At 70.6% G+C, this 42,669-nt stretch carries 39 protein-coding genes (1 of these 39 running past the window's edge); 16 read left to right on the forward strand and 23 right to left on the reverse strand.

From position 1 onward, the window contains the following. Nucleotides 1-1,006 carry the 5' portion of an RICIN domain-containing protein gene (locus tag ACWDEN_RS17360; protein ID WP_450859571.1) on the reverse strand. It extends 890 nt beyond the left edge of the window, so 1,006 of the gene's 1,896 nt are visible here — the first part of the coding sequence; it begins with the start codon at nucleotides 1,004-1,006; its stop codon lies beyond the left edge, outside the window. A gap of 304 nt (nucleotides 1,007-1,310) precedes the next feature. Between ACWDEN_RS17360 and galU the strand changes: the two genes are divergently transcribed. Then, nucleotides 1,311-2,264 carry a UTP--glucose-1-phosphate uridylyltransferase GalU gene (galU, locus tag ACWDEN_RS17365; RefSeq protein ID WP_450859572.1) on the forward strand — a complete coding sequence of 318 codons (954 nt, stop codon included), beginning with the start codon at nucleotides 1,311-1,313 and terminating at the stop codon, nucleotides 2,262-2,264. A gap of 61 nt (nucleotides 2,265-2,325) precedes the next feature. On the opposite strand, the gene ACWDEN_RS17370 is transcribed toward galU, so the two are convergent. Continuing rightward, nucleotides 2,326-2,778 (reverse strand): DUF4442 domain-containing protein, encoded by a 453-nt coding sequence (locus ACWDEN_RS17370; protein WP_351615931.1) that lies wholly within the window; start codon nucleotides 2,776-2,778, stop codon nucleotides 2,326-2,328. A gap of 148 nt (nucleotides 2,779-2,926) precedes the next feature. Here ACWDEN_RS17370 and ACWDEN_RS17375 point away from each other — a divergent pair, with 148 nt between their 5' ends. Further along, on the forward strand, nucleotides 2,927-3,949 hold the full coding sequence (locus ACWDEN_RS17375) for a hypothetical protein (RefSeq protein WP_351615928.1): 1,023 nt from the start codon (nucleotides 2,927-2,929) through the stop codon (nucleotides 3,947-3,949). A 311-nt stretch (nucleotides 3,950-4,260) separates the two neighbouring features. On the opposite strand, the gene ACWDEN_RS17380 is transcribed toward ACWDEN_RS17375, so the two are convergent. Both ACWDEN_RS17380 and ACWDEN_RS17385 read right to left on the reverse strand, forming a co-directional pair. Beyond that, nucleotides 4,261-5,637: an MFS transporter gene (locus ACWDEN_RS17380; RefSeq protein ID WP_450859573.1), complete on the reverse strand. Its 1,377-nt coding sequence runs from the start codon at nucleotides 5,635-5,637 to the stop codon at nucleotides 4,261-4,263. A 123-nt stretch (nucleotides 5,638-5,760) separates the two neighbouring features. Then, nucleotides 5,761-6,705 carry an NADP-dependent oxidoreductase gene (locus ACWDEN_RS17385; RefSeq protein WP_351615922.1) on the reverse strand — a complete coding sequence of 315 codons (945 nt, stop codon included), beginning with the start codon at nucleotides 6,703-6,705 and terminating at the stop codon, nucleotides 5,761-5,763. A gap of 102 nt (nucleotides 6,706-6,807) precedes the next feature. Between ACWDEN_RS17385 and ACWDEN_RS17390 the strand changes: the two genes are divergently transcribed. Together ACWDEN_RS17390 and ACWDEN_RS17395 are read left to right on the forward strand one after the other, a co-directional pair. Further along, nucleotides 6,808-7,815, forward strand: a complete 1,008-nt coding sequence (locus ACWDEN_RS17390; RefSeq protein ID WP_351615919.1) for a GlxA family transcriptional regulator — start codon at nucleotides 6,808-6,810, stop codon at nucleotides 7,813-7,815. 209 nt (nucleotides 7,816-8,024) lie between these two features. Continuing rightward, nucleotides 8,025-8,669 (forward strand): dihydrofolate reductase family protein, encoded by a 645-nt coding sequence (locus ACWDEN_RS17395; RefSeq protein WP_351615916.1) that lies wholly within the window; start codon nucleotides 8,025-8,027, stop codon nucleotides 8,667-8,669. An 88-nt stretch (nucleotides 8,670-8,757) separates the two neighbouring features. Here the strand turns inward: ACWDEN_RS17395 and ACWDEN_RS17400 are convergent, their stop codons facing one another. The 3 genes from ACWDEN_RS17400 to ACWDEN_RS17410 form a co-directional block, all read right to left on the reverse strand. After that, nucleotides 8,758-9,603: a spermidine synthase gene (locus ACWDEN_RS17400; RefSeq protein ID WP_351615914.1), complete on the reverse strand. Its 846-nt coding sequence runs from the start codon at nucleotides 9,601-9,603 to the stop codon at nucleotides 8,758-8,760. A gap of 31 nt (nucleotides 9,604-9,634) precedes the next feature. Continuing rightward, nucleotides 9,635-10,807: an elongation factor Tu gene (gene tuf, locus ACWDEN_RS17405; protein WP_351615911.1), complete on the reverse strand. Its 1,173-nt coding sequence runs from the start codon at nucleotides 10,805-10,807 to the stop codon at nucleotides 9,635-9,637. A 293-nt stretch (nucleotides 10,808-11,100) separates the two neighbouring features. Then, the gene (locus ACWDEN_RS17410; protein WP_351615908.1) at nucleotides 11,101-11,823 is read right to left on the reverse strand and encodes a DNA alkylation repair protein; all 723 of its coding nucleotides are present in this window, start codon (nucleotides 11,821-11,823) and stop codon (nucleotides 11,101-11,103) included. A 139-nt stretch (nucleotides 11,824-11,962) separates the two neighbouring features. Between ACWDEN_RS17410 and ACWDEN_RS17415 the strand changes: the two genes are divergently transcribed. Both ACWDEN_RS17415 and ACWDEN_RS17420 read left to right on the forward strand, forming a co-directional pair. Continuing rightward, nucleotides 11,963-13,114: a glutathione-independent formaldehyde dehydrogenase gene (locus tag ACWDEN_RS17415; protein ID WP_351615937.1), complete on the forward strand. Its 1,152-nt coding sequence runs from the start codon at nucleotides 11,963-11,965 to the stop codon at nucleotides 13,112-13,114. A gap of 98 nt (nucleotides 13,115-13,212) precedes the next feature. After that, on the forward strand, nucleotides 13,213-13,980 hold the full coding sequence (locus ACWDEN_RS17420) for a TVP38/TMEM64 family protein (RefSeq protein WP_351615906.1): 768 nt from the start codon (nucleotides 13,213-13,215) through the stop codon (nucleotides 13,978-13,980). Between the two features lie 10 nt (nucleotides 13,981-13,990). Here the strand turns inward: ACWDEN_RS17420 and ACWDEN_RS17425 are convergent, their stop codons facing one another. Next, a complete protein-coding gene (locus ACWDEN_RS17425) occupies nucleotides 13,991-15,160 on the reverse strand; it encodes a thiolase family protein (protein WP_351615904.1) in 1,170 nt (389 codons plus the stop codon). A gap of 137 nt (nucleotides 15,161-15,297) precedes the next feature. On the opposite strand from ACWDEN_RS17425, the gene ACWDEN_RS17430 reads away from it, so the two are divergent. Beyond that, a complete protein-coding gene (locus ACWDEN_RS17430) occupies nucleotides 15,298-15,768 on the forward strand; it encodes a winged helix-turn-helix transcriptional regulator (protein WP_450859574.1) in 471 nt (156 codons plus the stop codon). A 3-nt stretch (nucleotides 15,769-15,771) separates the two neighbouring features. Here the strand turns inward: ACWDEN_RS17430 and ACWDEN_RS17435 are convergent, their stop codons facing one another. The 4 genes from ACWDEN_RS17435 to ACWDEN_RS17450 form a co-directional block, all read right to left on the reverse strand. Next, on the reverse strand, nucleotides 15,772-16,047 hold the full coding sequence (locus ACWDEN_RS17435) for a YciI family protein (protein ID WP_351615898.1): 276 nt from the start codon (nucleotides 16,045-16,047) through the stop codon (nucleotides 15,772-15,774). A 140-nt stretch (nucleotides 16,048-16,187) separates the two neighbouring features. After that, the gene (locus ACWDEN_RS17440) at nucleotides 16,188-16,910 is read right to left on the reverse strand and encodes a cupin domain-containing protein (protein ID WP_450859575.1); all 723 of its coding nucleotides are present in this window, start codon (nucleotides 16,908-16,910) and stop codon (nucleotides 16,188-16,190) included. Beyond that, complete coding sequence (locus tag ACWDEN_RS17445; RefSeq protein ID WP_351615893.1) at nucleotides 16,907-17,839, reverse strand: DUF6807 domain-containing protein; 933 nt, start codon at nucleotides 17,837-17,839, stop codon at nucleotides 16,907-16,909. The genes ACWDEN_RS17440 and ACWDEN_RS17445 overlap by 4 nt, the downstream gene beginning before the upstream one ends. Beyond that, nucleotides 17,836-19,017, reverse strand: coding sequence for a Gfo/Idh/MocA family protein (locus ACWDEN_RS17450; RefSeq protein ID WP_351615891.1), 1,182 nt, complete (start codon nucleotides 19,015-19,017; stop codon nucleotides 17,836-17,838). The genes ACWDEN_RS17445 and ACWDEN_RS17450 overlap by 4 nt, the downstream gene beginning before the upstream one ends. A 322-nt stretch (nucleotides 19,018-19,339) precedes the next feature. On the opposite strand from ACWDEN_RS17450, the gene ACWDEN_RS17455 reads away from it, so the two are divergent. The 3 genes from ACWDEN_RS17455 (at nucleotide 19,340) to ACWDEN_RS17465 (ending at nucleotide 22,590) form a co-directional block, all read left to right on the forward strand. Continuing rightward, nucleotides 19,340-19,519, forward strand: coding sequence for a hypothetical protein (locus ACWDEN_RS17455; RefSeq protein WP_351615888.1), 180 nt, complete (start codon nucleotides 19,340-19,342; stop codon nucleotides 19,517-19,519). A gap of 334 nt (nucleotides 19,520-19,853) precedes the next feature. Beyond that, complete coding sequence (locus ACWDEN_RS17460) at nucleotides 19,854-21,917, forward strand: restriction endonuclease (RefSeq protein WP_351615886.1); 2,064 nt, start codon at nucleotides 19,854-19,856, stop codon at nucleotides 21,915-21,917. A gap of 49 nt (nucleotides 21,918-21,966) precedes the next feature. Continuing rightward, on the forward strand, nucleotides 21,967-22,590 hold the full coding sequence (locus ACWDEN_RS17465) for a hypothetical protein (protein ID WP_351615883.1): 624 nt from the start codon (nucleotides 21,967-21,969) through the stop codon (nucleotides 22,588-22,590). Between the two features lie 52 nt (nucleotides 22,591-22,642). Here ACWDEN_RS17465 and ACWDEN_RS17470 read toward each other — a convergent pair whose 3' ends face one another. Beyond that, complete coding sequence (locus ACWDEN_RS17470) at nucleotides 22,643-23,296, reverse strand: hypothetical protein (protein WP_351615881.1); 654 nt, start codon at nucleotides 23,294-23,296, stop codon at nucleotides 22,643-22,645. Between the two features lie 253 nt (nucleotides 23,297-23,549). On the opposite strand from ACWDEN_RS17470, the gene ACWDEN_RS17475 reads away from it, so the two are divergent. Together ACWDEN_RS17475 and lnt are read left to right on the forward strand one after the other, a co-directional pair. Next, nucleotides 23,550-24,050, forward strand: coding sequence for a nuclear transport factor 2 family protein (locus ACWDEN_RS17475; RefSeq protein ID WP_351615878.1), 501 nt, complete (start codon nucleotides 23,550-23,552; stop codon nucleotides 24,048-24,050). A gap of 131 nt (nucleotides 24,051-24,181) precedes the next feature. Beyond that, the gene (gene lnt / locus ACWDEN_RS17480; protein ID WP_351615875.1) at nucleotides 24,182-25,756 is read left to right on the forward strand and encodes an apolipoprotein N-acyltransferase; all 1,575 of its coding nucleotides are present in this window, start codon (nucleotides 24,182-24,184) and stop codon (nucleotides 25,754-25,756) included. On the opposite strand, the gene ACWDEN_RS17485 is transcribed toward lnt, so the two are convergent. Both ACWDEN_RS17485 and ACWDEN_RS17490 read right to left on the reverse strand, forming a co-directional pair. Next, nucleotides 25,674-26,585 (reverse strand): Gfo/Idh/MocA family protein, encoded by a 912-nt coding sequence (locus ACWDEN_RS17485; protein ID WP_450859576.1) that lies wholly within the window; start codon nucleotides 26,583-26,585, stop codon nucleotides 25,674-25,676. The two genes, lnt and ACWDEN_RS17485, sit on opposite strands and share 83 nt — an antisense overlap. Before the next feature lie 10 nt (nucleotides 26,586-26,595). After that, nucleotides 26,596-27,765 (reverse strand): FAD-dependent monooxygenase, encoded by a 1,170-nt coding sequence (locus ACWDEN_RS17490; RefSeq protein WP_351615870.1) that lies wholly within the window; start codon nucleotides 27,763-27,765, stop codon nucleotides 26,596-26,598. 82 nt (nucleotides 27,766-27,847) lie between these two features. Here ACWDEN_RS17490 and ACWDEN_RS17495 point away from each other — a divergent pair, with 82 nt between their 5' ends. The 3 genes from ACWDEN_RS17495 to ACWDEN_RS17505 all read left to right on the forward strand — a co-directional run bounded on the left by ACWDEN_RS17495 (nucleotide 27,848) and on the right by ACWDEN_RS17505 (nucleotide 29,593). Beyond that, nucleotides 27,848-28,438, forward strand: a complete 591-nt coding sequence (locus tag ACWDEN_RS17495) for a TetR/AcrR family transcriptional regulator (protein ID WP_450859577.1) — start codon at nucleotides 27,848-27,850, stop codon at nucleotides 28,436-28,438. 43 nt (nucleotides 28,439-28,481) lie between these two features. Further along, nucleotides 28,482-28,994 carry a DinB family protein gene (locus ACWDEN_RS17500; RefSeq protein ID WP_351615867.1) on the forward strand — a complete coding sequence of 171 codons (513 nt, stop codon included), beginning with the start codon at nucleotides 28,482-28,484 and terminating at the stop codon, nucleotides 28,992-28,994. Between the two features lie 116 nt (nucleotides 28,995-29,110). Next, nucleotides 29,111-29,593, forward strand: a complete 483-nt coding sequence (locus ACWDEN_RS17505) for a hypothetical protein (protein ID WP_450859578.1) — start codon at nucleotides 29,111-29,113, stop codon at nucleotides 29,591-29,593. A 21-nt stretch (nucleotides 29,594-29,614) separates the two neighbouring features. Here the strand turns inward: ACWDEN_RS17505 and ACWDEN_RS17510 are convergent, their stop codons facing one another. The 8 genes from ACWDEN_RS17510 to ACWDEN_RS17545 all read right to left on the reverse strand — a co-directional run bounded on the left by ACWDEN_RS17510 (nucleotide 29,615) and on the right by ACWDEN_RS17545 (nucleotide 41,587). Continuing rightward, nucleotides 29,615-30,064, reverse strand: coding sequence for a hypothetical protein (locus ACWDEN_RS17510; RefSeq protein ID WP_351615861.1), 450 nt, complete (start codon nucleotides 30,062-30,064; stop codon nucleotides 29,615-29,617). A gap of 210 nt (nucleotides 30,065-30,274) precedes the next feature. Further along, nucleotides 30,275-30,958, reverse strand: coding sequence for a uracil-DNA glycosylase (locus ACWDEN_RS17515; RefSeq protein ID WP_351615858.1), 684 nt, complete (start codon nucleotides 30,956-30,958; stop codon nucleotides 30,275-30,277). 108 nt (nucleotides 30,959-31,066) lie between these two features. Next, nucleotides 31,067-32,644: an ABC transporter substrate-binding protein gene (locus ACWDEN_RS17520; RefSeq protein WP_450859579.1), complete on the reverse strand. Its 1,578-nt coding sequence runs from the start codon at nucleotides 32,642-32,644 to the stop codon at nucleotides 31,067-31,069. Between the two features lie 187 nt (nucleotides 32,645-32,831). Then, a complete protein-coding gene (locus ACWDEN_RS17525; RefSeq protein WP_351615852.1) occupies nucleotides 32,832-33,599 on the reverse strand; it encodes an SDR family oxidoreductase in 768 nt (255 codons plus the stop codon). A 13-nt stretch (nucleotides 33,600-33,612) separates the two neighbouring features. Beyond that, nucleotides 33,613-34,374, reverse strand: a complete 762-nt coding sequence (fabG, locus tag ACWDEN_RS17530) for a 3-oxoacyl-ACP reductase FabG (RefSeq protein WP_351615849.1) — start codon at nucleotides 34,372-34,374, stop codon at nucleotides 33,613-33,615. A gap of 403 nt (nucleotides 34,375-34,777) precedes the next feature. Continuing rightward, nucleotides 34,778-36,616 carry a glycoside hydrolase family 15 protein gene (locus ACWDEN_RS17535; RefSeq protein WP_351615846.1) on the reverse strand — a complete coding sequence of 613 codons (1,839 nt, stop codon included), beginning with the start codon at nucleotides 36,614-36,616 and terminating at the stop codon, nucleotides 34,778-34,780. 158 nt (nucleotides 36,617-36,774) lie between these two features. Beyond that, nucleotides 36,775-40,212, reverse strand: coding sequence for an ATP-binding protein (locus ACWDEN_RS17540; RefSeq protein WP_351615843.1), 3,438 nt, complete (start codon nucleotides 40,210-40,212; stop codon nucleotides 36,775-36,777). A 1,141-nt stretch (nucleotides 40,213-41,353) separates the two neighbouring features. Then, nucleotides 41,354-41,587 (reverse strand): hypothetical protein, encoded by a 234-nt coding sequence (locus ACWDEN_RS17545; RefSeq protein WP_450859580.1) that lies wholly within the window; start codon nucleotides 41,585-41,587, stop codon nucleotides 41,354-41,356. Nucleotides 41,588-41,836: 249 nt separating this feature from the next. Here ACWDEN_RS17545 and ACWDEN_RS17550 point away from each other — a divergent pair. Then, a partial coding sequence (locus tag ACWDEN_RS17550; protein WP_450859581.1) for an NAD(P)-binding protein occupies nucleotides 41,837-42,669 on the forward strand: 833 nt, incomplete at its 3' end.

A 42,669-nucleotide genomic window follows, 5' to 3' on the forward strand; every position in this document is an offset into this window, starting at 1 on the left:
AGCTCCTGACCGCGAGGACGGTGGCGAGCAGCGCGAGCGAGACCAGTCCGACGCCGACGGCCACTGCCGTGCGGTGGCGGCTGCCGGGCCCGGTGCGGTGCCTGCCGCCCGCCCCCGTCCCCGCTGCCGCCGGGGCGGGTGCCGGTGCCGGTGCATACGGCAGGTCCTCGGCGGCGGCGCGTCCGGGCCGGGAGTCGAGGTAGCGGCGGGCGCCCCAGCCGAGCACGGTCTCGGCGAGCAGGAGGCCCAGGCCGCCGTCGAACAGGCCGAAGGTCTCGGCGGCGTACCGGCAGTAGGCACAGGCCTCCAGGTGCTGTCGCACCTCCGGCAGCAGGGCGCCGCCACGGCGCATGGGGACGTCCAGCAGCCGGTTGTAGAAGCGGCATTCCCTGGAGGGCGCGAGTTCCCGGTGGGCGCGTACGCAGCCCGCCCGGAATTGATCGCGCGCCTGTTCCAGGGCGGCCGTCGCGGTGGCCGGATCGATACCCAGCAGACCAGCGGGTATGTTTATCGGTTCCGCTTCCACCTCGGTGTGCCACAGAAGGCATTGCGAGGCGCCGGGAAGTGCCCGGAACGCGCGTTCGGCGAGTTGTCGCCTTTCCGGTGTTCCGGGGTTTGTCGCACGCAGTCCGCGGCCTCCGGCGGGTTTGCGCAATTCCGGCAGGGTCGCGCAGGCCACGTCGTCCGCCGCCCAGGCGCGGACGATGTCGCGGACGGCGACGAGCAGCTGCGGGCGCAGGGCGCCGCCGGCCACTCCGCCCGCCATCCGCCCGAGGACCTCGTGGAAGGCGGCGGTGGCCACGAGTTGCGGCACGGGACCGGCGGAGGCCAGACAGACGACGGCGTAGTCGCGGGCGGCGCGCCAGTGGCGGGCCAGCAGCAGGGCGACGGCGTGATGGCGGACGGGGTGGGGGCCGCCGAGCCGGGCGGCGAGATCGCGGTCGGACTCCCCGGGCGAACCGGGCAGCGGCGGGTAGGGGGGGCGTGGGGGGTGTGGGGACTGCACGGAACCATTTCCTTCCAGCCGCAGGACCGCACACGAAATGCCGTCCTGTCGGAAAGCAGTGCGAGGTGGGGCATACCTGGTTCTGGTACATACCTAAAGGGCCGGCCTGGGCGTTCGACGCCCGCCTCTGCCCTCCCGCGGGAAGGCTCACCTTCGCACATGCGACTCACAGGAAACAAGAAGTTCGATTGACTCGACTTCAAAGTCGGTGAAATACACAGGAGTTACCGCCGGTATCACTTCCACAGCCCGTTCCCATGTTTCTCCGGGCGCGCTCTCATCGGCGTACCCGAGCATGGGCCGCATGATCGTCCCCCACTCCCCGGCGACCCCCGCCCACCCCCGTACGGTCCGCAAGGCCGTCGTACCGGCCGCCGGACTCGGCACCCGCTTCCTGCCCGCGACCAAGGCCACACCGAAGGAGATGCTGCCGGTCGTCGACAAGCCGGCCATCCAGTACGTGGTCGAGGAGGCGGCCGCGGCCGGCCTGGACGACATCCTGATGGTCACCGGCCGGCACAAACGGGCCATCGAGGACCACTTCGACAGCGCCTTCGAACTGGAGCAGGCGCTGGCGGCCAAGGGCGACACCGTACGTCTGGACGCGGTGCGCGATCCGGCGCGGCTCGCCGACATCCACCACATCCGCCAGGGCGACCCGCTCGGGCTCGGCCACGCCGTACTGTGCGCCCGCCACCACGTCGGTGACCAGCCCTTCGCGGTTCTCCTCGGCGACGATCTGATCGAGCCGCGCGAGACCCTGCTGAGCCGGATGCTTCAGGTCCGCGAAGGTCACGCGGGCAGCGTGGTGGCGTTGATGGAGGTCGACCCGGCGCAGATCCACCTCTACGGCTGCGCGGCGGTGGAACCGGCGGGCGAGGACGGGGTCGTACGCGTCACCGGACTGGTGGAGAAGCCGGCGCCCGCGGCCGCGCCGAGCCGGTACGCGGTCATCGGCCGGTATGTCCTCGACCCGGCCGTGTTCGACGTGCTGGAGCGCACCCCGCCGGGCCGCGGCGGGGAGATCCAGCTGACCGACGCCCTCCAGGACCTCGCGGCGGCCGGCGCCGTGCACGGGGTCGTCTTCGACGGTCTGCGCTACGACACCGGCGACAAGGCCGACTATCTGCGCACGGTGGTCCGGCTGGCCTGTGCCCGCCCCGACCTCGGCCCCGAATTCACCGACTGGCTCAGGGAGTTCGTGGCAGGACTGGAGGAGGGCGCAGCCGGCGGCAGGGGCGGGCGACGGGCGGCGTAGCGAGAACGCACGCAAGGGGAAGGGCCCTTCTGCGGGCCCCCTCCCCCTCACCCATGTCCGCCTAGCCGTTGGGACGCAGCGTCCAGACGACGGTCATCTCCCCGGTCACGGCGCCGTCGGCGCGGCGGATCTCGATCGCCACGGGGAACTCGGGGCGCTGCCCGGCGTCCAGCTCGGCGACGACGTCGGCGGCCGGACGGCCCAGCGTGGCGGTCGCGGTGACGGCACCCATCGCGAGCTTCTTGTAGGCGATGTCGGCTCGGACGGCCAGCGGCACCGCGCGGGAGAGCTGCTCCCCGAAGGCGGCGAGCACGATGGCCCCGCTGGCCGACTCACCGAGGGTGAACATCGCACCGGCGTGCGGCCCGCCCACGTGGTTGTGATACGCGCCCTGGTCCGGCAGGGACACGACCGCCTTGTCCGGAGAGGTCTCCAGGAACTCGAGGTTCAGCGTCCGGGCCATGGGCACGGTGGCGGCGAGCATCTCGCCGATCGACATCTGGTCTGCGCTCATGGCGCCATGTTACTCATGAGTAGCCGAACCTGACCAGCAGGGAGCCGCGGCCCGCGTCCTCCCCTCCACTGAGTCGCCCCGCTTCGCTACGACCCTGACGAGGGCCGGTGACCGAATCGTGTCCCTGGCGGCACTAGGGTTACTGGCCATGTGGCCAGATCAGCAGCCGCCAGGGGGCGCGCAGAACCCGCAGAACAACCCGCAGCACAATCCGTACCAGCAGCCGGGTTACCAGCAGCCGAACCCGTACCAGCAGCCGGGATACCAGCAGTATCCGCAGGCCGGGCCGTACGGTCAGCAGCCGCAGTGGGGGCAGCAGCAGCCGCCCACCGTGCCCGTCCCGCAGCCGCCGCAGTCCGGCGGCGGCCGCACCAGGCTGATCGCGATCGCCGCGGCCACGGCGGTCGTGGTGGCCGCCGGAGTGACCGGCTATCTCGTCCTCGGCGGGAAGAACGACAAGAAGGACCAGGCCGACGGCAAGGGCGGGCAGCACGCGAGCCAGTCGCCCGCCTCCCAGACCACGGCCAGTCCGTCGGTGACGGACGACCCGCGCGGAGCCGAGACGGAGAAGCCGACCATTCCCGGCTGGAAGGTCGTGGTGAACCCCAAGTGGGGCGTCGCGTTCGACGTGCCGGCGGAGTGGGAGGTCCAGTCCCCCGGCGTCGCGGTCGGCTTCACCTTCCCGAAGAGCGAGAAGGACAAGGGCATCACCATGTCGGGTCTCGCCGAGTACAAGTCCAGTTGGTGCACCTCGGACGACGACAAGGACGGCCGCACCGAGGACACCCCGCTGGCGGTCGTGGGCACCAAGGGGGCGAGCGGCGCCAAGAACACGGACGAGATCGCCATCAACACACCGCCCTGGTGGATCTACGGCGGTTACACCATGCCGGACAAGAAGAGCATCTCGTGGGACAAGAAACCCACATCCTTCAAGTCCGCTTCGGGTGTCGAGGGCAGCTACGCGTGGGCCCAGTCGACCCACACGCCACGGAAGGGCAAGTGTGTGTCCGACGGCAAGGCGCTCACGTTCGGCTTCCAGAACTCGGCGCACGACTACGTGTCGTTCGACTTCTACGGCGCCAAGGGAGTGAACGGCGAGGTGTCCAAGGCAACCGTGCTGAAGATCCTCGGCACCGTCCGGCTGCACGGAGACCCGACGAATCAGTGAGCCCGCCGGGTGTTCCGGCCCGCCGCGTCCCGGTGGGCCGGAACACGAACGACAAGGCCGAGGCGGGCGCCGCGGCAACGGCGGTGCGGCGACAACGGCGGGTGCGGGGGCATCGGGCAGCGCGGCGGAAGCACGCGGCGCAGCGTCCGGCATGGTTTTGAGGGGCCGCCGGTAGCCATGGGCGAAAGCGCGAGCCCAGTCGAGCCGTGGGCCTTCCAAAAGGCGGACGTCCGGGCAGCTGACCTGCCCGGACGTCCCTACGGCTGGACCCGCCGCATCCGCGGCCCGGCCATGGCGGGTGATCCTCGCGCTCAGCCCTGGGCCGCCGCCCGCTTCGGCAGAAGGAAGACGACGATGCCCGCTGTGACAGCGAGGACGAACACCCCGAACGACGCGACGGCAAAGGCGTGGCCGGCGGCGGCAACCCTGCCTACTGCCGCGGGATGGAACGAGCCGAAGAAGACCGCTCCGACAACGGCGACGCCCAGCGCTCCGCCACACTGCTGGGCCGTGGACAGGACCCCGGACGCGACACCCGCCGACTCCGGTGTGACGCGGCTCAGCACCGTATTGAGCGCCGGAGTGATGACCAGTCCCCCACCGACGCTCTGCACAACGAGGGCGGGGATCACGAGCAGCGGAGTGATCCGCGGGCCGGAGACCAGCAAGAGGCCGGCCGCCAGGTAACCGCTCGCCAGTATGATCGCCCCGACCTCAAGGACACGTCGTCCATATGTCGGGATGATCCGGCTCGCCACCATGCTGAACACGAAGAACGCGGTGGCTGCCGGCGCCTGGACCAGGCCGGCGCCGAGCGCCGACATCCCGAGGCCCTGCTGCATCGTCACCGACAAGGCCAGGTAGTACGAGTAGATCAGCGCGTACAGGGCCAGGACGAGAATGATCCCGAGCGAGAACGAGCGCTGTCTGAACAGCGCCAGCGGTACCAGCGGATCCCCGCCCCGCCGTTCCAGGCCCCGCTCGACCGCGACGAACGAGCCGAACGCGACCGCGCTGCCCGCGAAGCAGGCCCAGACCCACCATGGCCAGCCCGCCTCCTGCCCCTGGATCAGCGGGAGCACCAAGAGGAAGAGGGCCGCGCTGAGCACCAGGACGCCGGGCACGTCCAGCTTGCGGGTGGCAGCCGAGCCGGTCTTCGGCAGGTGCCGAACGGCGAGCAGGAACAGGGCGGTCCCGATCGGCACGTTCACCCAGAACACCAGGCGCCAGCCGGAGCCGAACAGGTTGGCACCGATCAGCAGTCCGCCGATGAGTTGTCCGCCGATGGTGGCCATCCCCATGACGATGCCGACCGCGCCGTAGACGCTGTGCCGCCTCGCTGCCGGCACCAGCACGGTGACGAACGCGAACACCTGGGGAACCATCAGGGCCGCTCCCAGGCCCTGGACGACGCGCGCGGCGACAAGGCTGCCCGCGTTCGGTGACAGCGCACACGCGACTGATGACAGAGTGAACAGGGCCACCCCGAGAAGGAGGATCCGCCTGCGGCCGTACAGGTCGGCCAGGCGAGTGGCGGTGATGATGAAGACCGCGTAACTCAGCTGATAACCCGCCAGAACCCACTGGACATCGCCGGCGGAGGCGTGTAGGCCCGCCACGATCGAGGGATCGGCGACCACGACGATGAACGAGTCGAGGACCGCCATGAACAGGGCGGACAAGACCACCGATATCGTCGTCCAGGGAATGGCGTCAGCTCGCGCGGCCACCAACGGCGGGCCGGCTGATTTCTGGCTGCTGGCCACGATGAGAAGCCTCTTTGCGCGTTGTGGTCGGGCAGTGACGTTCCATCAGTCGACGGTGAGCACCAACTTCCCCGCGGTCCTGCCGGTTTCACCGAGCTCGTGGGCCTTGGCGGCGTCCGCCAGCGGGAAGACGGCGTCGACGTGGACCTTGAGCCTGCCGGTCTCGACCAACTCCGTGATGGCCAGCAGCGCTCGCCGGTCGGGCTCGACCAGCATGAAGCCGGAGCGGACGGAGCGCGCGGCCGCAGCCGAGGCGAGCGCCTCGGTCTCGCGAGCCGGAAGGGTGATCAACGTGCCGCCGTCGCGCAGGACCGACAGCGAGCGCTCCTGGTAGTCCCCGGCGATCGGGTCGATCACCACGTCCACATCGGAGACGACGGACGCGAAGTCGACCTCCGTGTAGTCGATCACCTCGTCCGCGCCCAGCCCCCGCACGAACCCGTGCTTGCCCGCGCCGGCCGTGCCGATGACGTACGCGCCGTACGCCTTGGCGATCTGCACCGCCAGGTGCCCCACGCCACCCGCCGCGGCGTGCACCAGGACGCGCTGTCCCTCCCGCAGGGCCGCCGTGTCCACCAGGGCCTGCCAGGCCGTCAGCGCGGCCAGCGGCAGGGCCGCCGCCTGCACGTGGTCGAGTCCGGCCGGCTTGGGGGCGAAGTGGCGTGCCGGAGCGGCCACGTACTGCGCATAGCCGCCGACCATCCGCGGAAAGCCCGGCATGCCGTACACCTCGTCGCCCGGCCGGAAGAGTCTCACGCCGCGGCTGACGGCCTCCACCACACCCGAGACGTCCCACCCCACGATGCCGTCACCAGGCAGGTACAGGACACCGGCCGCCCGGGTCTTCCAGTCCACCGGATTGACGCCGGCCGCGTGCACGCGGACCAGGATCTCCGTCGGACCGGGTACCGGCCGCTCCCGTTCCACGACCTTCAGGACCTCCGGCCCACCCGGCTCTTCGAAGGCAACGGCCAGCATCTTCTCCGCCATCCGGAATCACTCCCCCGTCTCGTTCGCGGTTGATCCACAGCCTGGCGCCGCCGGGCGGCCCAAACGAGTGGCCAGATTGCCAATAAGTGAGAGAATCTGGCCATGCAGCAGACCAGGCACCGCGTCGTCGTCCTCGCCCTCCCCGGCGTCGTCCCCTTCGAACTCGGCATCCCCGCCAAGGCCTTCGGCCTCGCCCACGGCCCGGACGGGAACCGGCTCTACGAGGTGCTCACCTGCACCCCGGACGGCCGGCCGGTGCGGACCAGCGAGGACTTCTCGATCGCCGTCGAGCACGACGCAGGCGTGATCGCCACCGCCGACACCCTGATCGTGGCGGCCGTCAAGGACCCGATCGGCGGCAGCGGCCCGCTCCCCGAACCGGTCGCCACCGCTCTGGCCCAGCTGCGGCCAGGGACCCGCCTGGTGTCGATCTGCACGGCCTCCTTCGTCCTCGCCGCCGCCGGACTGCTCGACGGGCGGCCCGCCACCACGCACTGGGCGCACAGCAAGCGCTTCCGCGAGCTGTACCCGCGGACCCCGCTCGACACCGACGTGCTCTACGTGGACGACGACGACGTGCTCACCTCGGCCGGCGCCGCCGCCGGGATGGACCTCTGCCTGCACCTGATCCGCCGCGACCACGGCAGCGAGGTCGCCAACCAGGTCGCCCGCCTCTGCGTCGTTCCGCCGTGGCGGGACGGCGGGCAGGCCCAGTACATCGCCCGCCCCGTCCCCGATGACAGCGGCAGCGACACCGCCGGGGCCCGCGAGTGGGCCCTCCAGCAGCTCCACCGGCCCATCCAGCTCGCCGAGTTGGCGGCCCAGGCGGGTATGAGCGTGCGCACCTTCAGCCGTCGTTTCCTCGCCGAGACCGGCCGGACCCCCGGCCAGTGGCTCACCGCCCAGCGGCTGGAACTCGCCCGCAGGCTGCTGGAGTCCAGCGACCTGCCGGTGGACCAGGTCGCCGAGCACGCCGGGTTCGGCAGCGCCTCCTCACTGCGCCAGCACCTCGCCGCCGCGATCGGCGTCTCACCCGCCGCGTACCGCCGTACCTTCCAGGGCCGGAACCACTCCCGGATCCGCCGTCAGCCACTCGACATCGGCGGCTGAACCCGGCCGCTCGGCCTGCCCGAGGCATGCGGCGCGGGGAACGGGCCGAGGCGGTGACGTCCGCCACGACCACACCGCCGGCGGTGGCGCTTCCCGACGCGCCTCGGAAGAAGTTGTGGGCCGCTGTCGATCCGGCCACGTCCCGTTCGACGTCATGATGTGCGGCGCCCCGCCACACGACGACGCGACAGGACCTGCCGAGGACACCCGTGGATCAACTACTGAGAGTCATGAACTTCACCGTCTCGAGTGACGGAATCGGTGCCGGTGAGCACCAGAGTCTCGAGCGGCCGTTCGGCCACGACCATCCCGAGAGGCTGTTCGCCTGGGCCGGAGCCACGGCGAGCTGGCCCATGCGCACGGATGCCGGGGGAAGCCGGGGCCTCGATGACTACTTCACGCGAGACTTCGCGCGCAACATCGGTGCCGAGATCATGGGCCGCAACAAGTTCGGGCCCCAGCGCGGGCCCTGGCAGGACCATGAGTGGCGCGGCTGGTGGGGGGAGGAGCCCCCGTTCCGCACACCGGTGTTCGTCATGACCCACCACACGCGCCCGTCGTTCACGCTCTCCGACACCACGTTCCACTTCGTCGACGGCGACCCGGCCGCGGTCCTCGAACGGGCGCGGGAAGCGGCACGGGGCAAGGACGTCCGGCTCGGCGGCGGGGTCACCACCGTCCGGCAGTTTCTCGATGCCGACCTCGTCGACACCATGCACGTGGCGGTCTCGCCGGTGAAGCTCGGGCCCGGACTACGGCTGTGGGAGTCCCCCGATGAGCTGCTCGACCGGTTCCACCTGGAGGTCGTGCCCAGCCCGAGCGGCGTGACACACCACCTGTTCTGGCGAAGGTGACGCGACGGCCCCGGTCTGCGCGGCGGACGTCGGCACCGGTGTGGGCGGAAAGGTTGTCCAGGATGCTGCAGATCGGGGCGCCGTCGGGTCAGCCGATGCCGAACGACCCGCCGGGAGGCTCGGGTGACGGTACGGCCTCGGCGTCCTCCACCGGCCGCGCCGGACCGGTGAACTCCCGCACCGACGCCCCGTGTTCGACCCGCGCCGGAAAGGCGTCCGCCGCGGTACGCCGGGCCAGGACGGCGGTGTCCAGGGGCCGGTGCGCGGCGACGAGCACCGTGTTCCCGAACCTCCGGCCGCGCAGCACCGCGGGCTCGGCGATCAGCAGCAGCTCCTCGAAAACGGCGGAGAACGTGGCCAGTTGGGACCGCAGGAACCCGAACGGCGCGGCGTCGGCGAGGTTGGCCAGATAGACCCCGCCCGGGCGCAGCACCCGCTCGGCCTCCCGCGCGTAGGCGAGCGTGGTCAGATGCGCCGGCACCCGGGACCCGCCGAAGACGTCGGCGATCAGCACATCGGCGTGATCGTCCGGGGCCGCCTCCAGCCAGGCCCGGGCATCGGCGGCGTGCACCGCGATGCCCGGGCCCTCCGGCAGCGGCAGATACTCGGCGACCAGGTCCAGCAGCCCCCGGTCGGCCTCGACGACGTCCTGCCGCGAGCCGGGCCGCGTCGCAGCCACGTACCTGGGCAGGGTCAGCGCTCCCCCGCCCAGGTGCACCACGTCCAGCGGCCGTCCGGCCTCGGCAACGGTGTCCAGCACGTGCCCGAGGCGCCGCGCGTACTCGAACTCCAGGTACGTCGGCTCATCGAGATCGACGTAGGACTGTGGCGCTCCGTCGACCGTGAGCAGCCAGGCCCGCTCCCGGTCGACGTCGGGCATCAGCTTGGCGGTGCCGTGGTCGGTGGCGCGGGTGACGGGTATCGATGCGTTCACTTCTCCATTGTGGGCGAGCGCGACACCGGCCTCACTCCACAGTGGTCACCGTCCCGGCTCCCACAGTCCTGCCCCCCTCACGGATGGCGAAGCCGAGACCGGGCTCCAGGGGAACCTCCCGCCCCAGCTCGACCGTCATCTCCACGGTCTCCCCGGGCCGGGCGATCCCCGCCTCCCCGAGGTCGACGTCCCCCACCACATCCGCGGTCCGGATGTAGAACTGCGGCCGGTACCCGGTCGCCACCGGGGTCGTACGACCCCCTTCGCGTCCGGACAGCAGATACACCCGCGCCGAGAACCGCCGGGCGGGCACCACGCTCCCGGGAGCCGCCACGACATGCCCGCGCCGCACGGCGTCGCGTGGCACGCCCCGCAGCAGCACCGCCACATTGTCCCCGGCCTGCGCCTCCTGCATCGGCTTGCCGAAGGTCTCGAGGCCGGTGACCACGGTCTCGACCTCGGCACCCAGCACCGCCACCCGGTCCCCGAGGCGGAGCGTCCCCCGCTCCACCGCGCCGGTGACGACCGTGCCCCGGCCGGTGATGGTGAGCACGTTCTCCACCGGCAGCAGGAACGGCGCGTCCAGGTACCGCTCCGGCATGGGCACGTAGGTGTCCACCGCGTCGAGCAGCGCCTCGATGGCCGCCGTCCACCGCGGGTCGCCCTCCAGCGCCCGCAGCCCCGAGACCCGTACGACCGGTACGGCGTCGCCCGGGTAGCCCTGCGCCGTGAGCAGGTCGCGGACCTCCAGCTCGACGAGGTCGACGAGCTCCTCGTCGTCCGTGCCGTCGGCCTTGTTGAGCGCGACGACGATGTGGTCGACGCCCACCTGCCGGGCGAGCAGCACGTGTTCGGCGGTCTGCGGCATGATCCCGTCGAGCGCGGACACGACGAGGATCGCCCCGTCGAGCTGTGCGGCGCCGGTGACCATGTTCTTGACGTAGTCGGCGTGGCCCGGCATGTCCACGTGGGCGTAGTGCCGGGTGTCGGTCTCGTACTCGACGTGCGCGATGTTGATGGTGATGCCGCGCGCGGCCTCCTCCGGGGCCCGGTCGATGCGGTCGAAGGGCACGAAGGTGCCGGTGCCGCGCTCGGCGAGGACCTTGGTGATGGCGGCGGTCAGGGTGGTCTTGCCGTGGTCGACATGACCCATGGTGCCGATGTTCAGGTGCGGCTTGGTGCGCACGTAGGCCGTTTTGGACATGGCTGTACCTCGAAGCCTCTCAGCCTTGAAAGGAGAATCGGGACCCCGGGGACTGGCCGACCCTCCCCCTGCGGGGTCCGCCGGACGTTCCGGGGAGGGTCAGCTTCGGGCGCCGTCGACAGCGGCCACGAGGATCAGGACGGCAGCCTTCGGCGCATCCGCGACGGCGGATGCTGCGAGGAGGAAGGCGTACCGGAACATGGGTCGATCATCGCCGAGCAGATGTCCCGCGTCGAACGATTTTCGGTGGTCGGCGAGTTGGGGCCTGCGGTGGAGCCCGCGTCGAGGCCTGCTCAGGCGCCGATGTTCTTCAGCGCCTCCCGGACGGTCAGCGGGGCGAACCGGCCCCGCTCGCGCGCCAGGAAGGCCCGTACGGCCTCGGGGTCGGTCTTGGCGTACTCGCGCAGGGCCCAGCCGATCGCCTTGCGGATGAAGAAGTCGGGGTGCCCGGACTGGAGCAGGCAGTAGCCGAACAGCCGGTCGGTGTCGGTGTGTTCCTTGCGGGTCAGCTGGTGGAGCAGGGCCGTGCGCACCGGCCACAGGTCGCCGTCGGTGATCCAGGCGTCCATGTCCGCGCCGAGCGCGGGGTCGGCGGCGACCAGCCGGCCGACCACGTGCGCCGCGAGCGCATCGACGGTGTCCCACCACGGGACGGTCGTCACGAGGTACCGGATCACCGGCAGGAGGCCGGAGGAGCACCGTCCGGCGTGCCGGCGCAGACAGTCCACCGCGAAGTAGTGGTACTCACGCTCGGGCAGCGCCCAGCAGCGCAGTGCGATCGCGGTGCAGTCGGCCTCGTCGGGGCGCGGGGTGCCCGCGAGGACGGTGCGGGACAGGGCACGGCGGTACGGGGTGGGGATGCCGAGGAAGGGCGCCACGTCCTTCATGTACGCCCGCATCGGTCCGGCCCGACCGGGATCGGCGGCGGCCGCGAACACGGCCGTCACCCGCTCCAGCACGGTGTCGGCGAGAGCACTGCGCGGCACATGCGGCGGGGTCGCGCCCGTGGCAGTCATGAACGAACCATACTATCGAATGCACGTTCGGACATCCGGCGCGAACCCCAGCTCAGCGGCCCTCGCGACGGGGGTTGCACCCCCTTCCGCACCGGCGTTACCTGGAAGTAGCGGTGGTACAGCGGCGGAGGTGACAGACGTGAAAGCCGTCGTCTACGAAGAGCCTTTCAGCGTGGTGGTGAAGGACGTCCAGGATCCCCGGATCCAGCATCCCAACGATGTGCTCGTACGCGTCACGTCGAGCGCCATATGCGGCTCGGACCTGCACATGTACGAGGGCCGCACGGCGGCCGAGTCGGGCATCGTCTTCGGGCACGAGAACCTCGGCATCATCGAGGAGGTCGGCAGCGGTGTGACCTCCCTGTCCCAGGGCGACCGTGTCGTGATGCCGTTCAACGTCGCCTGCGGATTCTGCAAGAACTGTCTCGCCGGGAAGACCGGCTTCTGCCTGACGGTCAATCCCGGGTTCGCGGGCGGGGCCTACGGCTATGTGGCGATGGGCCCGTACAAGGGCGGACAGGCCGAGCTGCTGCGGGTGCCGTTCGCCGACTTCAACTGTTTGAAACTGCCTCCGGGTGACGAGTTCGAGACCGATTTCGTGCTGCTCGCCGACATCTTCCCGACCGGCTACCACGGCTGCGAACTCGCCCAGGTCTCCCCCGGTGAGAGCGTGGCCGTCTACGGCGCCGGACCGGTGGGGCTGATGGCCGCCTACTCGGCACTGCTGCGCGGTGCGTCGAAGGTGTTCTCCGTCGACCGGGTGCCCGAGCGGCTCGCCAAGGCGGAGGAGATCGGGGCCATCCCGATCGACTTCACCAAGGGCGACCCGGCGGAGCAGATCAAGGAGCAGACCGCAGGCGAGGGCACCGACAAGGGTGTCGACGCCGTCGGCTACCAGGCCCAGGCACACGACGCCAGCCACGAGGAACCGGCCATCGTCCTCAATGAGCTGGTCATGACGGTACGGCCGACGGGCGTGCTCGGTGTGCCGGGTCTGTACGTGCCCTCGGACCCGGGCGGCCCCGACGAGCACGCCAAGCACGGTCAGCTACTGGTCTCCATCGGCAAGATGTTCGAGAAGGGCCAGCAGATGGGCACCGGTCAGTGCAACGTCAAGCGGTACAACCGCCAGCTGCGCGACCTGATCATCGCCGGGCGCGCCAAGCCCAGTTTCGTGGTCTCCCACGAGCTCCCGCTGGACCAGGCGCCACAGGCGTACGAGAAGTTCGACAAGCGGGTCGAGGGTTACACCAAGGTGGTACTGCACCCCGGTCACGCGCTCGCCGCGTAGGACATGGGTCCATGGGTCCGGGTGCCCGAGGTGCCCGGACCCGCTCGGTGCGGCCTACCTGACGGCGATCACACGCGCTCGTCGGTTAATGTCACCGGATGCTCGATGCCAACCGCTCTGGCACCGCCACGGCCTCTCCCCCGGCCGCCGCCACGGAGCTCGTCGTACCCGTGTCACCGCTGCCCCGCGCCGGGTTCGCCGGGCGGTGTGCGCGGGCGCTGGCGCATCCCCATGCCCGGCTGTCACTGCTGCTCGCCCTGCTCGCCGGTGCCGCCGCGTGCGTGCTGGCCTTCGAGCCGCAGCGGCTGCTGACGCACGGGTGGCCGCCGCAGCTGGGCGGAGCCGCGGCGGCCGCGGTGTTCGGTGTGACGTACGGGCTGTGCACCGTGGCGTTCGTGCCGCGTCCCCTGCTCAATCTGGCGGCGGGCGCGCTGTTCGGCTCGCAGCTGGGGCTGGTGACGTCGCTGGCGGGGACGGTGCTCGGGGCGGGCGTGGCGTTCGGGCTCGGCCGGGTGCTCGGGCAGGACGCGCTGCGCCCGCTGCTGCGGGGCCGCTGGTTGAAGGCGGCCGACGGCCAGCTGAGCCGGCACGGGTTCCGGTCCATGCTGGCGGCCCGGCTCTTCCCCGGCGTGCCGTTCTGGGCGGCGAACTACATCGCGGCCGTCTCCCGTATGCGCTGGTGGCCGTTCCTGCTGGCCACGGCCGTCGGCTCGATCCCGAACACCGCCGCCTACGCGGTCGCCGGCGCCCGCGCGGCCGCGCCGACGTCTCCCGCCTTCCTGATCGCGATGGCCGGTATCGCCGTACCGGCGCTGCTGGGCGCGGTGGTGGCCTGGCGCAAGCGTCACCACCTGCGCGGCCGGTGAGGGTCTCCGGTCAGACGCCCTCGAGGATCATCGCGTTGGCCAGTCCGCCCGCCTCGCACATGGTCTGCAGGGCGTAACGGGCGCCACGCTCGCGCATGGCGTGGACCAGGGTGGTGGTCAGCCGGGTGCCGCTGGCGCCGAGCGGGTGACCCAGGGCGATCGCGCCGCCGTGCACGTTGACCTTGGCCAGATCGGCGCCGGTCTCCTGCTGCCAGGCCAGCACCACGCTGGAGAAGGCCTCGTTGACCTCGAAGAGGTCGATGTCGGCCATCCTCAGCCCCGCCCTGTGCAGCACCTTCTCCGTGGCCGGGATGACGCCCGTCAGCATCAGCAGCGGATCGGAACCGGTGACGGCGAAGCTGTGCAGGCGGGCGAGCGGGCGCAGGCCGAGGCGGGCCGCGGTGTCGCTGGAGGTGATCAGGACGGCGGAGGCGCCGTCGTTGATCGGGCTGGCGTTGCCCGCGGTCACGTTCCACTCGATCTGCGGGAAGCGCTCGGCGAAGCCGGCGTCGTAGTAGGCGGGCTTGAGGCCGGCGAGGACCTCCGGGCTGCTGCCGGGGCGGACGCACTCGTCGCGGGCGACACCGTCCAGCGGCGCGATCTCGGCGTCGAACAGGCCCGTGTCCCAGGCCGCGGCGGCCTTGCGGTGCGAGGAGACGGCGAACTCGTCCATCCGGGCGCGGGTGAGGGACCACTTGGCGGCGATCAGCTCCGCGCTGATGCCCTGCGGGACCAGGCCCTCGGGGTAGCGCTCGGCGACGCCCGGACCGAACGGGTCCTTGCCGGCGGGCACGTTGGACCACATCGGCACCCGGCTCATCGACTCCACACCGCAGGCGACCACCAGGTCGTACGCCCCGGACAGCACGCCCTGCGCGGCGAAGTGCACGGCCTGCTGGGAGGAGCCGCACTGGCGGTCCACCGTGGTCGCCGGGACCGTCTCGGGGAAGCCGGCGGCGAGGACCGCGTACCGGGTGGTGTTCATGGCCTGCTCGCCGACCTGGTCGACGGTGCCGCCGATGACGTCGTCGATCAGCGCGGGGTCGACGCCGGAGCGCTCGACCAGGGTGCGCAGGGTGTGGGCGAGCAGCTGCACGGGGTGGACGTGGGCGAGGGAGCCGTTCGGCTTGCCCTTGCCGATGGGGGTGCGTACGGCTTCGACGATCACTGCGTCGCGCATGGCGGGGCCCTCCTTGGCCGCCTGGCTGTCCGCAGCGGGCCGGGGGGCGGGCTACGACAGCTACCGGTGAGTAGGAAATCCAAACTCACCATAGCTCGCTGGGTTGGAAAAACAAACCCTCCTCTAGACTGGCCCTCATGGCCGCCACGAAAGACCCGCGCCCCTGCTCCATCGCCGACGCCCTCGCGGTGGTCGGCGAGAAGTACTCCCTGCTCGTCCTGCGCGAGGTGTGCCTGGGCAACGGCCGCTTCGACCAGCTCGTGCGCAACATCGGCGCCCCGCGCGACGTCCTGGCCGCCCGGCTGCGCCGGCTCGTGGAGGCGGGCATCCTCACCAGGCGCGCCTACAGCGAGCGGCCCCAGCGCTTCGAGTACCGGGCCACGCAGGCGGGGCTGGAGCTGGAGCCGGTCCTGATGACGCTCAAGGAGTGGGGCGACCGCCACATCCGCAAGGGCGCCGACCTGCCCATGGCCGTCGAGCACAGCTGCGGCAATGAACTGGTCCCGGTGGTCACCTGCCGGGCCTGCGGCGAGGAGGTCCGCCACGAGGACCTCACGGCCCATCCGCAGGCGCCGGGCTGGACGCGCACCGGCCCGGCGGCGGCGTGAGGCTCAGGGCGCCGTGAGGACCTCGTTCCACTCACGGATGTGCCAGGCCTTCACCACTCCGTGCAGGACGAACGGGTCACCGGCGACGAACTCCTCGGCCGCCTCGCGCGTGCGGAAGACGGCCATCGAGCCCTCTTCCCGGGGGTTCGCGAACGGGCCGATCAGCAGCAGCTCGCCGCGTTCGACGAACGGCTGGTAGCGGGCCACGTGGGCGGCGAAGTGGGCGGGCGCCTTCTCCTCCAGGTCGTCGGCCGACTCGTAGAACACCACGTACTTCATCGGGCCTCCCTGCGCATCGGGCCCTTCCCCGCCTCTCAAGGCTACCCGCCCGGGCGACCGGGCCGACCGGCCACGATCTGCCGCTGCGGGCCTGTTCCACGGCCACGGCGCGGACGGACCACCGCACGCCCGCAGGACCGCTAGGGCCCCGGGTAGACGTCCAGCCGCCCGCACATCCCGAACCTGCCCTGCTCAACGGGCAGTTCGGCCCGTACGACCGCCTCGGCGAGGTGCGCGACGTCACCCCGTTCCAGGCGATCCAGCTGCTCCCCCGTGGCCGCGGCGGCAGCGGCGGCACCGCTCCTCCAGCGCCGGCGCCACTCGGCGATCCGCGGCCGTACGAGCGCGGCGGCGGCCCGGTGGAAGGCGGCCAGGGGCTCCGGCCCCGAGGCCTCGCGGAGCGCCCGGTAGCCCTCCAGGGCCAGGTCACGCCGAGCGCGAGCGAGCCGCCCCCGCTCGGCCTCCGGGACGTCGGCCGGGATCGTGGTGGCGGCGGCGTACGTCTCCGGGTCGGCCAGGTACTCCGGGGGAAGCGTGAGCACCGCGTCCCCGGCCTCCGGCAGCCCGCTGTTCTGCATGAGGACGGTGATGCGCAGATCGCCCTCGCTGACCAGCCGGTGGATGGTGCCCGGCGTGAACCAGGCGACCGTGCCGGGCGCGAGCGGGGTGACCTCCTGGCCGGACGCGGTCAGCGTCTGCACCGCGCCCCGGCCGCCGGTGACGACGTACGCCTCCGAACAGGCCAGATGAACATGGGGAGTTCCGCCGCCCACCCCGTCGGCGGCGGGCCAGTCGTACACGCACAGCCGGGACACGGCGACCCCGCCGGGCAGACCCGTGAACGTGTGCTCCCCGGCGCTCACCACGGATGCGCCTGCAGGTACTCGACGACGTCCCCGCGCTGCCAGGCCCCGTCCGCCACGACGACCCGGTAGCGGCGGCGGAGCGTGTCGCCGGGGGCGAGTTCCAGCTCCTCGAAGAAGGACCAGGAGGGGGCGACGGCGGCGAAGGGCTCATTGCGGACGAACCAGTGGGCGGGGTGGGTTCCGCCCGCGCCGGAGTGGTCGTTCTCCGGGGCGTGCGCGAAGACGAGGGTGGCACGGCCGTCGGTGCCGTCGTGTTCGCCGCAGTAGGCGAGCCAGGGCGCCTGGGTGCCCATCAGCTCGGGCCCCTCCCCCTCGGGCCCGAGGATCCGCCCCTCCCGGAAGGCACGCGGACCGCGCCAGAACAGCCCGGTGTAGCCCGCCAGTTCGCGCCCGGCGGTGGTCGGGCTGCCGAAGCGGAGCGGTACGGCGCGCCGGTTGGTGATCGCACTGGTCCACGTCAGCGCCCAGGAACCGGAGTCCGGGTCGACGTCGTGGACCTCGATCCGCCGCTGCTCCTCGGCCCACAGCTGACCGTCGTACGGATGCCAGGTCAGCCGCTCGGCGACCACCGCCCGGCCGTCGGCCGCGGAGATCTCGTCGAAGCCGGCGTGGCGCATCGAGCCGACCCGCTCGGGCAGTTCGAGATACCCCTGCCCGTGCACGTAGGTGTTGCCGCCCCACAGGTTCGCCCCCGACAGGTGCGAGGCGGTCAGGGACAGGCCCTTGTGCCAGCGGTGGTCGTTCGGGCGGTAGTCGGTGACGACGGCGCCGGCGAGGGTGCGGACCGGGTGGAGGTAGGGCCGGGGCGCCTCCCAGGCGGCCTCGGGACGGTAGACGTAGGCGAAGAGCTCGACGCCGGTGACCGGTTCGCAGACGCTGATCCGTTCGCCGTGCGCGTGGACCACCCGCAGCCCGCCGCCGGTCATGCCGTGACCTCCTCGGCCGTCGCCGGTGCCCAGCCGGGGGCGCCGCCGTGCAGGGCGGTGTAGTAGGGGTCGCCGGGGCCGATCTCGCCGGCGCGGACGGTGGTGTCGGTGAAGGCCGACCTGTACAGGGCCGTGATCAGCTCCAGGCTCGTACGCCCGTCGGCGCCGCTGCTGCGGGGCCGGTCACCCGCGCGCATGCTCGCGACCAGTTCGCGCAGTTGGGCCAGGTGCGAGCTGGGCACGTCCGGACCGAAGTCCCGCCACCGTTCGGCCAGTTCGGCGGGGACGTCCGGGGCCGGGGTGATGCGCCAGTCGTCGTTGGCGTGCCCGTAGAGGTGGGTCAGTTCGACGGTCGCGCGCTCGCAGTCGATGCGGATGCGGCTGACCTCGTCGGGGCTCAGCACGCTGTTGACGACGGTCGCGAGGGCGCCGCTCCCGAAGCGGACCAGGGCGGTGGAGACGTCCTCCGTCTCGACGTCGTGCACCAGCCGCCCGGCCATGGCCCGCACCTCGCTCCACGGCCCGAGCAGGTCCAGCAGGAGGTCCATCTGGTGGATGCCGTGGCCCATGGCCGGGCCGCCGCCCTCGGTGTGCCAGCGGCCGCGCCAGGGCACGGCGTAGTAGGCGGTGTCGCGGTACCACGTGGTCTGGCAGTGCGCCACCAGGGGCCGCCCGAGGGCGCCTTCGGCGAGCAGTCGGCGCACATGCCGGGATCCGGAGCCGAACCGGTGCTGGAAGACGATCGCCGCGTACGGCCCGCCGTCCGCGCCCTCCGCCGCCTCGATCGCGTCGAAGTCGGCGAGCGAGGGCACCGGCGGCTTCTCGCACCACACCCATGCCCCGGCGCTCAGCGCGGCCACGGTCTGCGCGCGGTGCAGGGTGGGCGGGGTGCAGACGCTGACCAGGTCGGGCCGCTGCTCGGCCAGCATCCGGTCGAGGTCGGTGTAGGCGTGCGGGATGCCGGACCCGGCGCAGAAGGCCTCGACGGCGTCCTGGTCGATGTCGACGGCGGCGACGACCTCCGTCTCACCCTCCCGCGCGAGTTGGGCCAGCGCGGGCAGATGGGAGCCGCGCCCGATGGCGCCGGTGCCGATGACGGCGGCCCGGATGCGCCGGCCGGTGAACGGGGTTGCCGGACGAGGGCGGTCGGGCCTGGGCAGGAGGGGAGAGGGCGGCATAGGCGAGTTCAGCACTCCTCCGGTACGGCGGGCGCGCGGGCCGACAGTGCGGAAGCAATAGCGAGGAATACGGCAAGCAATGTAGCAAGCGCTTTCTCCTGTGCTGCAACGTAAGCGGCGACGCCGGGACCGGTCAACACCACGGACACGTGAACGTCCCTTGACCTTCCAGCGCCTGGAACAGTCCGGGAGTCGGGGCCTACCCCGGTTCTGCCGCGGCCGGGTGCCGATGCGGTCAGGTGTCGGTGACGGTGACCAACCGCATACCTTCTGGGTAGCCGGACGGTAGCGCAGTGTCAGTGCTTACCCCTAGGCTGTCCGCATGTCCCCCGATGTCCCGCCCTCTGGTTCCGTGCGGTCTGCCGCCGAGGTGAACGAGCAGATCCGGGCACTGTGGCTGCGTGCGGGCGGCACCCTGTCGGCTCAGGAGCGCGCGGAGTACGAGCTCTTGGTGGTCGAGTGGGCCGAGGCGATCCGTGGCGAGGTCGTCAAGGCGGCCTGACCCGACCGGCGGCCCGCTGCCGCCGGCCTACGCCCGCAGATGCGCGAGCGCCTCGTCCGCCACCGGATACGGCTGTTCCTCAGGCAACCGCCGTGCCGCCCGCTCCAGTTCTCCGGCCTGCACCAGGCCGTACCCCTGGGTGGCCGGCGGGGCGCGGGGGCGACGGACAGGCGTGCGGCAGGGCCCCCTCGCATCCCGCGCGGCGCTCACAGACCCTTCTGCCGGCGGTGGCCTTGCCCGGTGGATGTGCGATACGGGCATCGCTGGATAAAGTCGTTCCGTCACAACTGGTTGCGGGGACAGCCGGCGCGCCTTGGGGAGGGCCTGCACACACATGAGTCGTCGTTCTCACGGCTTGGTCGGCGTCTGGGCTGAGATGCAGAGGCAGCAGCAGCGCCAGAGGGAGGCCGAAGCCAGACGACAGAGACAGGAAGCACAGCAGGCTCGTGCGTATCAACGGCAGGCAGCCCAGAACTACCGCGAGCACAGGCAGGCGGAGGCGCTCCGTCGCACCGAGGAACTGGACGCCCAGGTCACGGCGCTGCAAGAGCTTCTCGCCTCGGGCTGCCAGGCTCCGGCGTTCAGGGCTTCCTCTCTCATGCGCACCGAAGAGATCGAGCCCTTCGCTCCGGGACCATTGGCGCAGCCCGTGCCCATGCCGCACTTCGCTCACTACCCGACAGACCGCGGATGGACCGCCGGTCGCCGCGCCCAGGCTCAGGCCGAGGCCAGGGCGCGCTTCGAGCAGGACTGGCACGCGGCCCAGGCAGCGGAGGCGCAGCGGCGGCAACAGTTGGCGTCGTACCAACGCGAGTACCGGGAATGGGCCGATGCCCAGCTGGCCGAGGTGCGGCGGCACAACGCCGGCGTCGTCGAGCTGACGGAAGGCGTCAGACGCCACGACCCCGCTTCCGTGGTCGAGTACTTCTCGGCCGCTCTCTACGCCTCCACTGCGTGGCCTGAGGGCTTCCCACGCCAGATCGCAGCAGCCTATGACCCGGCAGCCGGACAGCTGGTGCTGGACTGGGAGCTGCCCGCCTACAGCGTCGTACCCGAGGTCAAGTCCGTTCGATACATGCCCGGTGCGGACCAGGACAAGGAGACTCCCCGGCCAGTGGGTCAGCGTCGGTCCCTGTACCGGGAGGTCCTGGCACAGTGCATGCTGCTCGTGCTGCACGAACTCTTCGCCGCGGACGAGCTGGGCGCGCTCGAGTCGGTGACCTTGAACGGGTTCGTGGACGGACACGACCCCACGACGGGCCGCCCAGGCCACATCTACCTGGCGACGGTCATGGCTCCACGCTCGACATTCCGCGACCTGCGCTTGGCACAGGTGGACGCCGGCAGCTGTCTGGCCGATGCCCTGCGCGGGCAGCTCTCGGCCCGCCCCGACCAACTCACGCCGGTGCGGCCGAGCCGTCGGCCGCAGGAGGTCGGGCATCGTGTCGTCACGCAGGGCAGCGACGAGGAACCCGACCTGTTCGACATGGACCCCATCGCCTTCGAGAACCTCGTTGCCGAACTCTTCCGCGCCATGGGGATGCAGGCGGTCACCACGCAACGCTCGAACGACGGCGGCGTGGACGTCGACGCACTGGATCCGACGCCGATCCGAGGCGGCAAGATCGTCGTGCAGGTGAAGCGCTACCGCAACACGGTGCCGCCCACCGCTGTGCGTGACTTGTACGGGACCGTTCAGGACACCGGCGCCAACAAGGGTGTGCTCGTCACGACCTCGAGGTTCGGCCCTGGCTCACACACCTTCGCCAACGGCAAGCCGCTGGAGCTGATCTCGGGAACCGAACTCGTCGACCTGCTGCATCGTCACGGCCTGCGGGGACGCTTGGGAGATGGCGCCCGTCGTGCCGTGGCACAGCGGACGCCGACGGTCGTGGACACTCGCTTGCCCGACGAGCACAACGTCCTGGGCATGTCCTGGACCGGAAGTGTCGCCCTGGACGTGTGCGCTCTCGTCTGCCGTGGCAACCGCGTCCTCAGCGACGATCACTTCGTCTTCTACAACAACCCGCAGACGCCGGACGGCTCTGTCCGTGCCCTCCCGGCCACCGCACCCGACAGGGCCGCCCTCCGCGTCTCCTTCGACGGACTGCCGGATGACGCTGATCGACTGGTACTGGTGGCCGCCGTCGACCCGGAGGCCGACCCGAACGCCGATCTCTCCAGCTTCACGGACGCCTGCATCCGCCTGCTCGACCCGGCGCTGGCCGAGTTGGGACGACTGCGAGTCTCCGACGGGCGGCCAGGCGAAACCGCCCTGGTGCTCGGCTCGTTCCGCCGCAGGTCGAACGGCGACTGGGACTTCGTCCTGGGCGGCAAGGGCTACACGGGCGGTCTGGAAGGGCTCGTCCGGGATTTCGGCATCGAGGTCGAGGAGTGATGATGCCCGCGGGTGTCTGTCCACTCCGACGCCGTCAAGGTGCGGCGCCGTGAGTACGGACATCCATGGCGGCATCGAGTTTCGTCATCCCGGTGTCGGCACCGACCACTACGACGGCGAGCCGTGGGTGGCCGCCATGGATCTCTGGCCGCTGTACGACGAGACCGACTACGCGGCCTTCGGCTGTCTCTTCGGGGTGCGCAACTACGCGGGCTTTCCACCCCTTGCACCGGATCGCGGTCTTCCCGCCGACCTGTCGAGCGGCATGCGCTCGCAGCTCGAGCCCTGGGTTTCATCGGGCCACCTGCACGGCGCGAGCTGGGTCAGCTGGGCGGAACTCGCTTCCCTGGATCCCGGGGCCTCGCCCGATCACTTCATCGGCCGGCTGACCTGGCGCACGACATCGCTGCCATCGACCCTGCGTCAACAGCTCGTATCCGATCCATGGCCACCGGAAGCCCTGTCCGCGGCAGGCACGCCGCCCGCGGACGTGCGCAGCGCGACGCGCCGCGTGGAGTGGTCCACCGGCGAAGTGATGTGCGCCTACGAACCGTTGACCGTCGGCGCCGTCCTGGGCCCCGGGACTCACTGGCCACATGTCTTCGCGGTGATGAAGGCGCTGGCAGGCCGCTTCGGTGACGACGGCGTCCGCCTGGTCGTGGCGTTCGACTGACCGGGTGCCGCCGCGTCGCGGCCGGCCACACCTGGTCCCAGGCATCCACTGGTCAGTCGCTGCCACTGCGGCTGTGGCCGGCGCCGCGGGTCCACAGGGACAGATCGCTGCTCGTCGCCACGGCAAGGGTCTGCCCGGAGGGCGAGAAGCCGGCGGCGCGGAGCTCGGAGTAGTCGGAGTGGAAGATGTGCCACCAGCGCTCCCCGTGGGGACCGGAGTGCGGCAATCCGCTGCCGCGGGAGAGCAGGACACGCTCGTTCGGCCAGGCCGGGGCAACGACCTCCAGCTTCCAGCCGTCTTCGGTGGTGGTGTGCAGTCCTCCTCCGAAGAGCCCGGCGATGCGCACCCTGCTTCCGGCGACCGGTCCCAGTCCAGGACACGACAGAGCGGGATCTGCATCGGGGCTGCTGTCCTCGGGATCAGGGTCACGGTCCCGCGCGATCTTCTCTCCGGTGACGGCGTCGAAGAGACCGTGACCGTCGTGCGAGACGACCATGACCACGTCCTGACCGGTGCCGGGGTGCGAGGCGAAGCCGATCCCGAGCAGCCCGCCGACCGGGGCGTACGCGATGCGCCGCCATGGCTCGGGCGCCGGCACCACGGGGGCCGCGAGCAGCCTTTCCCGCATCGCCTGCTGGTACGGGGAAAGCCCCGGCTCAGGGCCCGGCTGCTCGACCGGAGGTTCGTCCTTCGTCCACTTCGTCACCCCGCCATGATCCATACTTCGGCAGGTTCACCCAACAGAGTTGGCACAGCCCGGTGGGCCTGATGGACGGCCGCCGACCGTGGAGCCCGTGTACGGGCCCGGATGCGGAACTGGGGTTCCGGCTCGGTGGATTGACCGTTCATGGCGACAGGTTCGGGGCGTCGGCCCGCCCCGCACCACCGAATGTCCCCGCACCACCGATTGTCCCGGCGCGCCTCTTGGCTCAGCGCCCGCCATGCCCAACACTGTGCCGATGACGCAGCGCGCTGAGCTCGCGACCGTGATGGACCGGCTGGCCGTGGACGAGTTGATCACCGCGTACGCGGTGGCGGTCGACGACGGCGACTGGACGGCGTACCGAATGCTGTTCACGGCGGACGGACGGGCCGACTACCGTTCGGCCGGCGGTATAGAGGGCGACGCGGGTCAGATCGCCGGATGGCTCGCCGAGAGCCTGGCGCTGTTCGCCATGCGACAGCACCTGATCGTCAACCGCCAGGTACGGTTCGGCTTCCTGGAACACGACACCGGCGACACCGCCTCCGTGCGGGCCGACTACCTCAACCCGATGCGCTTCGCGGCCAACGGCAGCCCTACGGCCCCGGACCTGGTATGCGGTGGCCGGTACGACTTCGCGCTCCTGCGCACCCCGGAGGGCTGGCGCCTGCGCCAGGTGACCGTGGAGGAGAAATGGCGCCGCCTTGCCACCAAGGTGACCCCAGCCCCGCCCACTGAAGAGGGCGCGCGGGGCTGACGTGCGGCTCCGCCAGGGACCCGCAGCGTGCCGCCGGCAGATCCACCCGGGCTTTCCGCGACCCCACGCCCCCTGTCCTAGATCGCTTCGGACGCGCACACTGGAGTGAGCGCAGGGCAGGGAGGGCCCCCATGAGGACGATCAATCGCTGGCTCAGCTCCCCCTGGCGCCGTTCCTGTGCCGCCGCCCTTGCGGGTGCGCTGCCGGTGCTCGCCTTCCCCGCGCCGGCACTGTGGTGGTTCGCCTACGTCGCCCTGGTCCCCTGGATCCTGCTGGCCCGCTCGGCCCCCAGCGGGCGCCGCGCGGCGTACGACGGCTGGAGCGGCGGCTTCGGCTTCCTGCTGGCCGTGCACCACTGGCTGCTGCCGAGCCTGCACGTGTTCATCTTCCTGATAGCCGCCCTGCTGGGTCTCCTGTGGGCGCCCTGGGGCTGGCTGGTGCGCCGCTTCCTGGGCGGCCACCCGACGCCGGGCCGGGCCGCCGCCGCCGTGCTGGTACTGCCGTCCGGCTGGCTGATGGTGGAGCTGGTGCGGTCCTGGCAGGGGCTGGGCGGGCCGTGGGGCATGCTGGGCGCCAGCCAGTGGCAGGTGGCTCCGGTGCTGCGGCTGGCCTCGGTCGGCGGGGTGTGGCTGCTGAGCTTTCTGGTGGTGGCCGTCAACGTGGCGGCGGCCTTGCTGACATCCGTGCGGGAGGCCCGCGTCCCGGCCGTGGCCTCGCTGGTCGCCACGGCGGCCGCGACCTCGGCCGTATGGGCCTGGGCACCGCACCCGGAGGTCGACGGGCGGGTGCGGATCGCGGTCGTACAGCCCGGGATCGTGAGCGGGCACGACAGCGGCGCACAGCGGTTCGACCGCGAGGAGCAGCTGACCCGGCGGCTCGTCGGTCAGCATCTCGACCTGGTGGTGTGGGGCGAGTCCAGCGTCGGGTACGACCTGGGCCACCGGCCCGACCTGGCCCGGCGGATCGCCGCGCTGTCCCGCGCGACCGGCGCGGACGTGCTGGTGAACGTGGACGCCCGCCGCTCAGACCGGCCCGGGATCTACAAGAGTTCGGTGCTGATCGGTCCGGACGGCCCGACCGGCGAGCGGTACGACAAGATGCGGCTCGTGCCCTTCGGCGAGTACATACCGGCCCGCTCGCTCCTCGGCTGGGCCACCTCGGTCGGCCGGGCGGCCGGCGAGGACCGCAGGCGCGGCACCGAGCAGGTCGTGATGGACGTCGGGCACGGGCTGCGGATAGGCCCGCTGATCTGCTTCGAGACCGCGTTCCCCGACATGAGCCGGCATCTGGCCGAGGACGGCGCCGATGTCCTGCTCGGGCAGTCCGCCACGTCCACCTTCCAGGGCAGCTGGGCGCCGGAGCAGCATGCCTCGCTGGCCGCGATCAGGGCCGCCGAGACCGGCCGCCCGATGGTGCACGCCACCCTCACCGGGGTCTCGGCCGTGTACGGTCCGGGCGGGCAGCGGCTCGGTCCGTGGCTCGGCACCGACGCGAGCGCCGCCCGCGTGTACGACGTACCGCTCGCGCACGGCATCACGCCGTACGTCCGCTACGGCGACTGGCCGGTGCACGGCGCGCTGCTGGTGCTGGCGGCGCTGTGCGTCACCGAGAGCCTGCGGACGCTCAGGCTGCGGCGGAACGGTCCCGAACCGCTCGTACCACCCGCTCGCACAGCTCATGGGTCGCCAGCGCGTCCCGGGAGCTGAGCACCTTCCCTGCGCGCACGGCGTCGAGGAAGGCGAGGACCGCCTGCTCGATGCCGCGCTGCCGGGCCACCGGCACCCAGTCGCCGCGCCGGCGCACGGTCGGCTGGCCCTTGTGGTCGATGACCTCGGCGAGGTTGAGCACCTGACGCTTGGTGTCCTGCCCCGACACCTCCAGGACCTCCTCGGCGGAGCCGCTGAGCCGGTTCATCACGCCGAGTGCGGTGAAGCCGTCCCCGCCGAGCTGGAGCACCACGTGGTGCAGCAGCCCGCCCTCCACCCGGGCGCGGACGGTGACGTCGTCGACCGGGCCCGGCACCAGGAACCGCAGGGTGTCGACGACGTGGATGAAGTCGTCCAGGATCATCGAGCGCGGTTCCTCGGGCAGCCCGATCCGGTTCTTCTGCATGAGGATCAGCTCGCGCGGGTGCTCCAGGCACTGCGCGTACCCGGGCGCGTACCGACGGTTGAAGCCGACGAACAGGGAGACCCCGCGCTCCTCGGCGAGGCCCACCAGCCGCTCGGAGTCGGCGAGTTCGTAGGCGAGCGGCTTGTCCACGTACGTCGGTACGCCCGCCTGGAGCAGCCGGGTGACGATCTCCGGGTGGACGGGGGTCGGCGCGTGCACGAAGGCCGCGTCGAGACCGGCGGCCAGCAGGGAGTCGAGCGTGCTGTGCCGGCGGCCGGCCGGCAGGTGCAGGCTGTCCCCGACCCGGTCGAGGGTGGCGGACGTCCTGGTCTGGAGGTGCAGGTCGACGCCCGGCTGCATGGCCAGCACCGGCAGGTACGCCTTCTGCGCGATGTCCCCGAGTCCGATGCAGCCGACCTTCACGATCTCTCCCCTACCGCTCGACAGCCTCTCCGGCAGCATACGGCGGCCGCCAGCCGGCGATGTCGTCGAAGCCGCGCAGGAGGAGCGCGGGCGCGGCCTTGGACAGGGCCGCGATCGCGGTGTCGCGTACGGCGACGGCGAGGGGGTTGCCGGCCATGTTCACGCGGGCGGCCCTGACGGCCCGGCGGGCGATCGCGGTGGTGCGCGGCAGCCGGGCGGCGGTGTAGGCGGCCAGGTCGTCGCGGTGGTGCGCGAGCACGACGGCGTCCTCGATGGCCTGGTTGCCGCCCTGGCCGAGGGTCGGCGGCATGCCGTGGGCGGCGTCGCCGAGCAGGGCCACCCGGCCCGCGTGGTAGGCCGGCAGGGGCGTGACGATGTGGTGGACGTCGTGCCGGAGCACGTCCTCGGGGTGGGCGGCGGCGAGCACGGCGGGGACGGGATCGTGCCAGTCGCCGAACAGGCGCAGGAGTTCGGCCTTCTCGTCGTCCGGTGCCCGCCCGCCGGCCGGGGTCATGGCCGCCGCGTAGGCGTAGACGCGGCCGTCCTTGACCGGCTGGGTGCCCCAGATGCGGCCCCGGCCCCAGGTCTCGTGCGGGGCGAACTCCACGCCGGGCACCGGGATCAGCACCCGCCAGGTGGTGAACCCCGCGTACACCGGGCCGGGGTGCTCCGGGAAAAGGGAGCCGCGGACACGGGAGTTGATGCCGTCCGCGCCGACCACCAGCTCGGCCTCCAGCTCGTCGTCGCCGATGCTCACCCGGGCGGGCCGCCGGCCGTCGCCGGGTTCGGCGAGGCTCGCGGTGGCCGCGGTGCGGACGGCATCGGGCGGGAGCAGGGCGGCGAGGCGGTCGACGAGCGCGGCGCGGGGCAGCAGGACCAGCGGGCCGCCGAATCGGGCGGCGGCCGCCTCGGCGCTGGACCGGGACAGCCACCGTCCGCCGGGGGTGCGCAGGCCGCCGTCGCCCTGCCAGGCGGCCAGATCCCGGATCTCCTCGCCGATGCCGAGCACGTCCAGGGCGCGCAGGGCGTTCGGGGCGAGCGAGATGGCCGCGCCGACGGGTTCCAGGGAGCGGGCCCGCTCCAGCACGGTCACGTCCCGGCCCCTGTGGTGCAGTGCCGCCGCCGCGGCCAGACCTCCGATGCCGCCGCCGATGACGATCGCGCGCGCCGGCTGAACCATGGCTCCTCCCGGATCCCCTCAGACTACATCTGTAGTGCATACGACTCTACTACAGCCGTAGTGAGACAGATAGGGTCACCTCATGTCCGTACGCACCCCCACTGCCTCCCGTGCCGATCTCGTCGCCGACGCCGCCCTGGCCCTGCTCGCCGAGCGCGGGATGCGCGGGCTGACGCACCGGGCGGTGGACGAGGCGGCGGGGCTGCCGCTGGGCTCGACGTCGAACGTGGCGCGCACCCGGCAGGCCCTGCTGGAACTGGCCGTACGACGGCATGCCGAGCGCGAGGCCCGGGTGCTGGACCTGGCCGAGATGCCGGATCCGAGCGGCGGACCCGACGCACTGGCCGACGGGCTGGCCCTGGCCGTGCACCGCTCCCTGACCCGGGGCCGCGAGCTGCTGATCGCCCGCTACGAACTCGCTCTGGAGGCCACCCGCCGCCCCGAGCTGCGCGCCTTCTACGACCGGACCGGTGCCGTCTTCAAGGAGCAACTGGCCGCGATGCTCGCCGCCGTGGGCTCCCCGGACCCGGCCCGGCACGTTCTGTCCCTGGTCGCCTGGGCGGACGGGCTGATGTTCTCGTGCGCGGCGGGTTCGTTCAGCGCCGAGCAACCGGGCCTGGAGGAGATCCGCACGGGCCTGCGGGCACTGCTCGCGGGGCTGCTGGGACGGTGAAAACCCCTCGTGGGAGGCGTGATCTTCGGCGAGGATGACATGCATGACGACCGAACGCCGAGAACCCGCCCTGAACGCCGGTGAACGCACCATGCTGGAGGGCTGGCTGGACTACCACCGCCGGACGCTGGCCTGGAAGTGCGAGGGCCTGACCGACGAGCAGCTGCGGACCGCGTCCGTGCCGCCCTCCGAGCTGTCCCTCATGGGCCTGGTACGGCACATGACGGAGGTGGAACGGGGCTGGTTCCGCAAGGTCCTCGTGGGCGACGAGCCCGGCCCGGTCTACTCCACGGAGGAGGACCCGGACGGCGAGTTCCATCTCACCGAGGCCGACACCTGGCAGGAGGCGTACGCGACCTGGCAGGCGGAGATCGAGATCGCGCGGCGCAACGCGGCCGGCTTCGAGCTCGACGATCTGTCCAGGGGGAAGAGCAGGTTCAGCGACGAGCCGTTCAGCCTGCGCTGGATCTACACCCACATGATCGAGGAGTACGCCCGGCACAACGGCCACGCCGACCTGATCCGCGAGCGGATCGACGGCGCCACCGGCGACTAGAACGTCAGCCCCGGTCCCCGGAATCCCTCCGTACGGGGCACGAGATCACCCGTGCGGGGGCTCCGACCTCGACTCCCTGCTGCCAACCCGGGCATCGAACCAGCAGAGTTGCGCGGGTGCATCGAACGACGACCACCGCAGCGATCCTGGTCACCGTGGCCGTCTCGGCCCTCTCCGGCTGTGTGACGGTACCGCGCCCCGCGCCCCCCGCGCCGCCCCGGGACACGGCACCCTCAGTGCCGACCGCGGCCCGGCCGGACGGCAGCGCGGAGCCGCGGGCGGTGCAGGCGCCTGCCCAGGAGGCGCTGGAGAGGACGGAGCCGTCCCGGGGTCCGCAGCGCGTCACGGCGGCCACGCCGGCCACGCCGGCGACGCCGCATCGGCCGGCGGAGGCACCCCGGGTCGTACACCACCCCGCGGCGGCCCCATCCGCTCCGGCACGTCCCCGCGGGCGCCCCCGGAAGTCGTACACCGCCGCCCCGGACCTGCCGAGCGCGGCCCCCGAGGCCCCGAACGTGTGCGCCCTGGGCAGGCAGTACGGCGGCTGGCGAGGAGACAGCCCGGAGGCGGAGATCTGCGAGCGGACCTACGGCCACTGAAGCGCGGCAGCCCGGGAGGCGCTAGTCGCCCAGCCGCAACTCCAGCCGACCGATCGCAGCCCACACCCCATCGCCGTACCCGTCGTCGGCCAGAGCGCCGGCGGCTTCGCGCGCCCGGTCCAGTTGGCTGCGGGCCGCCTCGTCCCGGCCCAGCTTCATGTAGTCGGCGGCGAGATTGAGGTGGAGCAAGGGAAACAACCCCCGCACGCTCAGGGGAGCGCCTCGCTCCTCCGCCGCCGACAACGCCCTGAGATCCCAGGCGAGTTCGGCCTCGGGGTCCTCCTGCGTGTCCGCGAGATAGTGGGCCAGGGTGCACCGGTGCAGCGGGTCGCCGTCCTCGCCGACCTCCGCCCACAGGTGCAGGAACCGGCTGCGGGCCTCCTCGCGGTCGCCGCCGTGGTGCAGCATGACGGCCTGCCCGATCCGCGTCAGCAGGGCATCCGGTGCCGCCTGCTCCTGTTGCTCCGCCACGGGTGCCCTCCGGGCTGTCGACCGTTGTGTGGTGCTGACGCTAAACGGCGCCGCGCGGATTCTCGGTCAGGCGGCGCCGTTGTGCCTTCGGCCGGTGGGAAACCGCGGGGCCATCGTGGCTGGTCGCGCCGCGCGGCGGAGCCGCACATCGACACAGGCCCGCGCCCCTGGGGAGTTGCACCCCGGTCGGCTTCGGGGCGCCCCCTGTCCTCAGCCCAGATTCGGGATGCGCCAGTCGATCGGCTCATGTCCCTGCGCGGCGATCGCCTCGTTGATCTGGGTGAACGGGCGGGAGCCGAAGAACTTCTTCGCGGACAGCGGCGAGGGGTGCGCGCCCTTGACGACCACGTGCCGCTGCTCGTCGATCAGCGGCAGCTTCTTCTGCGCGTAGTTGCCCCACAGCACGAAGACCGCCGGGTCCGGACGGGAGGCCACCGCGCGGATCACCGCGTCGGTGAACCTCTCCCAGCCCTTGCCCTTGTGCGAGTTGGCCTCGCCGGCCCGGACCGTGAGGACCGCGTTGAGCAGCAGCACACCCTGCTGGGCCCACGGCATCAGATAGCCGTTGTCCGGGATCGGCAGGCCCAGCTCCTCCTGCATCTCCTTGTAGATGTTCCGCAGGGAGGGCGGGGTCTTCACGCCGGGGCGGACCGAGAAGCACAGGCCGTGGCCCTGGCCCTCGCCGTGGTACGGGTCCTGGCCCAGGACGAGGACCTTGACCTGCTCGTACGGCGTCGCCTCCAGCGCGGCGAAGACCTCCTCGCGCGGCGGATAGACGGGACCCTTCGCCCGCTCCTCCTCGACGAACTCGGTCAGCTCCTTGAAGTAGGGCTGCTGCAGCTCGTCGCCCAGAACCCCGCGCCAGGACTCGGGCAGCATGGCGATGTCGGTCACGTCAACGTCCTCACGATGTCGATCAACCACGGCGTGTGGTCACTTCCAGGTTTCAGAACCTACAGGCGACCACTGACAACCGGCACGCGAAGGCCGCTTCCCCGGGGATCACCAGCTGGTCTTGCGGTGCAGCGCCCACATCATCATGATCGTCGACGGGTCGAGGGCCTGTTCGCCGCCCGAGACGTCCTCGCTGGCGGCGACGAACTGCCGGCCCTGCCACAGCGGGATCAGCCGCGCGTCGTTCACGATGACCTGCTGGGCCTCCTCCATGTCCTTGACCGTCTGGGCGCGGTCGCTCTCCGCGCGCGAGTGGGGCAGCACCTTGTCGGTGATCTCCTTGGACGGGTAGGGCGTACCGAGCGCGTTGTGCTCGCCGACGAACGGCGCGATGAAGTTGTCCGCGTCGGGGAAGTCCGGGAACCAGCCGCGGCCGAACACCGGGTACTCGCCCTTCTGGTAGCCGACCACATAGGTCTTCCAGGGGCGGCTCTTGAGCGTGATCGTGAACAGCCCGGACGCCTCCAGCTGCCGCTTCAGCTCCTGGAACATCAGCGCGGTCTCGGAGCCGTAGCGGTCGGTGGTGTACCAGAGGGTGAGCGGGACGGGCTGGTGGATGCCCGCGTCGGAGAGGATCTTACGGGCCTTGGGGACGCTCGGGTCGCCGTAGTCGTCGAAGAAGCCGGTGGTGTGTCCGGTCAGGCCCTTGGGCACCATCGAGTACAGGGGGTCGACCGTGTCCTTGTAGACCTTGTGCGCGATGGCGCCCCGGTCGACGATCTGGGCGACGGCCTTGCGTACGGCGGGCTGCTTGGCCCAGGGGTCCTTGGGGTTGAACACCAGGTAGCTGATGTCGATGCCGGACCCGTCGACCAGCTGCAGGTTGCTGTCGGCGTGCTGCTGGAGGGCGAGGATGTCGTCGGCGGCGAGGCCGCGGTAGGTGACGTCGATCTGCTTGTCCCGCAGCGCCTTGACCATCCCGGCCGAGTCCTGGAAGTAGCGGATGGTCACCGCGTCGTTCTGCCGCCTGGCGAAGCCCTGGTAGTTGCCGTTGGCGACGAGGACGGCCTGCTTGCCCTCCTCGTAGGACTGGAGCTTGTACGGTCCGGAGCCGTCGACGTCGCCGTCCTTGCGCAGGGAGCGCGCGGGGTAGTCCTTCGGGTCGACGATCGACATGGCGGGCGTGGCCAGCACGAACGGGAAGGTGGCGTCGGACTGGTTGAGCTGGAAGACGACCTTTCGGTCGCCGGTCACCTGCACCCGGTCCAGGCTGCCGAGCAGACCGGCGGGCCCGCTGGGGGCGTCGATCGTGCGGATGCGGTCGATGGAGTACTTGACGGCCTGGGCGTTCAGCGGGTCGCCGTCCGCGAACTTCATGCCCGCGCGCAGCGTGCAGCGGTAGGTGCGGCTGGAGGAATCGGTGAAGGAGCAGCTCTCGGCGGCGTCGGGCTGGGGGGCGGTGGCACCGCTGGGGTAGGCGACCAGCGTCTGGAAGATGTTCCGGTACAGCTCCCAGGACCCGTCCCAGGCACCGGCGGGGTCCAGCGTGCTGGGGGCGCTGGTGGTACCGACGACGATGGGGCCCTTGCCGTCGCCGCTGCCGCTGGACAGCAGGCCGCAGCCGGTCACCAGGGACATGGACGCGATCGCCGCGACTCTCCGCAGGAATCGGTTCCGGTTGAACACGCGCACGCTCCTCGATCTGCCATACCAAGGGTCGGCAGACCATACCGCAGCGTTCTGTCCCCTGAACCTCCCCTGATTCACGGCTTCTTGATCGACTTCGCGATGACGACGTTGTCAGTCCGCTGTGCGGATTCCATGAGGGGTTCCGGGCGCCGATCCGTCCGAAAATCGACGCCCGGAAGGTGGCTCAGCCCACGCCGGCGTTGAGGAAGATCCCGCCGTCCACGACGAGCGTCTGACCGGTGACCCAGTCGGACTGCTCGGAGGTGAGGAAGGCGGCGGCCCCGCCGATGTCGGACGGCACGCCGAGCCGGCCCAGCGGGTAGGAGGCGGCGGCCTCCGCCTCGCGGCCCTCGTACAGGGCCTGCGCGAACTTGGTCTTGACCACGGCGGGGGCGATCGCGTTGACCCGCACCTTCGGCGCGAACTCGTGCGCCAGCTGCTGGGTCAGGTTGATCATCGCGGCCTTGCTGACGCCATAGGCGCCGATGAACGGCGAGGGCGCGAGGCCCGCGACCGAGGCGATGTTGACGATCGCGCCGCCGTTGTCCTTCTGCCAGGCGTGCCAGGTCTTCTGGGCGAAGCCGAGCGCGGAGATCACGTTGGTCTCGAAGACCTTGCGTGCCACGTCCAGGTCGAGGTCGGCGATCGGGCCGAAGACCGGGTTGGTGCCCGCGTTGTTGACCAGGAAGTCCAGGCGGCCGAAGGCCTCCATGGTGCGCCCGACCGCCTCGGTCTGGTGGGCCAGGTCGTGCGCCTTGCCGGCGACGCCGATGACCCGGTCCGAGCCGAGCTTCTCGACGGCCTCCTTCAGCGCGTCCTCGTTGCGGCCGGTGATGCACACGCGGTCGCCGCGCGCGACGAGTGCCTCGGCGACGCCGTAGCCGATGCCGCGGCTGGCGCCCGTGACGAGGGCGACCTTGCCCGAGAGCTCGGGGAGTTCAGCGGAAGTCATGTACCCGTATCCCTTAGTTGAGCGGTCCGCCGGCGACGTACAGCACCTGGCCGGAGACGAAGCCGGCCGCCTCGCCGGTGAAGAAGGCGATGGCGTTGGCGATGTCCTCGGGCTCGCCGACGCGCTGCACCGGGATCGTGCCGGCGGCGGCCTTCTTGAAGTCCTCGAAGTCCATCTTCATGCGGTCGGCGGTGATCTTGGTCATCTCGGTGGCGATGAAGCCGGGGGCGACGGCGTTGGCGGTGATGCCGAACTTGCCCAGCTCGATGGCGAGGGTCTTGGTGAAGCCCTGCAGGCCCGCCTTGGCGGCGGAGTAGTTGACCTGGCCGCGGTTGCCGAGCGCCGAGGAGGAGGAGAGGTTGACGATCCGGCCGAAGCCCGCGTCGACCATGTGCTTCTGGACGGCCTTGGTCATCAGGAAGGAGCCGCGCAGGTGCACGTTCATGACGGTGTCCCAGTCGGAGACGCTCATCTTGAACAGCAGGTTGTCGCGCAGCACGCCCGCGTTGTTGACCAGGATCGTGGGGGCGCCCAGCTCCTCGACGATCCGGGCGACGGCCGCCTCGACCTGCGCCTCGTCGGACACGTCGGCGCCGACCGCGATCGCCCTGCCGCCGGCGGCGGTGATCTTCTCGACGGTGTCCTTGCAGGCGGCCTCGTCGAGGTCGATCACGGCGACCGCGCGACCCTCGGCGGCCAGCCGTACGGCGGTGGCGGCGCCGATGCCGCGCGCCGCGCCGGTGACTACCGCGACCCGCTGTTCAGTGGTGGACATTGCTGCTTCTCCTCGCCCTTGAGAGAACCTGTCGGGGCCTTCGGAAGTGAACCCCTGGTGCGGTGAGCGACCGCTTAGTACCTTCAATACAACGTGACGCTAGAAGCCCTGGCACCCGGTGTCAACGGCACACCTCACTCAGGCGCCATTTTCTTGATCACCCTGTACAGCTCCGATGTCAGCGCAGGCAAGGCGCTCGCGGCGCGGGCGCCGCTCCCAGGGATAGCAGAGGCGCCGCCTTCGGCGCTCCCATGGCGGGGCGAGGTGAGGCCGGCCGGCGGACGGTCTGCGGCCCCGCAGCTCATGCGCGCCGCTCGGGGCGACCGACTGTACCGGTCGCCGATGTGCTGCCGGTGGCTGCCGACGGTGCTCCTCGGGCCCGGCCGGGGGAACCGGGCCCGGGTCACCGACCGTCGAGTGCCTTGTCGAGGGTGAGTGTCGCGTCGATGAGGGCGAGATGCGTGAACGCCTGCGGGAAGTTGCCGAGCTGGCGTCCTGTCAGGTCGATCTCTTCCGAGTACAGGCCCAGATGGTTGGCGTACCCCATCATCTTCTCGAACACCAGCCGGGCCTTGTCCGTCCGTCCCGTGCGGGTGAGGGCGTCGACGTACATGAACGTGCACAGGGAGAAGGTGCCCTCCGAGCCGTGCAGGCCGTCGGGCGAGGCCTCGGGGTTGTAGCGGTAGACCAGGCTGTCGCTGACCAGTTCCCGTTCGATGGCGTCCAGGGTGGATGCCCACATCGGATCCTCGGGGCTGAGGAACCCCACCGTCGCCATGCGCAGCAGCGAGGAGTCCAGCACCTCACTGCCGTAGTGCTGGACGAATGCCTGCCGTTCCTCGCTCCACCCCTTGGCCATGACCTGTTCGTAGACGGCGTCCCGCTCGGTCTGCCACCGTCCGGCTGCCGAGGGCCAGCCCTTCGCCTCGGCGAGGCGCAGGGCGCGGTCGAAGGCCACCCAGGACATGACCCGGCCGTAGGTGAAGTCCTGGCGCCCGCCGCGGGTCTCCCAGATCCCCTCCTCCGCCTGGTCCCAGTGGTCGGCCAGCCAGTCCAGGTTCGCCCGCATCGCGGTCCATCCCCGGTACCCGACCTGGAATCCGTGCTGCTGCGCGAAGTAGATGCTGTCCAGCGCCTCGCCGTAGATGTCCAGTTGAAGCTGTGTCGCGGCGCCGTTGCCGATCCGCACCGGCGCGGAGCCCGCATAGCCCTGCCAGTGGTCGAGGATCTGCTCGTCCAGGTCGGACGAGCCGTCGACCCTGTACATGATGTTGAGCGGGCCTGTGCTGCCGCTGCTGCCGGCCTGCTCCCTGACCCGGTCGCTCAGCCAGACGATGAACGCCCGGGCCTCCTCCGTGAAGCCCAGCCCCAGCAGGGCGTACACGGAGAAGGAGGCGTCACGGATCCAGGTGAAGCGGTAGTCCCAGTTGCGTTCGCCGCCCAGTTGCTCCGGGAGAGCCGCCGTCGGGGCGGCCACCACGGCACCGCTGGGAGCGAAGGTCATGAGCTTCAATGTGATCGCGGAACGCTCCACCATCTCGCGCCAGCGCCCGGTGTAGCGCGACTGCGCCAGCCAGGAGCGCCAGAACGCCACGGTCTCGTCGAAGAGCCGTTGGTATGCGTCCAGGCGGATCTCGGCGGGCGGCCCCTCGGCGCCCAGCTCCAGCATCAGCCCGCGGTGCTGACCGGCCTGCAGCGTCAGCGACAGGTGCAGGTCGGCACCCTGGCCCGTGAGAACGTCGAGGAGCCGCATGTCCTCGGGTTCACGGATGGGGTGCACGGTGAGCTCCGTGCCGTCCTCCGCGGCGAAGACCGCTCCGTTCGGGGTGATGTGCAACTCGTGCTTCGTGCGCCCGTAGTCGAACCGCGGGGCGATGTCCACCTGGAACGTCATGCTGCCGCGCACACAGCGCACCAGACGGACCAGCCGGTGGCGGGAGGTGACCTTCGTACCGGTCACGGGCATGAAGTCGACGACCTCGCCGGCACCCGCCTCGGTCATGAACCGGGTCACCAGGACCGCCGTGTCGGGCAGGTACAACTGCTTGGTCGCATACGTCCGGTGCGCCGGCCGGACCGTGCAGTGCCCGCCGTTGTCCTTGTCCAGCAGCGCCCCGAAGACACTCGGCGAGTCGAAGCGGGGGGAGCAGAACCAGTCGACCACGCCATCGGTGCTGACGAGCGCCGCGGTCTGCAGATCGCCGATGAGACCGTGGTTTTCGATGAGTGGGTAGCCGTTCATCGCGGCGCCCCCTTCGGTGTGAGACACCCGAACGCCCCCCTGGATCAGCCTAATCCGTAGGTTCCGCTCCCGCTCGTCGTCCGAATGCGCGCGCTGGGCGCCGGCAGCCGGCAGGTCACGCCGGGCGGTCGAGGAGCCGGCCCGCCGCACCTCTCACCTCAGAGGAGGTGATCGTCCTCGTCGGTGGTCTTGCGGTTCCGGTTGGCCATCTCTTCCCAGAAGGCATCCAACTCCCTGACGGGGATGCTCACCCAAGGCGCGGTGCGACGGCTGACGGCCGGCAGATGCCAGCGGGAGCGGCTGTGCAGAAGCGCCTGTTGCTGCCGGCAGAACAGCTCCGCCACCTCCGTCTGTGCCTTTCCGGCCCGCGGAGGATAGGGGCACAGACGGAACTCGCACGGGGACACGCACGTGGTGCGGGAGCCCTCCCTCTCGGCCCGGCCGACACTGCGTTCCGGGTGAAGCCGGCTGCGGTCGTGGGTGAGACAGAACGGGAGGTCGTTCCTGTTCGCGCGTTTCAGACGTTCCTCGATGTCGTCCGGGGTTTCGTTGCCCTCGGTGAGATTGAGCATCACCAGTACGTCGGCGAGAAGGCGCTGTGCCCGCGGGTGCAGGATCGTCCAGCCGACGGACGGGGCGATCCACAGGTTGTGCTTGCGGTAGCGCTCCGGATCAGCCGGGGTGGAACCGACGTTGTCCGTGGCCTCGTTCTCGTCGATCCAGATGAACCGCTCGGGGTGTCCCGTCTCGAGGGCCAGGGTCATCAGATCGCCGGCCTCGGCGACAAACGGGTGCAGGACCCTGTCAGCATGGCGCTCGTGCGGGGCGCCGACGGACGGTGCGGCCTCGTGCGCACTGCCCGCCATGGCGAGCCATCGGGTGACCGACCTCATGGGCTCCATGGGGCCGTCGGATGCCACGTCGCCGTCCGGCGAAAATCTGGTGGGCGGTGGTGCGGCTCGGCGGCCGTGCCTGTTCGCCGCGCCCGTTCCGCCGTTGTGTCCAAGCGTGTCGGGGAGCTCCCACAGGCACAGTGCCTGCATAAGACTCAGCTGCGCGTACCAGGAGCGACTGCGGGTGAGCATCTTCTCCGCCTGTTTCACCAGATACGCCCGGGTCTCCTGGTAGGCCCCCGGGTGCCGTCGTCTGCGGTTCGCCGCGTTCTTGAAGCCCTGGGCCAAGGCGTTTTCCAAAGAGAACGGCATAGGCGGGGTCTGCCGGCCGGCCGGGACGATCAGGTTGTCCAACCACAGGTTCAGCCGCTCCTTGGCCTCGTCACGGTACTTCTCGGAGACCGACCCGACACTCATGGGAACGAGCCAGGCCCGGAGAGCGAAATGGCGCCACCAGGTGATGCGGCTCTGCTCGTACTCCTCCACGATCCGGTCGTGCTTCCGCTGTCTCCTTTCCGCCGCCTCCAGGTCGGCAGCAGGTCTCTTGTCCACTTCTTTGAGCCAAGCAGCGTATTCGCAGTCGAGCTTCTGCTTCGCTTCGCGAATCTTGTCCAGGTACTGGGATATGGGGTCGCTTCCGAGTGTGAACTCCGTGCGTAGTGCCTGGAAGGCCGCATCGCCACCGGCGGCTATTTGGTGTGCGATGGCGATCCGGACCGGATGTGAGGGCTCATGCGTACCGATGTCGAAGAGGCGCTTGTAGGGCAGCGCATGGTTCAGCGCATGGTTCCCCTTGTCGCGGCGGTTCCGTTCACGCAGTGCGGCTCCGAAGCGCCGGACCAACCGCAGCTTCGCGTCCTCGATGGTCCGCTGATCGCCTCTGATGTCGAGCCTCGGCCATTTTTCTTCCAGGTCACGGGCCAGCTTGTCCTGTATGGGATCCGGATCGACACAGTCGATCTCCAGGGCCGCTGCGTACAGGTCGAAGTACTTCGCGTCGTGCCGGCCCTCCGCGGCGTCGCTCAGCAGCTTGGAGAGTCCCCGCGTTCCGTGGCTGTTCCAGGTGCGGGCAGCCGTGGCCGGCACGGTGGCCGACTGGGTGGCGCGGGGATCTGCCTGCTGACGTGAGAGCAGCACCAGAGCGATGAGCAGTTCCCGGGACGGCCCCGGACTGTGCAGTGCCGGTGTGACCACCGCGGTGATCTCGTCGTCCTTCATCTCCCTCAGCAGGAGATATCCCAGATATGCCTGAAGGATGCTGTGCGGGAACCGAACCTTATTCTTGCAGCCGTAGACCAGTCCGAGGAGCTGCCCATTGGCGGTATATCTCGCCAGTTCCGTACGACACTCGACGGGGTAATTCAGGGTGTCGAGCCAGGCTGCTGAACCGCCGATTTTCCGGTGCAATACGCCCCATATCGCGTCGCGTTGCTTCGGGGAAACGGTGAGGCGCACTCCGTGCTGCTGAGGATCCAGGGGCGGTTCCTCTTCCATTTCCTGATATTTCCTGCGCTCGCAAAGATCGTTCAAGTGCGCGCTGACGAATGCGTCGAACGTCACCTCGATACTGTCCTGCAACAGTCCGAGGCAGGCCAGCGCCGACACGACCCACAGCGTTTCCCGGCGCTCCCTGCGGTCCATCACCAGCCTGTCGAATATGTGTCCGTCTTCGATGGCCTGTCGGTAGGTGTTCAGAAGCCCGAGTCTGAGAGTCGAGCAGTCGTTGCTGCGCGTGTCCAGGCGACCGCCTTCCTCACGGAGGGTCAGGTGCTCCAGGAGCCCGCACTGCTGCAGCAGACGGGCGATACGCAGGTAGATCGGCGAGTCCGTGACCTGGGCGGTCTCCACCACCCAGTCCAGTCGGCGCTCGTCCGACTCACCGGGTTCGCGTATCAGGTATTCCAGGGCCGCTTCCTCGCTCAGCGGTTCAAGGTTGGCGATCGCGGCCCGGGTCCCCTCGAGCGGTGCGTGCGGGCGCGAGGCGATGACCAGGGGGAGCTTTTGCCGGTCCGCGCGCTCTATCGCCCGGCGGATGATGTTGTCGCGGTCCTCCTGGTACTTCTCGTCCAGAAGGGCCTCCTCCAGACCGTCGGCGATGACGACAGCCTTGTCGTCGAGTCTCAGCTGCCGCCACGTCTTGTCGATGTTGCTGCCGGCGAGTACTCCCTGATCCGCCTCGTCCTCGAAACGACGCCGTGCTATTTCCTCGAAGTCGAGTTCACCGTCGCCCTTCATGTCGCGCAGACTGATGGGTACGGGAACGGCGGACTGTTGTGCCAGCATCCGGGTGAGTTCGACCAGAACGGCCGTCTTGCCGACGCCCACACCACCGACGAGCAGATAAGGCTTCCGCGTTTTCCGGCTGCGGAGGGTCTGGGCCATCACCTGGGACAGTTCCCGGCGCCCGACAATCCTGTTGACGAGCGTACCGGCCGTGGGGACCAGTTCATGGGGATGCGTGCGCGCCTTGTCGATGAGCGGCTTCTTGGTCTTGTGGTACCAGTAGAGAAGGAAGAATGCCAGGAGCAGGGAGCCCGTCAGAACAGGGCCCACGATGTTCTTGACGGCGTCGAACCAGAAGGAGTCGAGGGATTTGTGCAGATCGGTATCTTTACCCTTCGGATTACTTTTGAAATCATAAAGAGCCAGTCCTACCCAAGTGAAAAGAAGAAGAGTTCCGAGGAAGGCGTATATGCGCAGCAAGGGGCCCAGGGAAAAATTCCAGGAGCGCCAATTCCGGTTAGGGACGATGCTCCTGCGTGCCTCCCTTTCAGTCCTGATCTTGCGCCATCTTCTGCCCACTGTCCGTGAGATCCGGGAGGACCACCGTCTCGGATACAACGTGTACCAGGGGGCGCTGTGGGGCCGTGCCCTGCCTTCCGGATGGCGGATGACCTTGGTGGACATGAGGTCCGTTCCCTCCGCGCGGCACATTGCTGACGGGACGTCCTGCGGACGCAGAGTGGTGGCGCGCATAGAGATCGGCGGGTCATGGTCGTGGTGCCGCGCATCACATGTGCGACCCGGCTCCACGCTGCAACTGCGTCATATCGCTGCCCCGCGTCGATGGCATCGGCCGCGCGAACACCTGCTGGCACGTATGCCTTCATTCCCATCAAAGCACGCGTAGGGTGGACCGCAACACGGCCGCCGGTCAAACGGACGTGGCCTCCTGCGCAGCCTGTGCGCGGGGCATAGCCCTTCTGCAGGCCGGTAGTTGAGCTGTGGACTTCCGGGCGCGCTGCTGATCGTCTACAGGGCCGGTCTTCGCGCTTCGGTGGGCACCGGCCTCCGGGGTGCGGTGGCCTGCCCCCGGCTCTTCGATGTCACCACACCCGCTGGGATCGCACGGTCACGTACGCACTGACCAGCCGCTCGGCAGCCGCTCACGCGCCGTCATGGGAGGGCTGCTTGAGGTACGGCCAGGCCGGCGCCGGCGTCACTCCGGCCCGCTCTGCCCGGTGCGAGCGCGCCACCGCCGGAGCCACCCCGAGGCTGGTCGCCTCTCGCAAAACCACTGCCGACGGCACCTCCTGATGCCCATTCTGGTTCAGGCGACGGCGATGGGGACGTCATGTCACAGGTCGGCCGAATCGACCTCTGGCATACGCCCGCGGCCCATCCGGCGATCTTGCGGGATCGCGCGTATCGTTGTGGATGCGGCAGTGGTCTGCGCGCCCGGCGTTCCCGGCAGCGACACCACTCGCGGCTTGACCATCGAAAGTCCCCAAGAACGATCTGCGCTCTCCTGAGCCGTCCTTCCGGCATGCTCGCGCCGGATTCCCACGTACTCGTGGCGGCAGCCGATGGACGCACTCGATTCCCGCCCTTTCCCTCCGCGTGATCAGGAAGCCGGCAGCAGGCCGGATCCGATGGATCCGCTCGAAAGGTGACGGAGTTCGGAAATGCCCGAGTCCACCATGTCCGACATGCGCGCCCGCACCAGACGGCCGTCCGGCGCTTCCCGAGCGCGGGCGAGCGGTAGTGGTTTCGATTTCAGCGATCCTCGGCCGCCGGGTGACTCCTTCTTCACCCGGTCCGGCACCGATATGTCGACGTCCCAGGCTGTGGCCGTCACCGCCCTGACGGCCACCGGTGACGCCGTGCTGAGGGCCGTCATCCACCACAGCGACCGCACGGAACCCTCCGGGCAGTTCGTCGGCACCACCGGCCACCGGCACAGCGTCCGCGACCTGACGTGGAGCCGCGCCGCCCACCTGTCCGCCATGCGAGCCAGGGCCGAGACCGTCCGACGGTGGCCGGCCGACTCGAACGCCGGCCGCCACACCCGTCCAGGCGCGCCCGGCAGAGGAGGAGTGACTGCCCCATGTACGAGAAGTTCCCCCAAGGGGCGGCGAAGCGCACCGACCCCGCTGCGGCGGCCGAGGTTGTCTACGATGCCGTGATCGTCGGCGGCGGGATCTCCGGTGCCCTCATCGCCTCGCGGCTCAGCGACGCGGGCAGGAGAGTGCTGATACTGGAGGCGGGCCCGGCCGAGGACCTGACCCTGAGGGGGTACGAGGACTACCTGAACCGGTTCTACTCGGCTACCAGCAAAGACAACCAGTCCCCCTATCCGGCCATCCCGAACGCCCCGATGCCTCGCGGCACCGACGCGCGGCGCATCTTCCCGGGCGCGCCCGATGCTTCGGCCTACCTCGTGCAGAGTGGGCCCTTGGCCACCGACACGACCTATACGCGGGTCCTCGGGGGCACCACCATGCACTGGGAGGGCAAGACGCTGCGGATGCTGCCCGAGGACTTCCGGATGCGCACGCTCTACGGCGAGGGGGCCGACTGGCCGCTCACCTACGAGGATCTCGCCCCGTACTACAACGAGGCCGAACGCGAGATCGGGGTCTCCGCCGACGTGGAGGACCAGGCCTACCTCGGGATCACCTTCGACGAGGGCTATGTGTTCCCCATGAAGGGGCTGCCCCTGTCGTACCTGGACCGGATGGTGGCCAGGGATGTCGACGGGATGCCGGTGGAACTCGACGGGGAGCGGCGGGAGTTGCGGGTGCGGCCGTTCCCGCAGGGGCGGAACGGGGTTCCGAACCCGGCTTATGACGGTGGGAAGGGCTATGTGCCGCGGGGGGCGGTGAGTACGTATCAGGTGGAGGTCGGCGGGCGGTGCCAGGGCAACAACAACTGTGTGCC

It is taken from the genome of Streptomyces sp. NPDC001153, from assembly GCF_053598315.1.

What these genes read in the sequence shown, in the direction of transcription:
- galU (WP_450859572.1), top strand. Translation starts at nt 1,311, where the DNA reads ATGATCGTCCCCCACTCCCCGGCGACCCCCGCCCACCCCCGTACGGTC.
- ACWDEN_RS17370 (WP_351615931.1), bottom strand. Translation starts at nt 2,778, where the DNA reads ATGAGCGCAGACCAGATGTCGATCGGCGAGATGCTCGCCGCCACCGTG.
- ACWDEN_RS17375 (WP_351615928.1), top strand. Translation starts at nt 2,927, where the DNA reads ATGTGGCCAGATCAGCAGCCGCCAGGGGGCGCGCAGAACCCGCAGAAC.
- ACWDEN_RS17385 (WP_351615922.1), bottom strand. Translation starts at nt 6,705, where the DNA reads ATGGCGGAGAAGATGCTGGCCGTTGCCTTCGAAGAGCCGGGTGGGCCG.
- ACWDEN_RS17390 (WP_351615919.1), top strand. Translation starts at nt 6,808, where the DNA reads ATGCAGCAGACCAGGCACCGCGTCGTCGTCCTCGCCCTCCCCGGCGTC.
- tuf (WP_351615911.1), bottom strand. Translation starts at nt 10,807, where the DNA reads ATGTCCAAAACGGCCTACGTGCGCACCAAGCCGCACCTGAACATCGGC.
- ACWDEN_RS17410 (WP_351615908.1), bottom strand. Translation starts at nt 11,823, where the DNA reads ATGACTGCCACGGGCGCGACCCCGCCGCATGTGCCGCGCAGTGCTCTC.
- ACWDEN_RS17420 (WP_351615906.1), top strand. Translation starts at nt 13,213, where the DNA reads ATGCTCGATGCCAACCGCTCTGGCACCGCCACGGCCTCTCCCCCGGCC.
- ACWDEN_RS17425 (WP_351615904.1), bottom strand. Translation starts at nt 15,160, where the DNA reads ATGCGCGACGCAGTGATCGTCGAAGCCGTACGCACCCCCATCGGCAAG.
- ACWDEN_RS17430 (WP_450859574.1), top strand. Translation starts at nt 15,298, where the DNA reads ATGGCCGCCACGAAAGACCCGCGCCCCTGCTCCATCGCCGACGCCCTC.
- ACWDEN_RS17435 (WP_351615898.1), bottom strand. Translation starts at nt 16,047, where the DNA reads ATGAAGTACGTGGTGTTCTACGAGTCGGCCGACGACCTGGAGGAGAAG.
- ACWDEN_RS17445 (WP_351615893.1), bottom strand. Translation starts at nt 17,839, where the DNA reads ATGACCGGCGGCGGGCTGCGGGTGGTCCACGCGCACGGCGAACGGATC.
- ACWDEN_RS17450 (WP_351615891.1), bottom strand. Translation starts at nt 19,017, where the DNA reads ATGCCGCCCTCTCCCCTCCTGCCCAGGCCCGACCGCCCTCGTCCGGCA.
- ACWDEN_RS17455 (WP_351615888.1), top strand. Translation starts at nt 19,340, where the DNA reads ATGTCCCCCGATGTCCCGCCCTCTGGTTCCGTGCGGTCTGCCGCCGAG.
- ACWDEN_RS17460 (WP_351615886.1), top strand. Translation starts at nt 19,854, where the DNA reads ATGAGTCGTCGTTCTCACGGCTTGGTCGGCGTCTGGGCTGAGATGCAG.
- ACWDEN_RS17475 (WP_351615878.1), top strand. Translation starts at nt 23,550, where the DNA reads ATGACGCAGCGCGCTGAGCTCGCGACCGTGATGGACCGGCTGGCCGTG.
- lnt (WP_351615875.1), top strand. Translation starts at nt 24,182, where the DNA reads ATGAGGACGATCAATCGCTGGCTCAGCTCCCCCTGGCGCCGTTCCTGT.
- ACWDEN_RS17490 (WP_351615870.1), bottom strand. Translation starts at nt 27,765, where the DNA reads ATGGTTCAGCCGGCGCGCGCGATCGTCATCGGCGGCGGCATCGGAGGT.
- ACWDEN_RS17495 (WP_450859577.1), top strand. Translation starts at nt 27,848, where the DNA reads ATGTCCGTACGCACCCCCACTGCCTCCCGTGCCGATCTCGTCGCCGAC.
- ACWDEN_RS17500 (WP_351615867.1), top strand. Translation starts at nt 28,482, where the DNA reads ATGACGACCGAACGCCGAGAACCCGCCCTGAACGCCGGTGAACGCACC.
- ACWDEN_RS17525 (WP_351615852.1), bottom strand. Translation starts at nt 33,599, where the DNA reads ATGACTTCCGCTGAACTCCCCGAGCTCTCGGGCAAGGTCGCCCTCGTC.
- fabG (WP_351615849.1), bottom strand. Translation starts at nt 34,374, where the DNA reads ATGTCCACCACTGAACAGCGGGTCGCGGTAGTCACCGGCGCGGCGCGC.
- ACWDEN_RS17535 (WP_351615846.1), bottom strand. Translation starts at nt 36,616, where the DNA reads ATGAACGGCTACCCACTCATCGAAAACCACGGTCTCATCGGCGATCTG.